The organism is Plantactinospora mayteni (genome assembly GCF_016862935.1).
Lineage (GTDB): Bacteria > Actinomycetota > Actinomycetes > Mycobacteriales > Micromonosporaceae > Plantactinospora > Plantactinospora mayteni.
The window spans coordinates 1-57,671 of sequence record NZ_BONX01000038.1 but is presented as its reverse complement, the minus strand read 5'-3'; the positions used below and the strand labels follow the sequence as shown (position 1 = coordinate 57,671).

At 70.2% G+C, this 57,671-nt stretch carries 46 protein-coding genes and 7 pseudogenes (1 of these 53 running past the window's edge); 30 read left to right on the top strand and 23 right to left on the bottom strand.

Going from position 1 to position 57,671, the window contains the following annotated elements; all coding sequences use genetic code 11:
- A protein-coding gene (locus tag Pma05_RS27370; RefSeq protein ID WP_239313204.1) for a serine/threonine-protein kinase crosses the window boundary here: on the top strand, positions 1-108 show its 3' portion. It extends 1,440 nt beyond the left edge of the window; the window shows 108 of its 1,548 coding nt (coding positions 1,441-1,548); the start codon falls outside the window, past its left edge; the stop codon is at positions 106-108.
- A gap of 136 nt (positions 109-244) precedes the next feature.
- Here Pma05_RS27370 and Pma05_RS27365 read toward each other — a convergent pair whose 3' ends face one another.
- From Pma05_RS27365 to Pma05_RS27335, 7 genes are all read right to left on the bottom strand, one after another.
- Positions 245-784, bottom strand: coding sequence for a DUF3558 domain-containing protein (locus Pma05_RS27365; protein WP_203860357.1), 540 nt, complete (start codon positions 782-784; stop codon positions 245-247).
- 12 nt (positions 785-796) lie between these two features.
- The gene (locus Pma05_RS27360) at positions 797-2,386 is read right to left on the bottom strand and encodes a hypothetical protein (RefSeq protein ID WP_203860356.1); all 1,590 of its coding nucleotides are present in this window, start codon (positions 2,384-2,386) and stop codon (positions 797-799) included.
- Positions 2,387-2,544: 158 nt separating this feature from the next.
- Positions 2,545-5,706, bottom strand: a complete 3,162-nt coding sequence (locus Pma05_RS27355) for an AfsR/SARP family transcriptional regulator (protein WP_203860355.1) — start codon at positions 5,704-5,706, stop codon at positions 2,545-2,547.
- A gap of 202 nt (positions 5,707-5,908) precedes the next feature.
- A complete protein-coding gene (locus Pma05_RS27350) occupies positions 5,909-7,213 on the bottom strand; it encodes a radical SAM protein (protein ID WP_203860354.1) in 1,305 nt (434 codons plus the stop codon).
- 323 nt (positions 7,214-7,536) lie between these two features.
- Positions 7,537-8,934 carry an acyl-CoA synthetase gene (locus tag Pma05_RS27345; RefSeq protein WP_203860353.1) on the bottom strand — a complete coding sequence of 466 codons (1,398 nt, stop codon included), beginning with the start codon at positions 8,932-8,934 and terminating at the stop codon, positions 7,537-7,539.
- Positions 8,935-9,044: 110 nt separating this feature from the next.
- Positions 9,045-9,491: a VOC family protein gene (locus Pma05_RS27340; protein WP_203860352.1), complete on the bottom strand. Its 447-nt coding sequence runs from the start codon at positions 9,489-9,491 to the stop codon at positions 9,045-9,047.
- A gap of 186 nt (positions 9,492-9,677) precedes the next feature.
- Positions 9,678-10,790: a glycerophosphodiester phosphodiesterase gene (locus tag Pma05_RS27335; protein ID WP_203860351.1), complete on the bottom strand. Its 1,113-nt coding sequence runs from the start codon at positions 10,788-10,790 to the stop codon at positions 9,678-9,680.
- 456 nt (positions 10,791-11,246) lie between these two features.
- On the opposite strand from Pma05_RS27335, the gene Pma05_RS27330 reads away from it, so the two are divergent.
- Genes Pma05_RS27330 through Pma05_RS27320 form a run of 3 tightly spaced genes read left to right on the top strand, consistent with a single transcriptional unit; the run spans position 11,247 to position 15,063 of the window.
- Positions 11,247-11,804, top strand: a complete 558-nt coding sequence (locus tag Pma05_RS27330; RefSeq protein ID WP_203860350.1) for a PadR family transcriptional regulator — start codon at positions 11,247-11,249, stop codon at positions 11,802-11,804.
- Positions 11,797-12,534, top strand: a complete 738-nt coding sequence (locus Pma05_RS27325) for an ABC transporter ATP-binding protein (protein WP_203860349.1) — start codon at positions 11,797-11,799, stop codon at positions 12,532-12,534. Before Pma05_RS27330 ends, Pma05_RS27325 begins: the two co-directional genes overlap by 8 nt.
- A 3-nt stretch (positions 12,535-12,537) precedes the next feature.
- Positions 12,538-15,063 carry an ABC transporter permease gene (locus Pma05_RS27320; RefSeq protein ID WP_203860348.1) on the top strand — a complete coding sequence of 842 codons (2,526 nt, stop codon included), beginning with the start codon at positions 12,538-12,540 and terminating at the stop codon, positions 15,061-15,063.
- 218 nt (positions 15,064-15,281) lie between these two features.
- Here Pma05_RS27320 and Pma05_RS42850 read toward each other — a convergent pair whose 3' ends face one another.
- A complete protein-coding gene (locus Pma05_RS42850) occupies positions 15,282-16,634 on the bottom strand; it encodes a cytochrome P450 family protein (RefSeq protein WP_239313201.1) in 1,353 nt (450 codons plus the stop codon).
- Positions 16,635-16,827: 193 nt separating this feature from the next.
- Positions 16,828-16,971 (bottom strand): annotated as a pseudogene (locus Pma05_RS27310) (transposase); the annotation flags it as partial.
- On the opposite strand from Pma05_RS27310, the gene Pma05_RS27305 reads away from it, so the two are divergent.
- From Pma05_RS27305 to Pma05_RS27290, 4 genes and pseudogenes are all read left to right on the top strand, one after another.
- Positions 16,912-17,265, top strand: coding sequence for a tetratricopeptide repeat protein (locus Pma05_RS27305; protein WP_203860347.1), 354 nt, complete (start codon positions 16,912-16,914; stop codon positions 17,263-17,265). The pseudogene Pma05_RS27310 and the gene Pma05_RS27305 overlap by 60 nt on opposite strands.
- Positions 17,266-18,163: 898 nt before the next feature.
- Positions 18,164-18,579: pseudogene (locus Pma05_RS27300) on the top strand (transposase); the annotation flags it as partial.
- 833 nt (positions 18,580-19,412) lie between these two features.
- Positions 19,413-20,177 (top strand): annotated as a pseudogene (locus Pma05_RS27295) (transposase family protein); the annotation flags it as partial.
- Positions 20,150-20,326 (top strand): annotated as a pseudogene (locus Pma05_RS27290) (IS5 family transposase); the annotation flags it as partial. The pseudogenes Pma05_RS27295 and Pma05_RS27290, both read left to right, overlap by 28 nt.
- A gap of 245 nt (positions 20,327-20,571) precedes the next feature.
- Here Pma05_RS27290 and Pma05_RS27285 read toward each other — a convergent pair.
- Positions 20,572-23,499, bottom strand: coding sequence for an AfsR/SARP family transcriptional regulator (locus Pma05_RS27285; RefSeq protein WP_203860346.1), 2,928 nt, complete (start codon positions 23,497-23,499; stop codon positions 20,572-20,574).
- A 39-nt stretch (positions 23,500-23,538) separates the two neighbouring features.
- Here Pma05_RS27285 and Pma05_RS42845 point away from each other — a divergent pair.
- From Pma05_RS42845 to Pma05_RS27270, 4 genes and pseudogenes are all read left to right on the top strand, one after another.
- Positions 23,539-23,877, top strand: a pseudogene (locus Pma05_RS42845) (hypothetical protein); the annotation flags it as partial.
- A gap of 139 nt (positions 23,878-24,016) precedes the next feature.
- The gene (locus Pma05_RS27280) at positions 24,017-24,835 is read left to right on the top strand and encodes an SDR family oxidoreductase (RefSeq protein WP_203860345.1); all 819 of its coding nucleotides are present in this window, start codon (positions 24,017-24,019) and stop codon (positions 24,833-24,835) included.
- A gap of 1,048 nt (positions 24,836-25,883) precedes the next feature.
- The gene (locus tag Pma05_RS27275; protein WP_203860344.1) at positions 25,884-27,251 is read left to right on the top strand and encodes a condensation domain-containing protein; all 1,368 of its coding nucleotides are present in this window, start codon (positions 25,884-25,886) and stop codon (positions 27,249-27,251) included.
- A gap of 145 nt (positions 27,252-27,396) precedes the next feature.
- On the top strand, positions 27,397-27,867 hold the full coding sequence (locus Pma05_RS27270) for a GlcG/HbpS family heme-binding protein (protein ID WP_239313199.1): 471 nt from the start codon (positions 27,397-27,399) through the stop codon (positions 27,865-27,867).
- 103 nt (positions 27,868-27,970) lie between these two features.
- On the opposite strand, the gene Pma05_RS27265 is transcribed toward Pma05_RS27270, so the two are convergent.
- Together Pma05_RS27265 and Pma05_RS27260 are read right to left on the bottom strand one after the other, a co-directional pair.
- Positions 27,971-28,618: a DJ-1/PfpI family protein gene (locus tag Pma05_RS27265; protein WP_203860342.1), complete on the bottom strand. Its 648-nt coding sequence runs from the start codon at positions 28,616-28,618 to the stop codon at positions 27,971-27,973.
- A gap of 13 nt (positions 28,619-28,631) precedes the next feature.
- Positions 28,632-29,708 carry a GlxA family transcriptional regulator gene (locus tag Pma05_RS27260; RefSeq protein ID WP_203860341.1) on the bottom strand — a complete coding sequence of 359 codons (1,077 nt, stop codon included), beginning with the start codon at positions 29,706-29,708 and terminating at the stop codon, positions 28,632-28,634.
- A gap of 599 nt (positions 29,709-30,307) precedes the next feature.
- Between Pma05_RS27260 and Pma05_RS27255 the strand changes: the two genes are divergently transcribed.
- The 10 genes from Pma05_RS27255 (at position 30,308) to Pma05_RS27210 (ending at position 41,167) form a co-directional block, all read left to right on the top strand.
- The gene (locus Pma05_RS27255) at positions 30,308-31,510 is read left to right on the top strand and encodes a dipeptidase (RefSeq protein WP_203860340.1); all 1,203 of its coding nucleotides are present in this window, start codon (positions 30,308-30,310) and stop codon (positions 31,508-31,510) included.
- The gene (locus Pma05_RS27250; RefSeq protein WP_203860339.1) at positions 31,507-33,144 is read left to right on the top strand and encodes an ABC transporter substrate-binding protein; all 1,638 of its coding nucleotides are present in this window, start codon (positions 31,507-31,509) and stop codon (positions 33,142-33,144) included. Before Pma05_RS27255 ends, Pma05_RS27250 begins: the two co-directional genes overlap by 4 nt.
- 35 nt (positions 33,145-33,179) lie before the next feature.
- The gene (locus tag Pma05_RS27245) at positions 33,180-34,133 is read left to right on the top strand and encodes an ABC transporter permease (protein WP_203860338.1); all 954 of its coding nucleotides are present in this window, start codon (positions 33,180-33,182) and stop codon (positions 34,131-34,133) included.
- A complete protein-coding gene (locus tag Pma05_RS27240; protein WP_239313196.1) occupies positions 34,130-35,020 on the top strand; it encodes an ABC transporter permease in 891 nt (296 codons plus the stop codon). The genes Pma05_RS27245 and Pma05_RS27240 overlap by 4 nt, the downstream gene beginning before the upstream one ends.
- A 3-nt stretch (positions 35,021-35,023) precedes the next feature.
- Positions 35,024-36,199, top strand: coding sequence for a M24 family metallopeptidase (locus Pma05_RS27235; RefSeq protein WP_203860337.1), 1,176 nt, complete (start codon positions 35,024-35,026; stop codon positions 36,197-36,199).
- Complete coding sequence (locus tag Pma05_RS27230; RefSeq protein ID WP_239313193.1) at positions 36,196-37,065, top strand: alpha/beta fold hydrolase; 870 nt, start codon at positions 36,196-36,198, stop codon at positions 37,063-37,065. Before Pma05_RS27235 ends, Pma05_RS27230 begins: the two co-directional genes overlap by 4 nt.
- Positions 37,065-38,063 carry an ABC transporter ATP-binding protein gene (locus Pma05_RS27225; RefSeq protein ID WP_203860336.1) on the top strand — a complete coding sequence of 333 codons (999 nt, stop codon included), beginning with the start codon at positions 37,065-37,067 and terminating at the stop codon, positions 38,061-38,063. The genes Pma05_RS27230 and Pma05_RS27225 overlap by 1 nt, the downstream gene beginning before the upstream one ends.
- Positions 38,050-39,093, top strand: coding sequence for an ABC transporter ATP-binding protein (locus Pma05_RS27220; RefSeq protein WP_203860335.1), 1,044 nt, complete (start codon positions 38,050-38,052; stop codon positions 39,091-39,093). Before Pma05_RS27225 ends, Pma05_RS27220 begins: the two co-directional genes overlap by 14 nt.
- Positions 39,094-39,129: 36 nt before the next feature.
- Entirely contained in the window at positions 39,130-40,332 is a 1,203-nt protein-coding gene (locus tag Pma05_RS27215) for a dipeptidase (protein ID WP_203860334.1), read from the top strand.
- A gap of 106 nt (positions 40,333-40,438) precedes the next feature.
- The gene (locus tag Pma05_RS27210; RefSeq protein ID WP_203860333.1) at positions 40,439-41,167 is read left to right on the top strand and encodes a GntR family transcriptional regulator; all 729 of its coding nucleotides are present in this window, start codon (positions 40,439-40,441) and stop codon (positions 41,165-41,167) included.
- Positions 41,168-41,442: 275 nt separating this feature from the next.
- On the opposite strand, the gene Pma05_RS27205 is transcribed toward Pma05_RS27210, so the two are convergent.
- The 3 genes from Pma05_RS27205 to Pma05_RS27195 all read right to left on the bottom strand — a co-directional run bounded on the left by Pma05_RS27205 (position 41,443) and on the right by Pma05_RS27195 (position 44,097).
- Positions 41,443-42,774: a hypothetical protein gene (locus Pma05_RS27205; RefSeq protein ID WP_203860332.1), complete on the bottom strand. Its 1,332-nt coding sequence runs from the start codon at positions 42,772-42,774 to the stop codon at positions 41,443-41,445.
- Positions 42,771-43,292 (bottom strand): SigE family RNA polymerase sigma factor, encoded by a 522-nt coding sequence (locus Pma05_RS27200; RefSeq protein WP_203860331.1) that lies wholly within the window; start codon positions 43,290-43,292, stop codon positions 42,771-42,773. The genes Pma05_RS27205 and Pma05_RS27200 overlap by 4 nt, the downstream gene beginning before the upstream one ends.
- A gap of 190 nt (positions 43,293-43,482) precedes the next feature.
- Positions 43,483-44,097 carry a TetR/AcrR family transcriptional regulator gene (locus tag Pma05_RS27195; protein ID WP_239313190.1) on the bottom strand — a complete coding sequence of 205 codons (615 nt, stop codon included), beginning with the start codon at positions 44,095-44,097 and terminating at the stop codon, positions 43,483-43,485.
- Positions 44,098-44,271: 174 nt separating this feature from the next.
- Between Pma05_RS27195 and Pma05_RS27190 the strand changes: the two genes are divergently transcribed.
- Positions 44,272-44,619, top strand: coding sequence for a nitroreductase family deazaflavin-dependent oxidoreductase (locus Pma05_RS27190; RefSeq protein WP_307836904.1), 348 nt, complete (start codon positions 44,272-44,274; stop codon positions 44,617-44,619).
- A 1,206-nt stretch (positions 44,620-45,825) separates the two neighbouring features.
- On the opposite strand, the gene Pma05_RS27185 is transcribed toward Pma05_RS27190, so the two are convergent.
- A complete protein-coding gene (locus Pma05_RS27185) occupies positions 45,826-46,185 on the bottom strand; it encodes a hypothetical protein (protein ID WP_203860329.1) in 360 nt (119 codons plus the stop codon).
- Positions 46,186-46,646: 461 nt separating this feature from the next.
- Here Pma05_RS27185 and Pma05_RS27180 point away from each other — a divergent pair, with 461 nt between their 5' ends.
- Positions 46,647-47,135, top strand: coding sequence for a hypothetical protein (locus tag Pma05_RS27180; RefSeq protein WP_203860328.1), 489 nt, complete (start codon positions 46,647-46,649; stop codon positions 47,133-47,135).
- 90 nt (positions 47,136-47,225) lie between these two features.
- Here the strand turns inward: Pma05_RS27180 and Pma05_RS27175 are convergent, their stop codons facing one another.
- The gene (locus Pma05_RS27175) at positions 47,226-47,450 is read right to left on the bottom strand and encodes a hypothetical protein (RefSeq protein ID WP_203860327.1); all 225 of its coding nucleotides are present in this window, start codon (positions 47,448-47,450) and stop codon (positions 47,226-47,228) included.
- Between the two features lie 221 nt (positions 47,451-47,671).
- A complete protein-coding gene (locus tag Pma05_RS27170; RefSeq protein WP_203860326.1) occupies positions 47,672-48,511 on the bottom strand; it encodes an NAD(P)H-binding protein in 840 nt (279 codons plus the stop codon).
- Between the two features lie 108 nt (positions 48,512-48,619).
- Here Pma05_RS27170 and Pma05_RS27165 point away from each other — a divergent pair, with 108 nt between their 5' ends.
- Together Pma05_RS27165 and Pma05_RS27160 are read left to right on the top strand one after the other, a co-directional pair.
- Positions 48,620-48,982, top strand: a complete 363-nt coding sequence (locus Pma05_RS27165; RefSeq protein WP_203860325.1) for a winged helix-turn-helix transcriptional regulator — start codon at positions 48,620-48,622, stop codon at positions 48,980-48,982.
- 449 nt (positions 48,983-49,431) lie between these two features.
- A complete protein-coding gene (locus Pma05_RS27160; RefSeq protein WP_203860324.1) occupies positions 49,432-50,652 on the top strand; it encodes a hypothetical protein in 1,221 nt (406 codons plus the stop codon).
- A gap of 364 nt (positions 50,653-51,016) precedes the next feature.
- Here Pma05_RS27160 and Pma05_RS27155 read toward each other — a convergent pair whose 3' ends face one another.
- Together Pma05_RS27155 and Pma05_RS27150 are read right to left on the bottom strand one after the other, a co-directional pair.
- Positions 51,017-51,532, bottom strand: a complete 516-nt coding sequence (locus Pma05_RS27155) for an SAM-dependent methyltransferase (RefSeq protein WP_239313187.1) — start codon at positions 51,530-51,532, stop codon at positions 51,017-51,019.
- 439 nt (positions 51,533-51,971) lie between these two features.
- Positions 51,972-52,682, bottom strand: a complete 711-nt coding sequence (locus Pma05_RS27150; RefSeq protein ID WP_239313185.1) for a metallophosphoesterase family protein — start codon at positions 52,680-52,682, stop codon at positions 51,972-51,974.
- Between the two features lie 318 nt (positions 52,683-53,000).
- On the opposite strand from Pma05_RS27150, the gene Pma05_RS27145 reads away from it, so the two are divergent.
- Both Pma05_RS27145 and Pma05_RS27140 read left to right on the top strand, forming a co-directional pair.
- The gene (locus tag Pma05_RS27145) at positions 53,001-53,534 is read left to right on the top strand and encodes a DUF4240 domain-containing protein (protein WP_239313183.1); all 534 of its coding nucleotides are present in this window, start codon (positions 53,001-53,003) and stop codon (positions 53,532-53,534) included.
- 149 nt (positions 53,535-53,683) lie between these two features.
- Positions 53,684-54,045, top strand: a pseudogene (locus tag Pma05_RS27140) (VOC family protein).
- A gap of 70 nt (positions 54,046-54,115) precedes the next feature.
- On the opposite strand, the gene Pma05_RS27135 reads toward Pma05_RS27140, so the two are convergent.
- Complete coding sequence (locus tag Pma05_RS27135; protein ID WP_203860322.1) at positions 54,116-54,754, bottom strand: hypothetical protein; 639 nt, start codon at positions 54,752-54,754, stop codon at positions 54,116-54,118.
- A 325-nt stretch (positions 54,755-55,079) separates the two neighbouring features.
- Between Pma05_RS27135 and Pma05_RS27130 the strand changes: the two are divergent.
- A pseudogene (locus tag Pma05_RS27130) lies at positions 55,080-55,718 on the top strand (transposase family protein); the annotation flags it as partial.
- Positions 55,719-55,762: 44 nt separating this feature from the next.
- Here the strand turns inward: Pma05_RS27130 and Pma05_RS27125 are convergent.
- Positions 55,763-56,119, bottom strand: a complete 357-nt coding sequence (locus Pma05_RS27125) for a YybH family protein (protein ID WP_203860321.1) — start codon at positions 56,117-56,119, stop codon at positions 55,763-55,765.
- 346 nt (positions 56,120-56,465) lie between these two features.
- On the opposite strand from Pma05_RS27125, the gene Pma05_RS27120 reads away from it, so the two are divergent.
- Positions 56,466-57,182 (top strand): tyrosine-type recombinase/integrase, encoded by a 717-nt coding sequence (locus Pma05_RS27120; protein ID WP_203860320.1) that lies wholly within the window; start codon positions 56,466-56,468, stop codon positions 57,180-57,182.
- A gap of 43 nt (positions 57,183-57,225) precedes the next feature.
- Here the strand turns inward: Pma05_RS27120 and Pma05_RS27115 are convergent, their stop codons facing one another.
- Positions 57,226-57,639, bottom strand: coding sequence for a winged helix-turn-helix transcriptional regulator (locus Pma05_RS27115; protein ID WP_203860319.1), 414 nt, complete (start codon positions 57,637-57,639; stop codon positions 57,226-57,228).
- Positions 57,640-57,671 lie beyond the last annotated feature (32 nt).

The following is a 57,671-nucleotide window of genomic DNA, read 5'->3' as shown; positions in this document are numbered from 1 at the left end:
GGTCCGGCGCCGACCACGCTGGTCAGATTCCGGCACGGCAACCGCACCGTGCAGATGACCATCACCTGTGCCGACGGGGTGCCCTCGACCACGAACACCTCGGAGTGACCCCGGGTCGGGAAGTCGGGACAGGCGGGGAGTCGGACAGGCGGGGAGTCGGACAGGCGGGGAGTCGGACAGGCGGGGAGTCGGACAGGCGGGGAGTCGGGACAGGCGGGAGTCGGGACAGGTCGCCGGGCCGGGTTCACATCCGGCTGGCGACGGTACCGGCCACCGCCTCCAGCGGCTTGCGGCTCTCCTTCGGGTCGTTCAGCAGTACCAGCCTGACCGCGACCCACTGGCCGCCCTTCTGGACGAAGACGGCGCCGTCCTCGGCGTACGCCTCGTCGCCGACTCCGGGCAGCGGCCAGAACTCGTGCCCGAGTTCCCGGTCGATGTCGAGCATCTTCTTCGCCCCGTCCCCGACATAGATCTCCACCTGGGCGGTCGGCCCGGTGACCGGCCCGGTGTAGCTGCACGTCTCGCGGACCGGTACGGCGTCCTCCAGCGGCGTACCGGTCAGCTTCTCGGCGTCCGCCTTGGTCACCAGTGCACAGGCGTCCAGCGACGCGGCGGCCGGTGCGGCTTCGGTCGGTTCGGTCGCCGGGTCGGCACCGGTCGCGGCCGGCGGGGCGTCCTGCGGGACAGCCGGCGGGTCGTCGCCGCCGAACCGGCCGCACCCGGCGGAGAGGGCGAGCACGAGCGCCGTCAGGGTCACCAGCACCGGGCGGCTACGGACGATCATCAGGAGTTCCTCTCAGCCCACGCAGAGCGGGACGTTCGGCAGGGTCTGGGCCGCCCGGTGGATCGGCCACAGCTTCTCGCTCTCAAGCTCGAACTTCAGCTTCGTCGGCAGCAGATCCTGCAACTCCTTGACCGCCACCGACGAGGCGGTGATCCCGAATCCGCCGCCGACCTTGGCGTTCAGGCTCGCCGACACGCATCGGGCCAGCGGGGCGCCCAGCGCCGAGCCGTTGGTGACGCCGAGGTCGACCACGAGCTTGGCGTACGGGCCGGCGAACGCGGCCGGGATGCCGATGCCGAACTGGATCTTCGTCTCCACCGCGAAGGCGAGCCCGCTGGGGCCGACGGAGATGCCGGTGATCGAGTCCATGATGCTGCGTACCACCGAGAGGGTCGGCTTCTGCAACGTACCGTCGATCATGCCGATGGTGCCGTTGACCGCCCACTCCCCGGCCGCCTTCACCGTGGTGTTCCGGCCGCTCAGCCCGGTGGTGACGATGAACTTCCAGGTGTTGCTGTAGACCAGTGGCTCACCGGGTATCGGAATGTTGATCTCGACCGGGACCTCGACCCGGACCTTCTTGTTGTCGTCCGCGCCGTTCGCGGCACCGGCCGCCACGTCGACCGAAATGCTCTGGATGCCGTCGACCGCAAAGGTGCTGCTGCCGATCTGCCCGTTCGAGATCGGCACGTCGGCCCGGATCCGCAGATCGGCAACGTTCATCGCGAAGTCGATGTAGACCTTGAGGTTCTCGTTGGCCGCGTACCCGATCTTCAGGCCGAGCTTGCCCGGCGTTCGGTACGGCTGCGCCTCCCAGTCGCCGACGGTGACCGCGAAGTTCCGTTCCCGGGCCGGTGGCAGCCGGCCGCCGCCGGCCGGGGCGAGCCGCACCGGGTTCACCGCGAGCACGGTGGTGGTCCCGTCCTCCTGCACCGGCGCCCCTGCGGCAGCCGGCACGGTCAGCCCGGCCGGCACGGTCAATGCGGCCGGCACGGTCAATGCGGCCGGCACGGTCAGCGCGGGCGGATCGGTCAGCGGCCGGGGCGCGACGCCGCCGGTGCCGCCGAGCCCGATCGGGGTGACCGCGTCCTCCGGCGACCGCGTCCCGGCCGGTACGCTCACCGCCCCGGGCAGGTTCGGGACCTCCTGGTACGCCAACTCTGCCTCGTCGAACCGGTGCTCGGAACGGAAGTGGGCGTCCCGGAACACCTCGGTCAGGGTCACCGGAGCCAGGGTGACGGCCAGATCGTCCCCGGTCCGCCGCGCCTGCACCACCCGACCGACCGCCCGGCTGGTGGCGTACATGATCCGGCCCGGTTCGAGGTCGTCGGCGCCCGGCGCGTCGGCGTCGAGTACCCAGGTCGTCCCGTCCGCGCTGGCCGACCGGATGGCGTCCGGTCCGCCCTCGACGAGTACCACGTCCGGTTGGTATTTGATCGACCGGTCGCGGCTCGGGCCGTATCCGTAGGTGCGGCCCGCCTCGCTCGCGGCGGCCCCGCCCGCCGGCCCGCCGTCGCCACCCGGCCGGAGCCCGCACGCCCCGACGCCGGCCAACAGGACGGTCAGCACGAGCAGCGATCCGCACCGCCGCCAACTGGACATCCGCCGCCTCCGCGCTCGACCCGCCGCTCCCGGGCGGGTTGCCCCCGGCGGGCCACGCCGGCCGCCTCGGCAGGCCGGACCCGGCCCGGAACGCGACCGCCCCGGCCGGCGCCCCGCCGACCCGGGCTCCATGATGGGCGGCGATGTTCGGAGGCGGTTCAGGAATCGTTCAGGGGGCTGGCGGCCCCGGTGGCGCCGGCCGGAAAGGCGGCCGGTTCCACCTCGATCTCCCGCATCCGGTCGAGGTAGTCCTGATAGCGGCGGGCCGCCTCGCCGTGCCGCCCGGCCGCCGACAGCGCGCTTACCAGGCCCAGGTGTGCCGATTCGTCGTAGCCGTCCTCGGCGGTCAGCCGGAGGTACCAGCCGACCGCCGCCTCCGGCCGGCCGGTTCGCTGGCAGCGGCGGGCCAACCGACGGATCAGATCGCGGTGCAGTTCGGCCAAGGCCGTCCGGGGCCGGGCCACCCAGTCCCCGGTCACCTCGCCGTCGTCGCAGAAGTCCCCGGTGTACATCCCGACGACCGCCTCCAGCCGACCCAGTATCTCGACGCCGCCCGCCTCGTCCCGCTCCCCGGCCGGCGCGACCCCGTTCACCCTGCTCCGCCCGTCCGCCGGGCTGGCACCGTCCGCCGCGATCGCCGACCGGGCCGCGTCGTGGAACCGCACCGCGTCCACCGACACCTGGTCCGGGTTGATCCGTACCGTGGCCGGGTCGGTGTTCAGATAACGATCGGCCGGGTGTCGGCGCTGCGGATCCAGCACGGCGCGGACGGTCGAGACGAGCACCGACAGCCGGCGCAGCCCCACCTCCGACGGCGTCTCCGGCCACAGTACGGCGGCCAGGGTGTCCCGGCCCAGCGGCCGGCCGAGCTGACCGGCCAGCACCTTCACGAGTTCCCGTGCCCTGCGGGACTGCCAGGCCGCCGCCGGTACCGGCACCCCGGCCAGCCGCACCACGAAGTGTCCCAGGGTCTGCACCTCGACCTCGGGCACCGGTACCGGCCCGATCGCCGCCAGCGGTCCGGCCAGATGCCAGGCCCCCTCGCGTACGCCGAGCCGGTGCAGCCGCCGGTAGGCGACCTCCTCGGCCGGCCGGTCGGCCCCGAGTCGCGCCCGCAGCAACGCGTTGGTGGCCAGCGCGACCTCGTTGCCGGCATCGGCCCAGATCTGCGCCGCCTCGACCAGCCCCGCCGCCGGGCGGCCCGAGGTCCGGCCGGCGCCGGAGCCGCTGACGCCGCCGGCCTGGTCCGCTGTGCCGGCCAGTCCGGTGGCGAGCGCGGCGAGTTCGATCGCCTCGGCCAGCCCGGCCGGGTCGCGTCGCGCGCCCGCCTCCGCCTGGGCCCGCTCGGCGTGCCGGCGTGCCGAGTCGGCGTCCCCGGAGCAGAGCGCGACCCAGCCGGCGGCGAGTTCGGCCACGGTCGGACCGTTGGCGCTCGGCATCGCCAGGGCGCGCCGGGCGTACTCGGCCGCCGCGGCCGGATCGTCGGCATACCGGGTACGGGCCAGCCCGGCACACGCCTCCGTCAGCACCTGGGCGTTGCCGTCGGGTTCCGCCATCGCCAGCGCCGCCTGGTAGCCGGCCACCGCCTGGCTGGTCGCGCCGCAGACCCGGTGCACCCGGGCGGTCAGCAGCAGCCCGAACGCGGCCAGCGGCGACCCGTCGCGCTGCCACAGGCTGAGCGCCGCGTCGGAGTCGGCCCGGGCCCGGCTCAGCTCGCCGAGCCCGAGCCACGCCTCGGCCCGGTTGTGCAGGGCCAGCGCCAGCAGCAGCCGCTGCCCGGTCCGTTCGCCGAGCCGGATCGCCGCGCCGAGTTCCTCGGTCGCCGCCCGGTAGCGGCCCTCCTCCACCAGCCGGGAGCCGACGTTGCAGTGGATCCGCAACTGCTGGGCCAGGTCACCGGCCCGGACGGCGGCCGCCAGCGCCCGGGCGTACGCGTGCTCGTTGCCGGCCCGGTCCCCAGCGCTGAACGCGGCCAGCGCCCGGGCCACGTACGCTGCCGCGATCGCCGCGTCGTCCCGGCTCTCCTCGGCCAACCGGACCGCCTCGTCGGCGAGTTCCCTGGTCCGGGCTCCGTCTCCCCGGGCCCACCGCACCGCCGCCCGGCCCGCCATCACCTGCGCCTGATCCGCCAGCCCGGACGGCCCGCCCCCGGACGGCCCGGTGCCGGGCGCCGCCCGTTCGAGTAGCGCCTCCGCGTCGTCGAACTCGCCGCGCCGGTGCAGCAGCGCGCCGAGTCGCCAGGCCAGCGCCGCCGGCAGCGGCAGCCCGGCCGGTACCGCCGCTAGGTGCCTTAGTGCCTCGTCGTGCTGGCCGTCGCGTACCGCCGACTCGGCGAGTACCAGGTCGGCGGCGGGGACCCCGGACGGCCCGCCGAGGACCAGTCGGGTCGCCCGGAGTGGGGCGAGGTCGCCCGAGGCGAGCCGACCCGGAGCGGCCAGCTCGCGCAGCGCCCGCTCGTACGCCCCGGCGACCCGGCCGCCTGGACCGGCCCGGCGGATCGCCGACAGTGTCCACAGTGCAGCAAGGGCGGCCTCGTCGAGCGTCGACGACAGCTCGTCCAGTCCCGGCGGCGCCAGCGTCCCGATCTCACCCGGCCAGGAGGCTCGCTGTCCCCGTCCCGCGCCGTCCTCGCTGGCGAGGCCGACGATCGCGGCGACCACCCCGGGTGAGTCGGCAGAGTCGAGCGCACTTCGCCGGACGGTCGGGTGGTGCCCGGCCGCACCCGCGGCGGCCAGCAGTCGCCGTACCTCGGCCGGGGTGAGTGCGAGGTCGGCTGCGGTGATCTCGCCGAACCGGCCGACGGATCGCAGCGGGCCGGCCGGGAACGGCACCGGGTCCCGGCCGGCGAGCACCAGCACCGTACCGGCGGGCAGTCGGGCGGCCAGCAGCGCCAGCAGGGTGGCACTCGGCCCGCCGTCCAGCAGGTGTGCGTCGTCCAACACCAGTCGGATCGGGGCGGCAACCGCACCGGCCGGGTCGGCAGTGGTCAGTGCCTCGACGAGCAGTCCGGCGAGCACGGACGGGTCGTGCCGCGTCTCCGGGGCGGGCACCTGGAGGCCGACGGCGCGCAGTGCCGTCGCGACGGCGGCGAACATCCGCTGCGGATCACGATCGGCCGGACCGAGGGTGTGCCAGGCGGTCGGCCGTCGGTTCGCCCAGTCCCGGAGCAGCGTCGTCTTGCCGGCACCCGCGTCGGCGACGACGGCGACGAGCCGGCGGGTGGATAGCTGGTCGAGCCGCCTGATCAGCCTCGGTCTGGGCAGCACGACCGGATCGGGCCGCACGTCGCCAGCCGGTGCCCATCCGCCACCGGTGGTCACGGCACCAGGTTATCGGCGTCCGGCGACATCGGCGGGCTCGGCAGGCTGCTCGGGTACGCCCGGTTCCGCGCTGGTCGCCTCGCCATCCGGCTGCGCCATGCCGGCTCCTCTCACCTCGGGACAACCTCGGTGACATGATCCAACAGCCAGGCAAGCTTCGGAGTCGTCGCAGCGGCCGAAGTGGCAACCGCCCGGCCGGGCGTCAGTTCGGCGGCAGGGTGTCCATGAAGGAGCTGACCGAGAAGACGGCGTTGCCGGCGCCGGGCGGGCCGTACCCGGGCGGGCTGGTCAGCCCGTTCGCCTCCATCGTCGCCCGGTACGCCTCCAGCAGCCGGATGTGGTATTCCAGCGGCGCGCCCTGCGGGTTGGTCCGGCCGAGCGGAGTGGTCGGCTCCGGGCACCAGGTGGTGAACCGGGGGGTGATGCCCCGGGACATGAAGAACTGCAACCCCTCGGTGGTCGACTCGATCGCCTCGTCGACGGTGCCGAAGCCGAACGGTTCGGCCATCTCGATCCCGGCCACGAAGTTCGGGATCACGTTGCGTGGGCCGAAGATCTCGGCGGAGTCGAGGATCCGGCGGTGCCACTCCTCGCGACCGACGTACCGCTCCTTGCCGGGGCAGTAGAGCTCGAAGAGCCGCTTGTCCCAGACCTCGTAGTTGGGGTGGTAGATCCGGACCCCGTAGTCGTGGAACCGCTGCACGTCGGCCTTTGGCAGGGCCTGGGCGACGACCTTGCCGATCCACCGGCCCGGGAACCGTTCCTCGATCGCCTTGGCGTACCGGCCGTAGAAGTCGGCCTCGGCCAGGCCGTCGACCTTGGAGGTGACGCTCCCCCCGGTCAGGGTGTACGCCTTCGAGGCGCCGAGGGTGTCGTGCCGGTCGATGATCTCCATCGCCTCCAGCACCTCGGCCACCGGCTTCACCCCGGTGTACGGCCGGCCGGCCGCCTTGTGCTGCCGCCAGTTGTGGTTGATGTCGCAGTACTGGCACTCCTCCTTGGCGCCGAAGTACTGGCAGACCCGGAAGACGGTCAGGTAGATCAGGTAGCCCCACTGGATGGTCGGGGCGACCTCCATCACCGACTTGCCGCCGGCGAGAGTGTGCCGGTAGTACTCCGGCATCGGCGGCAGCCCGACGTCGGCGATCGGCCGGTCGTCCAGGTAGAGCCGGAGCACCCCGTCCCCGCCGTCCTTCACCCGGTACGGCGAGTCGGGGTTGACCCGCACCGAGACCACCGTGCGGCGCAGCTCGTACGGGCCGCCGGTCAGGACGATCTCCTCCGGGGGCCGGCGCAGCGCCGCCGAGCCCAGCTCGGGCAGGGTCCGGTGGTCGAACGAGAAGATGAAGTACGACTTCGGCTTGACCTCGCCGTTCTCGTTGTCGGTCAGCGCCGAGTCGTCGAACGCCATGCCACCGCGCAGCAGGTCCTCCTTGAGGACCGCCTCGCGCGGGATGTGTGGGAAGCGCCCCATCAGGTCCTCGACGAGATCAGTGCGGGTCTGCACGCGCGCTCCTCCGGTCCGCTACGACGCCGCCGGATCTCCCGGCGAGCCTGCCGTCACCATGGCACGCCGCGCCGGCTGGCCGGCGACCGCCTCCTCGGCGATGTGCCCCCGACCACGCTACCCGCGCCCTCTCCGGGCCCACCGAGTGGATCAAGCATCGGCGCGCCGGCGGTCCGGCGTCCCCGGACCCGGCGGCGGGCCGAGCCGGTTGAGCCGCACAGCCAAGCCCGCGCAGTCGAGCCCGCACAGCCAAGCCCGCACAGTCGAGCCCGCGCAGTCAGGCCCGCGCCGGTCAGCCGGAGGTCAGGCCGGGCAGCCGCAGGTCAGGGCAGTAGTTGGCGCTTCTGCACCTTGCCCATCGCGTTGCGGGGCAGCGCGTCGACCAGGTGCACCTGGCGGGGCCGCTTGTGCCGGGACAGCCCGGACGCGACGAAGTCGATCAGCGCCTGGGCGGTCACGCCGTCACCGACGACGTATGCCACCACCTCCTGGCCGAGGTCCGGATGCGGGGCGCCGACCACCGCCGCCTCCCGGACCCCGGGGTGGGCGAGCAGCATGTTCTCCACCTCACCGGCGCCGATCCGGTATCCCCCGCTCTTGATCAGGTCGATGCTGGCCCGGCCGACGATCCGGTGCTGCCCGTCCGGCCGCACCGTGGCGACGTCGCCGGTGCGGAACCAGCCGTCCGGGGCGTACGACGCCCGGGTCGCCTCCGGCATCCCGAGGTAGCCGGTGAAGAGGGTGGCACCCCGGACCTGGAGTTCCCCGATGCTCTCCCCGTCGGCCGGCAGCACGGCACCGGCATCGTCGACCAGCCGGGTCTCGACGCCGCGCAACGGCAGGCCGACGTGGCCGGGCCGGCGGTCCCCGTCGACCCGGGTACTGAGCGTGATCAGGGTCTCGGTCATGCCGTACCGCTCGATCGGCCGGTGCCCGGTCAGCTCGACCAGTCGGCCGAAGACCGGCTCGGGCAGCGGTGCACTGCCGGAGACCAACAGCCGGGCGGCGCCCAGTACCCGGGCCGATCCGGGATCGTCCGCGATCCTCGACCACACCGTCGGTACCCCGAACAGCAGCGTCCCGCCGGCCGCCGCGTACCGGTCCGGGTGGGGTCGGCCGGTGTGCACCAGCCGGGAGCCGACCCGCAGCGCCCCGAGCACCCCGAGGACCAGCCCGTGTACGTGGTACAGCGGCAGCCCGTGCACCAGGGTGTCGTCCGGGGTCCACGCCCACGCCTCGGCCAGCGCGTCCAGGTCGTGCGCGATCGCGTCCCGGGTCAGTAGGACGCCCTTGGGCGCCCCGGTGGTGCCGCTGGTGTAGAGGATCAGCGCGGTGGCCGTACCCGGTGGCTCGGGAAGGTTGCCGGACGGCGCGCGTCCCGCCGCACGGATCGGCTCGACCGGCACCGGCACCGGGTGTGCTGGCGGGGTCTCCGCCAGCAGCAGCGCGGCTCCGGAGTCGGTGAGGAGGTGCGCCAGTTCCACCGGCCCGGCATCGGCCGGCACCGGCACCACCGGTACCCCGGCCAGCAGCCCGCCGAGCACTCCGACCACGCCGGAGAGCGAGGAGGTCGCGTACACGGCGACAGCCGGTGCCCCGACCAGCCGGCCGGCGACCCCGGCGGCGGCGGTGCGGATTTCCTCCCAGGAGGCCGTCTCGCCGTCGACCCGGACCGCGTCCGGCCGGTCCGGCAGCACCCCACCCAGTGCCGGCAGCAGCATCGGTTCCTCCCGTCCGTCGGCTGACGACGATCCTGCCAGGGGAACCTTTCGACGAGTGGGCCGGCGATCCGGTCGAGTTCGTCGAAGCCGGCGCGGCCGGGACCGGGCGATCAGCGGGCGGGCCGGTCCTGTTCGGCCAGGATGCCGGTGCCCTGACCGACCTCGATCAGGTAGCCGTCAGGGTCGCGCAGGTAGCAGCGGATCTCCACGCCGTGGTCCTTCGGCTCGGTGAGGAACTCGCCGCCTCGAGACGACCACTCGGCGTGGACCTGCCGGACGTCGGTCACCCGGATGTTCATCGCGCAGCCGAGCGTGTTCGAGTCGGCCGGAGCCTGGGCGTTGACCGTCGGCTTGTCGTCCGTCGGACCGCCCTCGGTGTTGAGCACCAGATAGCTGTTGTGGAACCGCAGGATGCAGGGCTGGCGTTCCCGTACGCAGGTTGCGCCGAGTACCCGCTGGTAGTACTCCCGGGACCGGTCCACGTCCCGGACGATCAGCAGGGTGGTGAGCACCGCCCCGCCCTCGGGCCGGAAGTAGTCGGGTGCCTCGTCGGTCATGGTCCTCTCCTGGTCCCGATCCGCCCCTTCACTCGGCAGTCATACCACGGCCGCCCGCCCCGGACCGGCATAACCGGCGGACCGGTGGGCGACAACAACCCGGTACGGTGCTGTCGCCCACCGGCGCCGGCCGGCTTCCGGCGGCGGTACGGTCTGGCCAGGTCAGGGGTCAGGCCAGGTCAGGGGTCAGGCCAGGCCGGCCCGGGCCGCCACGGCGGTGTCGGGGTGGTCGCTGAACACCCCGTCCAGGCCGAGTCCGTAGAAGAGTTCGTACTCGGCGATGATGTCGCCCCGGGCGTTCGGGTCGGTGCCGATCCGGAAGTCGGTCGGCAGGAACTGGTTCTCCGCCCGGAACGTCCAGGCGTGCACGACCAGGCCGGCCCGGTGCGCGTCCCGGACCACGGTGGTCGGGGCGAGCAGCTTCCCGCTCGCGTCCCGGGGCACCAGCAGGTTCTTGTTCGCCCCGATGCCGTCGGCGTAGCTGTCGATCCAGCGCAGGTTCTCCGGCTTGACCAGGTCGGCATAGGTACGCGGGTCACCGGCCACGGTGAAGTCGTACGGCCGGCCGGCCGCGTCCAGCAGCTGCGCCAGCCGTACGTCGGTCAGCTTGTTCAGCTTGCGCAGGTTGGCGGTCTCGAAGGACTGGATGATCACCGGGTCCTTCTTGCCGGTCATGCCGTTCTTCTTGAGTTCCCGTACCAGCGGCTCCTCCAGCGGCAGCCCGATCGACTGGAAGTAGGTCGGGTGCTTGGTCTCCGGGTAGATGCCGATGGTCCGGCCCAGCCGACGGCTCTCGCTACGGGCCAGGTCGATGACCTCCCGGAGGGTCGGCACCGGCAACTGGCCGTCGAACGCGGTGTTGGTCACCCGTACCTGTGGCAGCCGCTCCTTGGCCCGCAGCGTCTTCAGCTCGGCCAGGGTGAAGTCCTCGGTGAACCAGCCGGTCACCGAGGTCCCGTCGATGGTCTTGGTGGTCTTCCGCGCGGTGAACTCGGGGTGCGCGGCGACGTCGGTGGTGCCGGAGATCTCGTTCTCGTGCCGGGCCACCAGCACACCGTCCCGGGTGGAGACCAGATCGGGCTCGATGAAGTCGACACCCATCCGGATCGCCAGCCGGTATGCCTCCAGGGTGTGCTCCGGACGGTAGCCGCTGGCGCCGCGGTGCGCGATCACCAGCGGGCGGTCACCGGCCACCGGCCGCGACCGGTCGTCGTGCGCGGCGGCCTGGCTGGCCGGCACCGCCACGGCGGTCGCCAGCAACGCGCCGGCGAGGCCGAGCGCGGAAAGGGTACGTGCCAATGTCGTCTCCCGTCGGTCGAGGCGAGGCCGTGCCGATGGGCGCGGCCCCACCCGTGGATCGACCTGGAATCCAACCCCGCCTCGGCGACCAGCAGTCGGGCAGCGGCTGTCCGGATGGTGAACCTCCGGGGTGTCGACAGCCGGCACCGGTCCCGGTCATCCGGCCTCCTCTCCGTGCGTCCACCCGGGCGGTTCGCCCGGTCCGCTGCCGAGGCCGAGGCTCGACGGGAATACTCGCCGACCGTCCACTCCGGCACGTCGATATCGGTCGGGCGACCGGCCGGGTCGAGAAGAGGCCCGGGACGCGATGCCGCACCCGACCCGGCGAGCGCGACTACGGCGAGGGCGATGACGCGGCGAGGGCGATGACGCGGCGGCGCCGCTGGCCGGGCGGCGCGCCTTGACCTCCGATGCCTAACGGTTAGACTCTAGCCGTTAGGCATCGGAGGTCGGTGAATGAAACACCTTGTGCTCGGGCTGCTCGCGGCCGGCCCGGCCCACGGCTACGAGCTGCGTCGACGCTACGACGAGCTGTTCGCCGACGCCGGTGGCGAGGTCAACATCGGCCAGATCTACGTGACCCTCAGCCGGCTGGAGCGGGACGGGCTGGTCGTGCACACCACCGAGTCCGGTGGCGACCGACGGGACCGCAAGGTCTACCGGCTGACCGAGCCGGGCACGGCGGCGCTGCACGAGTGGCTCGCCGGCCCCTCCGATCCTCCGCTGGTCAAGCCGGACGTGCTGCTCCGGCTGGTCGCCGCCCGGCTGGCCGCGCCACTGCTGCCCGACGTGGATCCCCGGACGGTCATCACCGACCATCGCCAGCGCTGTCTGGAGGCGCTCCGGGAACTCGACCGGCAGGCGGGCCGCACCGCCGCCGGCAGCGTCAGCGGTCTGCTGGTGCAGGCGACCGCGCTGCACCTACAGGCCGAGTTGCGCTGGCTGGAGGCATGCCAGCAGCAGCTCGCGCAGATCGAACTCAAGACCTCCTGGAAGGGAGACGGCGATGAGTGACCCGCTGCTGCACGCCCACGGCCTGGTACGCACCTACCACGGCGGCGTACGGGACTTCGCCGCCCTGCGGGACGTCTCGCTCAAGGTGGCGGCCGGGGACTGGGTCGCCGTCACCGGGCCCAGCGGCTGCGGCAAGTCCACCCTGCTGCACCTGCTCGGCGGGCTCGACCGTCCGGACCGGGGTGAAGTGTGGCTGGCCGGCCAACGGATGGACACCCGCTCGGAGAGCGAGCGGGCCCTGCTCCGCCGCCGGCACGTGGGCTTCGTCTTCCAGTTCCTCAACCTGGTGCCGACGATGACGGTGGCCGGCAACGTCGAGCTGCCGCTCGTGCTCCAAGGCGTCGGCCGCCGCGACGCCCGCCGCCGGGCACTGGAGATCCTCGACGAGCTGGGCGTGGCCGAGGTCGCCGACGCCGCGCCGGCCGAACTCTCCGGCGGGCAGCAGCAGCGGGTGGCCCTGGCCCGCGCCGTGGTGCACCGCCCCGACGTGCTGCTGGCCGACGAGCCGACCGGGGCGCTGGACTCGGCCGCCGCCGAGACCGTGCTCGACCTGCTGCGCCGACGGCACGAGGACGGCCAGTCCATCGTGCTGGTCACCCACGACCACCGGGTCGCGGCAGCCGCCGACCGGGTGGTGACGATGCTCGACGGGCAGATCGTCGACGAGCGGGACCTGACCGGCTCGGCCGACCGGCCGACGTTCGACAACCTGATCAACCTGGAGGGCTGAGCCGTGTCCGCCATCCTCCGGCTCGCCCGCTCCGGCCTGCGCGGCGGCAACCGGGCCACCGCGATCGCCACCGCGCTGGTCGCCGCGCTGGCCGGCACGGGCGTGGTCGCCGGGCTGTCGGTGCAGGGCCAGGGCGGTGCCGAGGTGGACCGGATCTACCGCGACGCGGGCCGTCCGGATCTGGCCGTCTACGGCACGCCGGAGGTCCTGGAGGCGGTACGCCGGGATCCCGCGTTCGCGGCGACCGCCCCGGTGAGCCCGTACCTGGAGGCGGCGGTCGCGCTCGGTCAGGACTCGGTCGAGGCCCGGGTCGCCACCGTGGTCGGCGGTACGTCCCCGGTGGGCCGGCCACTGCTGCGTACCGGTGCGTGGCCGGCGGCCGGCGTGGCCGGGGAGGTGGTCTTCGACCAGGCCGCCGCGACCGAGGCCGGCATCCGCCCCGGTGACCCGGTCCGGTTGACCGTCGGCGGTCGGCCCGCGACCCTGACCGTGGTCGGCACCGCGGTCGACCTGACCGACTGCTTCTATCCGGACTGCGACCCGATCCGGCTCTTCGTCGATCCGGTCACCCTGGCCACGCTCGCCCCACCCCCAACTGCCGCCCCGACGCCGCCGGCCACCGCTCCGACTCCGAACCCTCCGGGCGCCGCCGATCCGGCCCCACCGGACACCGCTCCGACTCCGAACCCACCGGACGCCGCTCCGACTCCAGCCCAGCCGGGCGCCGCTCCGGATCCAGCCCAGCCGGGCGCCGGTGATCCGGCCCAGCCGGGCGCCGCTCCGGATCCGGCCCAGCCGGGCGCCGGTGATCCGGCCGGGTCGCCCGGGGCCGATCGATCGGCGGCGGATGGCCGGAAGGCGATGCTGGTCGCCCGGCTGGTCGACCCCGACCGGGCCGACGCGGTGGCCGCCGAGATCGGCACCCGCAGCGGCGTCGAGGCAGTCCAGCCGTGGCCGGACACCAGGGAGGACATCCTGATCCGGGATCGGATCTTCGGCGCCTCGCTGGCCGGCTTCGGCGTCTTCGTCCTGCTCGCCGCCGCGTTCGTGGTCGCCGGTACCGCCACCGCCCGGCTCCTGGCCCGGCGGCGGGAGATCGCGCTGCTCCAGTCGGTCGGCTACACCACCCGGCAGGTAATCGCCGGACTGGTCACCGAGGCGCTGCTGCTGGGCGCGGTGGGCGTACTCGCCGGCTGGGTGGCCGGCACTCTGCTCGCCCCGTTCCTCCAGGTCGGCCTCGGCGGCGCGCTCGGTCGACCGGGCCTGCGGATCGCACCGCTGTCGCTGCTCGGCTCCGCTCTGCTGGTCGGTACGGTGCTCGCCGCGGCCACCGTACTGCCGGCCTGGCGGGCGACCCGGCAACCGGTCTCCGACGTGCTGCGGAACGCCCCACCGCGGAGCGCGGCACCGGCCCGGGTCACCCGGATGCTCGACCGGCTCCGGCTCGGCCCCACCTACCGGTACGGTCTCGGCGCCGTACTCACCCGTCCCGGGCGCTCGGCGCTGACCGCCGCCGCCCTGGTGGTGGCCGTGGCGGCGGTCGTCGTCGGGGTCGGCTTCACCGCCACCGTGGACCGGCTGATCGCCGAGCCGGCCCGGACCGGTGACCCGTACGACGCCATCGTGGTGGCGGACGGCACCGATCCGGCCACCCTGACCGCCGCGCTGGCCGGTACGCCCGGCGCCGCCGGCTGGTACAGCCGACTCGACCGGCGGACCACCCTCGGCGACCAGACGTTCCTGTCCCGCGCGCTCGGTGGGGATCCCGCCGACGCCCGGTTCATGGTCCGGGAGGGTCGGCCGCTGCGGGCACCCGGCGAGGCGATCGTCGGATACGGCCTGCTGCGCCGGTTCGGACTCCAGGTCGGCGACACGATCGAGGTCAGAGCCGGGGAGACCCCGCTGCGGTTGACCGTCGTGGGCTGGTACGCCGAGACCGAGGACACCGGGGAAGTGCTGATGTACCGGGCCGAGATGCTGCCCGGGGTACCACCGGACGCGTACCTGGTCTCGGCCGGCCCGACCGGTACCCCGGAGGCGCTGGCCGCCGCGCTGCGGGACCGGCTCGGCCCCGGCGTCACGGTGCAGGCCCGCAAGTCCGATCCCGACGAGCTCGGTACGTTCGCCCTGGCAATGCGCCTGCTGGCCGTCCTCGTCCTGATGGTCAGCCTGGCCAACCTCGCCGCCGCGCTGCTGACCGGCGCCCGGGAACACGCGCGGACCCTCGGGGTGCTCCGCGCGGTCGGGTTCACCGTCCGGCAGACCCTCGCCCAGTCCGCGACCGGCGGTGCCGCGCTCGGCCTCGCCGCCGCGCTCGTCGGGCTCCCGATCGGTCTGCTGGTGTCCCGGCTGCTCACCAACCAGGTACTGGTCGGCATCGGCGCCGGTCCCGGTCTCGCCGAACTCCCCTCCGCCGGGCTGCTCGCGGCGACCGTGCCGGCGACCACCCTGGCCGGCGCGCTCGTCGGCGCCCTCGCCGCCGGCCGACTGGCCCGGGCCGGGGCCGCCGACCTGGTCCGCTACGAGTGACCCGCGCCGGCCTGGCCCCGCCGTCGGCCACTCCCCCACGGTGTGCTCGACCTCGTTGAGGCGCTGACCGTTGACGTCGAGCCGGCCCAGGGCGGGAACGGGCCGGTCTCGCATCGGCACCCGGTGACCGCCGCTGGCGGGCCCGGGCGGCGGACCCCGCTCAGAACCTGACCCCCGGCAGGCTGCTCAGCCCCCGGGCCCAGGACGGCGAACGCCGCTCAGAACGTGACCCGCAGGCTGCTCAGCCCGCGGGTCCGGAACGACGGCCGCCAGGCCAGCTCGGCCGGGTCGACCGCCAGGGCCAGCTTCGGGAACCGGCGCAGTACGGCCCCGATCGCGATCTGCGCCTCCAGCCGGGCCAGCGGCGCTCCGACACAGTAGTGGATGCCGTGTCCGAGTGTCAGATGTGCGTTGTCCGGCCGCTCCAGGTCGAGCGCGTCCGGCTCGGCGAACCGCCCGGGATCCCGGTTCGCTGCGGCGAGGCAGAGCAGCACCGTGGACCCGGCCGGGATGGTGACCCCGCCGATCGTGAGGTCGGTGACCGCGAAGCGGCGCAACGCGACCGTGCCCGGTGGCTCGTAGCGGAGCAGTTCCTCCACGGCGGCCGGCGACGGCTCGGCACCGGCCCGCGCCAGGGCGAGCTGCTCCGGGTTGCGCAGCAGGGCGAGCAGGCCGGTACCGATCGCGTGCACCGAGTTCTCGTAGCCGGCGAAGAGCACCAGGAAGGCGAGCGAGGTCAGCTCGTCCTCGCTCAACCGGTCGGCACCGCCGCGCCGGCCCGCGTCCGGTGCGGCGCCGCCGGCCGACGCGCCGAGACCGTCCGCGCCGGCATCTTCCGCGCCCGGAACGGCTGCGCCCGGAACGGCTGTGTCGACATCGCGAGCGGTGTCGTCCTCGCCGGTGTCCCGGGCCGCGATCATGGCGGTGAGCAGGTCGTCGCCCGGGTTCCGTCGCTTGTCGGCGATGAGCCGGACCAGGAAGTCCTGGATCGCCAGGACCGCCCGGCCGGCCGAGCGGGGATCGTCGGCCGGCGGGGCAAGCATCACGTCCGTCCAGCCGCGCAGCGCCGCCCGGTCCGCCTCCGGTACGCCGAGCAGGTCGGAGATGACGGTGACCGGCAGCGGACCGGCGTACTCGGCGACCAGGTCCGCCTGCCCGGCCGGGGCGATCCGGTCCAGCAGCCCCTCGGCCGCCGCCTCGATCTTCGGTCGGAGCCGGGCGATCCGCTGTGGCCCGAAGGCGTGCCGGACCAGCCGGCGGATCCGGGTGTGGTCCGGCGGATCCATGTTCAGCAGGTTGGCGTCCAGGGCCGGCGGCAGTGAGAAGCCCTTCCACCCGTCGGTGGAGTTCGCCTTGTCCAGCGACAGTCGGGAGTCGGCGAGCCCGGCGCGTACGTCGGCATAGCGGGTGACCAGCCAGACGTTCGCGCCGTCCGGCAGGGTGAGCCGGTGCACCGGTGCGGCCGTACGCAGGGCCGCGAACCCGGGATAGGGGTCGGCGAGGAACCGCGCGTCGAACAGCGAGGCGGCGGGGATGGGGGCTCGGTCTTCCGTCGGCGGCGCTCCGGTCACCCGGACAGGCTACCGGTGGCCGCCGGTTCGAGGTGTCCCTGGAGTCATCCATCCGTCGACGGCCTGGGCCGGCCTGCGTCCCGTCGGAAATCAGTGAACGTAAAATGGCATGAGGTTCCACGAACCAGCGAAACATCCCCTGACCACGGACATCCCGCCTGGTGCGACCCCGACCTATGCAGGCTCTTCGAAGTTAAGTGGGGTTGAGGTGTCCGCGGTGGCGTCGGGTGGTGGCGGTGCGGGTGCGTAGGCGTTGGTTTTCGGGGTTGCGGAAGCCGTGGGCGTCGCGGGCGATGGTTTTGATGACGCGGTTGGTGCCTTCGGAGCCGGCGTTGGTCGCCGTGGATCCATCGCCGAGGCGCACGACTACTTCGTACGCGCACTCGATCTCCACCGGCAGCTGGGTGACAGCAGCAGTGCGGCGAGCACCCTCCACAACCTCGGCCTGGCGCAGCGCGAGGTCGGCCGGACTGATGAGGCACGCAACAGCTGGGGCCATGCTCTCCAGATGCTGGAGCGGCTCGCCACTGCGGACACTGTCAACATCACCAGGCACGGCCTCCAGACTCTCATCGAGAGCCTGGACGACCGGCCACAGAGGGCACGTCCGTCGATCGGACATGCCCTCTGACCAGAGTCGGTACGGCCGGGCTCGAACTGATGACCGGTTGGCGCGGCCGAACATCGTTCGCGGCGATTTCGACATCGACGCTGTCTTAGCCAGCTTCAGAAGGCCCACCCAACTGGGTAGCCGACATCCCGTCAGCGTGACAACGGATTCACGCGACCACGCGTACGCTTGAACATCCGAGCGTGCCTGCACAAACGGTCAGCGTCGCCGGCGTACCCTCCGCGATGCTGTTGTCGTCCGTTCCGCATCCGGGCTGCGCGCCGTTAGAGTCTCTGGCATTCGAGGTGTACCCTGTGCTGCCGGCGAACCACTGCAGCTTGGCCGAAACCACTATACCGTCGGCCCTTAGGTCGCAAGCGTATATGGCCTCTCCGTAAGAGTGGAAGCTGGCCATTCCGCGCTTCACGCCGTCTTTCGAGTAGTACGTGACAGTGCCGTCCTGGCCAGCGACGACAACCAGCTGATTCGGTGACGTAGCACCTGCCAGCCTCTCGGTACCCGACGCGGTGGCCGGCGCCATGCCAAGCGTAGCCGACGCCATACCAAACATGACCAACACGGATGCCAGTCTAAGTCCGAGCTTCGCCAATTGAGTCCTATGCACAGACGACGCCCTCCCAAACAGTGCTCTGCCCCTTGCAGCAGCACCGAGGACCAGAGTGGCAGTCATGCCGATCGCGACAAGGAATGCTGTGGACTTCCGTAGACGAGTTAGCATCTTCACCCTTCCTGTTTGCGGCCAATACCTTCAGCTGTGAGTATTCGCGTCACCGTTGCCGGATTGCTGCCAAGTTGCTGTCACACTGCTGCCATCCGGTCCGCAGGGCTCCGGCTGTGGATCTAACGGTGTTTCGGGCCTGATCCACCTGGCGTGGTGCCGGGTAAGGAGGGTGCCGTGATGACCGCGACACTGAACGGTGTGGCCCGAGGAAGAAGAGGCCGGAGGCGTCAGCGGAGGAGTTGGCAGCGGCCGAGCTGGTGCGGATGGCCAAGAAGCACGGGCCTGTCGTTGACCGGTCCGGACGGGCTGCTCAAGCAGTTGACCACGACGGTCCTTGAGACCCCGCCCGACGAAGACCTGACCGAGCACCTCAGCTACGAGAAAACGACCCGGCCGGGGCCGGCGGCGGCAGCCCCCGCAACGGCAGCAGGTCCAAGACGGTGTTGACCGACAACACCGGACCAGTGTCCATCGATGTGCCACGGGATCGGGCGGGCACGTTCGAGCCGCAGATCGTCCGGAAGCGCCAGTGGCGGCTCTCGGGTGTCGACGAGGTCGTGCTTTCGTTGTATGCCAAGGGTTTGACGACCGGGAGAGGGCGTCGTGAGGCGCTGTTGGATCGTGTGGAGGTGAGACCTCTGCCGCTGACCTGTCGCAGCAGGGGTGTCGAGGGAGATCGTTGCGGCGTGGTGTTCACCCGCGACGCCGCCGCCCGCCAGCGCTACTGGGCGCACAGTCACGTGGGCTGGCGGGTGATCGGCCGGGCCGAGCCCACCGCCGGCCGGCGGTGGTGTCGCCTGCATGACGCTACCGCGACGTTCACGCCGCCCGCCGATTGCTCAGCAGCGTATTGGGAGATCCGGATATCAGAACCTGCGGACTGCGGGCGTCTGATTAGCCGCTGGCTCTGCCCGCATGCCGCGACTCCACCGACGCCAAGGCAGTCGGTCGCTGTAGGTAATCGAGGGTTCTCGGCGTTCGTGCCGGTTACCAGCCGGGCGTGCGCTATCGGCGGCATGAGTGAGCGGATGCGGTGCGGGTATGTCTCGACGCTGTCGTCCGCGTCGGCGTTCGCCGTCATCGCGGGCGGCCCTGGTCCTGGAGGCGTGGTCGAGCTCGACTGCGTCGAGGAGCTGCTGGTGATCTTCTCCGCGCCGGTGAGGATCGCGTCGAGGGCGGCGCCGCGAACGAGGTGGGAGAGGGCTGCCGATCATGCCGGCGGTGCGGTGGCGCAGGTAGGCAGGTAGTCAGTGAGCCATTCCGCGCAAGCGGGTGGTAGCAGTCAGTACCTGTCTGGAATGTCGGGAAGGCGTGAGACGCACCAGATCAGGTCCGGTACGAAGAGAAGACGCAGAACCTCGGTACGAAGTGGTCCTTCCACAGATCAACTTCATAGAGGTCCTGCGTCGACATCACATACACCGCTGTGCTGCCGGTACGCGAGGAGACGGTGAACCGCCTGGCCGGGCTGTTGTACGCCGAACGCACCCGGCGCGGCACCCGTGCCCGAACCCGGTCACTGACCTGCCGTGACCAGGCGATCCTTACCCTGCGCTGGTTCTGCGATGGCACCCGGATCAAGCAACTCGCCGCCGACAACAAGATCAGCGTGTCCACCGGCTACGACTACCTGCACGAGGCCATCGACGTGCTCGCCGCGCAAGCACCCAGCCTGCACGGCGCGCTGCTCGCTGCCAAGGCCGCCGGATACTCCCACGTCAACATCGACGGCACTCTGATCGAGACCGACCGGTGCCGCACCCCCGGACCGACACCGGGCGTAGATCTCTGGTGGTCGGCCAAGCACGACAACCATGGCGGCAACATCCAGGTCCTCACCGTCGGCGACGGCTGGCCCATCTGGACCTCTCCCGTACGCCCCGGCCGCGAGCACGACACCACCGCACTACGCACCCACCCCGAACTCCTGCCCTGCCTGCGAGAGGCCGGCACCGATCTGCGACCTCTCGGCGATCTGGGCTACGAAGGCGAGCCCAGCACCATCACCGTGGCATTCAAGAAACCGAAGAACAGCCGGCTCACCACTATCCAGCAGCACTTCAACAAGGCCCACAACAGCCTGCGAGCCATCGGCGAACGCGGAAACTCCCTGCTCAAGACCATATTCAAGGCGCTGCGCAACATCAGCCTCAACCCATGGCGCATCGGCAAGATCGTGGCCGCCGCACTCGGGACGCCAAGATCTACAAGCAGCGTCACGCCGTGGAGTGCGGCATCAACCGCCTCAAACGCCACCGTGCCGTGGCCACCAGGTACGACAAACTCGCCGTCCGTTACGAAGCCACCATCCAACTCGCCGCCATCAACGAGTGGCTATAACCGACTTCGACACAGGCCCTAGAACTAGGTGCGGTGCGGGACCTGCCGCCGGGCGTCACGCCGGGCAAATCGCTCGCAGATTCCACGCGCTGGCCAGTGCCTCGATCACGTGCGGGGTCATGCCGTGCTCCTTACGGTCCACTCCAACACCAGTAAAAACGTGATAGATGCCGGGTGGTATGCGTCGAGAACCGCGGCAGCCCCGCCGCCAATGCGACCCTCCGCACGACCCCCCGCGACTCTGGTCAGATGGCATGTCCGTTCGACGGGTGTGCCCCCTGCGGCAGGTCGCCCAGGCTCCCGACGAGAGTCTGGAGGTCGTGCCGGGTGATATTGATATTGTCCGCCGTGCCGAGCCGCTCGAACATCCGCAGGGCGCTGAGCCAACTTTCGCGCGCTTCGTCAACCTTACCGAGTTCGCGTTGCGCCAGGCCGAGGTCCCGCAGGGTGGCCGCCGCACTCGAGCTGTCACCGAGCTTCCGGTGGAGGTCGAACGCACGCATGAGATTGTGGTGCGCCTCGACAGTTGACCCACGGTGCAGATATGCGGTCCCGACCGTATGCACCGCCGTCGCCTGTCCGAAGGCGCTGCCTCGCTCCCGATAACCACGCACTGCCTCCTCCGCCACCGCGATCGCCTCGTCGTAGCGCTCGGCCTGCATGTATGCGTACGCAAGGTTGTTCAGGATCGCCACCACCCGGTCCGGCATCCCCGTTTGCCGGGCCTCTCCCAGCGTCTCCTCAAGGAGCGCGACCGCCTCGCCCGTATGCCCGGTTGTCATCATGACAACTCCGGTGTTCATCATCGCCACCAACTTGCCGGCCCGGTGGTTGACCTCGTGGAACAGATCCCTCGCCCGGCCGAGGTATGCCAGCGCGCGGTCGAACTGCCGACCGTCGACGTGGGCCCCGCCCAACTGGCTGGCGCAGATCGCCTGCGCGGTCGCGTCTCCCGCGAGGCGGGCGCTCGATTCGGCGAGCTGGAGCAGCTGGACCGCCTCGTCCTGGCAGCCGGTCGTTTGTAGGAACGCATCGGCCAACGGGGCGAGGGTGAACACGAAACGGTGATCGGCGGAGGCTGCGGCCTCCGCCAGCAGCATCGTCAGGTTGCGCCGATGATCGAGCCACCATTCGGACACCTGCCGCCCTTCGGTGAACTCCTCGGGCACCAGGTCGGGCTCGGGATCGCCGATCACGATCAGGGGATGGAGTCGACCGAGCGCGGAGCGTCCGTTGGCCGCCGAGTGGACATACCAGCGTTGCAACCGTTGCGTGGCGCCGCGCCGGACATCTTCGGAGTCGACCTGACGCACCAGCTCGCCGGCGTACATCCGGACCAGATCGTGTATCTGATACCAACCCGGCCGGGCGTCACCCAGCAGGTGGCAGCCGGTGAGTCGATCCAGCACCCGCTCCGCGTGCATGACGGTGGTCCCGGCCAGCGCCGCCACGGCGGACACGCTCAGGTAGGTGTCCGGATGCAAGCCGATCAGCCGGAACATCCGCGCGGCATCGTCGTCCAAGGTGCGGTACGACCACTCGAACACCGCCCGGACGTCGGTCAACGGGTCGTCGCCGGTACGCAGGCCGTCCAGCCGGTCCCGCTGTCCGCGCAGCTGTGCGTTGAGCGCGCGCAACAGGCGCCCACGGTCGCGACCGGCCCGCTCAGCGGCGATTGCCAACGCCACCGGAAGATGTCCGCACAGATCGGCCAGCTCTGCCAGCTCGTCGGGGTCCAGCGGCTGATTCCACTGAGTGAACAGCGGGCCCAGCCGACTGGTCAACAGACCGACCGAGTCCGAGACAGGCATTGGCTGCAGAGCCACCCGACGGGCGCCCTCCCGGGCGGCCAGGCTGCGCAGTTGGCTGCGGCTGGTCACCAGCACCAGGCCCTCCCCACCCGGCAGCAACGGTCGCACCTGACCGGCGTCGCGCGCATTGTCCAGCACCAGCAGGAACCGCCGGCCGGCCAGCTCGGTTCGCAGCAGCGCACTTCGCTGCTCAAGATCTTCCGGCATCCGGTTCCCCGGCACGCCGACGCCGCGCAGCAGCGCGTCGAGGGCGAGCAGTGGACTGACTGGCGTGCCCGGCCCGTACCCGTGCAGGTTGACAAACAGCTGACCGTCCGGGAAGTGCGCCTTGATGCGGTGCGCCCAGTGCACCGCGAGGGTCGTCTTCCCGACGCCCGCGGGACCATGGATCGTGACGATTCGCGACCCCTCGCTGGATCCGAGGCGGGCGAGCAGCGCGTCCAGTGTGGTTATCGCGTCGGCGCGACCGGCGAAGGCGTGCGTGTCGGCCGGTAGCTGGCGCGGTATGTCGCTCGGGGTGTCCTGCGGTGGCGTCGGCCCGACCGTACGCGATGCTGTTGAGCCGGTGGCGGGGTCGGGTTCGCTCAACAGCCGACGGTGCAGGCGTTGCAGCTCTGGCGAGGGGTCGACGCCGAGTTCCTCGGTGAGTCGGGTCCGTAGCGTTGCGAACTGGTCCAGCGCCTCGGCCGTGCGCCCGCAGCCGTGAAGTGCCAGCAGCAACCGGACCCACAGCGACTCCCGCAGCGGGTGACGCTCGACCTGACTGTGCAGTTCGATCGCGCAGGCGGCGTGGTCGCCTGCGGCCAGGTCAAGGTCGATGCGACGTTCCAGCGCCAGGAGGTGACGCTGGACCAGTTGCGGTGCCTCGTGACGCTCCATCCATTCGGAGAGGATCTCCCCGAATGGCGGATCTCGCCATGAGGACAACGCCGCAGCCAATGCTTGACGTTCCTGTTCCGGATCCGTAGCCCGCCCAGCCGCCTCGACCCGGTCGAGGAAGGCGAGCACGTCGACGGCGTGGCGGGGAATCTGCAGGGTGTAACCGGAGGCTTCGGTGGTGATCGTGTCGTGGCCAAGCGCCCGCCGCAGGCGACCAACGTAGGTCTGCAGGCTTCCCCGTACCCGAACCGGTGGGGTGTCGTCCCAGATGCCGTTGGCGAGCGTGTCGATCGATACCGTGCGCCCGGCGGACAACGCCAGCAGGACCAGCAGCGCGCGGACCCGGCGTCCAGGCAGCACGATGGCCCGCCCGTCGTGGCAAACCTCGATCGAGCCCATCAACCGGATCTCCAGACTGGACGTCGTCTCCTCCTGACCGCTCCGACGCGACGGATCCGCGCCCAGTCTGACACTCGACGTCATCCTCAACATCATGTTGAGTCGCGGCGGCCAACGGCTGGGCTCCGCCGTGCCCTTGATGCTGGGGTGCCGGCGGGTTGGGTGACGATGGACGAGGCGTACGGGGAGTCGAAGTCGTTGCGAGTGTGGCTGGAAGAGCGGGACGTTCCGCATGTGGTCGCGAATCGCCGCAACGACGACATGTTCACCACCGACATGGGACGAGCCCGCGCCGACGACCTCATCGCCGCCCTGCCCGGTCAGGCATGGTGTCGCCTGTCCGCCGGCGCAGGCGCTCACGGGCCGCGTGAGTACTGGTGGGCGCGGGTGCCGGTACGCGTGCCGGCCTGGTGGAGAGTTGGAGGGTCACCGCGAGCGGCGGGTTCCAACGGGCGGGGTCACAACGAGCGGAGGGTCACAGCGGGTGGACGGTCACAACGACGCGCGGTCGGCCGTCCTTTCCGCGATGCCACCGTGGCCCGCCCGCCGACCCGTCGGTCGGGTCGGCCCGGTCCGATCCGACGACACGCGGAGACACCCCATGGACATCCTGATCACCGGTGCGACCGGGCGGCTCGGCCGGGTACTCACCCCGGAACTGACCCGGGCCGGGCACAGCGTACGGGCCGCCAGCCGGACTCCGGCGCCGACCGGGAAACCCGGCCCGGACCGGCCGGCGGAGGGCGGCGGCGAGCTGCGCCGGGTCCGGCTCGACCTGGCCACCGGGGACGGGCTACCGGCCGCCGTCGACGGGGTCGACACCGTCGTCCACCTGGCGTCCGCGCCATATCAGGGGAGCTACACCCGGGATGTCGACCTGACCGGTACCCGCCGGCTGGTCGAGGCCGCCGACCGGGCCGGGGTACGACACCTGGTGTACCTGTCGATCGTCGGCGCGGACCGCGTGCCGTGGCCGTACTTCCGGATCAAGATCGAGGCCGAGGCGGCGGTGGCGGCCGGCCCGGTGCCGTGGACCGTACTCCGGGTCACCCAGTTCCACGGCTTCCTGGCCGAGGCGATGTCCCGGCTGGCCCGGCTGCCGGTGCTGCCCCTCGATCCGCGAATCACCGCACAGCCGGTCGACGTCGCCGACGTCGCCGCGCACCTACGATGGCGGGTGACCGCCGCACCCGGCCGGGCGACCGAAGAGTTCGGCGGGCCGGCGGAACTGGACGCCGGCACGCTCGCCCGGGACTGGCTGGCCGCGCGGCGGATCCGGCGTCGGATGCTCCGGCTACCGGTGCCGGGCCGGCTCGGCCGGGCCTTCCGGGCGGGTGCGTTGGTCCCCTCGACCGGAGACCGGGGGCGGATCACCTGGCGCGACTACCTTGCCGCCGGCCCGTCGGAGCAGGCGGGGTAGCGCACCCGTCCGGGCTCCACGGTATCCGGCGCCGAGCAGGGCGGCGGAGCCGATCGCCAGCGCGTACCACCGGAGGTCGCCGTGCCGGGTCGTCAACTCGCCGTACCGGTTGGCCAGGAACCCGGTGAAGACCAGCACCGACAGTCCGGACACCGACAGCACGGCGCACAGGTCCGGTACGAGCACCGCGTAGCCGGCCACGAGCAGGGCGAGTACCGCCAGCCGGGCCGGGACGGCGTCGGCCGGGAAGAGTGCCGCGGCCACCACCGCGGCGAGCACCAGCGCGACACTGCCGGCCGCGACACTGATTCCGGTGGGGGTGGCCGACCGGTCGACCGGACCGGTGCGGGGTTCGACAGTCATGGCATTCCTCGTTCCGCCGGTTCGGAGGGAGGTTCGGTGTCGGGTCGGCCGGCGGGTGCCGGCGGAACCCGTACCGTGGTTCGGGCGGCGGGCTGTCCCGAACCCGCCTGGTTGATCGCAACGCCGGCCCGGCCCACGGCGGCCGGTATTGACGCCTTCGCTACGGTGCCGCCGGGTTTCTTCACGCCGCGTTGGCACCGCCGGCCCGGCACCGGCGGTCTCCGACGCCGACGACGTCATCGCGTCGGCGTCGACCCTGCCGTCCGATGTCCATCGGGGCGACCTGCGCGCGGTGGCCGGCGCCGGCCGTCTCCGGCCGGGCCGAGTGGGCCGCGCGACGCTCACCGAACGGATTGGCCCGATGATCTAGAGGCACCACGATTCCGCAGAGCGAAACGACGACCGGGCACAATTCCGGCGAAAAAGCCCCGGATCCGATCGGACGCGTGGCGGGGAGACAGCGCCGCGCCACCCCTGGTAACGTCGGCGACACTCGGCGTCGAATCATGGATCTCCATGTTTGCGTATGGCGCCACCCCTTGTACCCGCAGGTGCTCGAACAGGGAGTTGTCACTGCCCACATGAGCCGCTCAGTTCTTCTCGCGTCGCGGGTGCACGCCGCATCGGGCCGGGTGCTCGTCCCCGGTTCCCCGGCCACGTCCACCCAGCCTCAGGAGGTGACGGGATGACCAGTTCGGTCGACGTACGGGACGGCTACCCACTCTCGCCGGTCCAGCGCGGCATCCTCCGCCCGACCTTGGACGAGGCGGACCCGGCGGGCGACCTCGAACAGATACGGCTCGTCATCCGTGGCCGGCTGCGGGTCGCCGAGTTCCGGCAGTCCTGGCACCGGGTGATCGCCCGCCACGAGGTGCTGCGCACCGGCTTCGTCCGGCACGAGGCCAAGGAGCCCGTCCAGGTGGTCGCGGCGGAGGCGCCGCCACCCGAATGGCACCTCGACGACCTGCGGACCATCCGGGCCTGCCAGCGTCGGCGCGGCCTCGCCGAGTTCCTCGCCGCCGACCGGGTCCGGGGTTTCGCCCTGGACGTCCCGCCGCTGTCCCGGTTCGCCCTGCTCCGCGTCTCCGAAACCGAGCACCTGCTGGTCTGGACGGTCCACCACCTGGTCGTCGACGGCTGGAGCCTGCCGATCCTGCTCCGTGAGGTGCTGACCGAATACCGGGCCGCGATCGAGGGCCGGGACGCCGCCCTGCCGGCCCCGACGCCGTTCCGGGACCACGTCGCCTGGTCGGCCGCCCGTGACCTTGCCGAGGCGGAGGAGTTCTGGCGCGCGGAGTTGTCCGACCGGCCCGCACCCGGACCGCTCCAGAGCGATCCGCCGGAGTGGCGGGGAGAGCCGGCGGACGCCTTCGACGAATACTCGCTCGAACTGACCAGCGAGGACACCTACCTGCTGCACGAGACCATCGGTCAGCAGCGGCTCAGGCTGGAGACGGTGATCCAGGGCTGCTGGGCGCGGCTGCTCTCCGCCCGGGCCGGGACCGACGACATCGTCATCGGTTCGACCGTCGCCGGCCGGGCGGCCGGGGCGGTGGCGGCGGAGACCCTGGTCGGCCCGCTGGCCAACACCGTGCCGGTCCGGGTCCGGATCCGACCCGACCAGCCGGTCGGGGTGTGGTTGCGCGGGTTGCAGGCACGTCAGGCCCTGGCCCGCCCGTTCGACCACCTGCCGCCGGCACTGGTCCGGTCCTGGGCCGGGCCGCCCGCCGGGGTACCGCTGTTCGAGACCGTGCTCGACTTCGAGACCTACCCGATGGACAACGACCTGTTCACCGGTACGGCCGACGCGTCGACCCTCTCCGTACGCTTCGACGGCCGGTGGTCGGCGTCGTACCAGCCGCTCAACCTGCTCGTCGTACCGGGCGAGCGGCTCGGGCTGCACGCCAGGTACGACCTGCGGCACCTCGCGCCGGAGACGGTCGAGAGCCTGCTCACCGACCTCGCGCTCCTGCTCAGCCTGGTCGCCACGGATCCGGACCGCCCGGTCTCGGCGCTTCGCCCGCCGGACGAGGAGCCCCTCCCCGCCGGCTGACGAGCACCGCTGGCCAGCAGGCGGCCCGGACCACCGGTCTGGGTGAGGCCGTCGTCAGATGCGACGGATCATCCGGTTCGGCCCCGTCGGCCCGGTTCCGGCGCATACCGTCGGTCGTGACAGCGTACGGAGCTGGGAGTTTCGCGTGGGAAGCCTCCCGGCCCTGCTGGTCCGGCCGGTCGCCGGGCACAGCACGTCGACGGGAGAGCACACCGTGTCCGCACTGACCCTGGCAGACGCCCGCCAGATCATCGCCGCCGCCGAGGCCCGGGCCAACGAGATCGGCCAGCCGCAGAACATCGCGGTCGTCGACGCCGGTGGCAACCTCGTCGCGCACGTCCGGATGGACGGTGCCTGGATCGGCAGCATCGACGTCAGCATCAACAAGGCGTGGACGGCCCGGGCCTTCGAGATCCCGACCGTGGACCTCGGCGCGTTCAGCCAGCCGGGCACCCAGTTCTACGGCATCCAGGTGAGCAACCACGGCCGGGTGATGATCTTCGCGGGGGGCCTGCCGCTGCGACGTGACGGCCGGGTCGTCGGTGGCATCGGGGTCAGCGGCGGTACCGGTGAGCAGGACCAGACCGTCGCCGAGGCCGGCGCGGCAGCGCTGTAACGGTCTCCCCGGCCCGATCCCGCCCCGGGTCACCGCCGCCGGGTCACCGAGCGGCGCGGCGTACTCCCCCCGCACGGCACACCCGCCGCCGGATGCCCGCCGTTCAGCCCGCTGCCGGCCGGGTGCTCGTCAGCAGGCCACTGGCGTGTCGGTCCCGGACCGCCTGGGACGCCTTCGCCGGGGACCCGGCGTCGAAGGGCGGCTGGGGGTCGTACTCGATGGCGAGCTGGATGGCCTCGGCGGTGGTCCGGTCGGCGAGCTGCGCGGCAAGGGTGAGCGCCATGTCGATCCCGGCGGAGACGCCCGCGCCGGTGAGCAGTTTGCCGTCGGCGACCACCCGCTGTGCCGAGTAGGTCGCGCCGAACGAGGCCAGCCGTTCCGCGCTCCGCCAGTGTGTGGTGGCGGTACGCCCACGCAGCAGTCCGGCGGCGCCGAGCAGCAATGCTCCCGTGCAGACCGAGGTCGTCCACCGGGTGCCGTCGTGCATCCGCCGGATCCAGTCCGGCAGTGGCCCGCCGGCGAGGTGCGCGTCGACGCCGGGGCCCCCGGGGACCACGAGTACGTCGCAGGAGTCGATGTCGTCCAGCGCGGCGTCGGCGGTCAGGGCCAGGCTACGACGGTTGTTCCGGATCGGTCCGGGGTTGGTAGCCGCGAAGACCACCTCGGCGCCGGGCAGCAACTTGAGTGCGTCGTACGGGCCGACGGCGTCGAGGGCGGTGAACTGGTCGAAGAGCGGGATCACGATACGCATGCTGCTGGTCCTTTCAGCCGAAATGTTGGCGGTACTGGCCGGGGGTGACCCCGACCGTGCGTCGGAAGCGTCGGTGCATCGTCTCGACGGTGCCGAATCCGCAGCGCCGGGCAACGGAGCCGAGCGGGGTGTCGGTGCTCTCCAGCAGGCGCCGGGCGGCCTCGACCCGGGCTGCCTCGACGTACGCGGCGGGGGTCTGCCCGGTCTGCGCGCTGAACACCCGGGCGAAGTGCCGCTCGCTCATCCCGACCCGGGCGGCGAGGACCGGCACGGTGAGGTCGTCGGCGAGGTGCTCGACCACCCAGGCCAGGAGTTGGCGCAGTCCGCCACGGGTCGGCCGCTGCGCGGCGAGCTGGGTACTGAACTGGGCCTGGCCACCGGGACGCTGGACGAACATGACCAGTTGCCGGGCGATCGCCCGGGACACGTCGGCGCCCCGGTCCTGCTCGACCAGGGCGAGCGCGAGGTCGATCCCGGCGGTGACCCCGGCGGAGGTCCACACGGCACCGTCCCGGACGAAGATCGGATCCGGCTCTACGGTCACCGCCGGATAGCGGCGGGCCAGTTCAGCACAGCTCCTCCAGTGTGTGACCGCGCGCCGGCCGTCGAGCAGCCCGGCCTCGGCAAGCAGGAACGCCCCGCCGCACACGGCGGCGACCCGTCGGGCCCGCCCGGCGGCGGCGCGGAGCCAGTCGATCAGCCGCCGGTCGGTGCACGCCTCGACCCGGCCGGCGCCGCCGACGACCACCAGGGTGTCGATCGGCCCGACGCACTCGTCGATGGCGAGGTCGGGCGTCACGGTCAGACCACCGCTGGCCGCGACCGGCCCGGGCCGCGGGGCGACGGTCTCCAGCCGGTAACCCGGCACGAGCCGTTCCACCTGCGCGAGCCGGTCGGCCTGCGCGAGCCGTTCCACCTGCGCGAGCCGGTCCACCTGCGCGAGCCGGTCGGCCTGCGCGAGCCGGTCGGCCTGCACGAGCCGATCGACCTGCCCGAGCCGGTCGGCCTGCGCGAACACCTCGTGCGGGCCGGTCAGGTCGAGTACCTGGAACCTCGGGAAGATCACGAAAACGATGCGGCGGACGTCCACCCGCCCATCGTTTCGGGATCGCGGGTCCGGCAGCAATGACAGGACACTGACGATTTCGGCCATCCCCGTCGCATCCCTCCACATCGCCCCGTCGGCGAGTCGACGGCTGCGCGGGTGAACGTCCAAGATTCTTGGCGAACTCGGGCTCGTCGCGAACCACAATTCGCCAAGAATCTTGATGCGCGCTGGCCGGGCCGGCGCGGGGCCGGTACACGCCGTCGCCGCGGGGTGGGAGTTCGTCGGCGGCCACGCTGCCGCGCCCGGCCGGGCGTCCCAGAGTCTGGCCCCGATGCCGGCATCGGGGGTCGGCCGAACGGCCGTACCAGCCGACCGATCAGCAGTGGTCAGACCTCTGGCAGGTTGGTCTTCGACTCACGGGCGACCGATCGCTCTCGCGGCGATCCGCGCAGCCCTCGTCCGATTCCGGCTCTGCTAAGGCTATTACCAGCAGGTTTCCGGCACCGTCCGGCGACGCTCGGTAGATAACGGTCGGATCACGAGATCTTCCCAATGCGCAGTGAACTCACGTACGGTCCCGGAAAGGCAGGAGGTCAGACCTCCATCCTCATGCCTCTGAGTGTTCCGAGGTGAGCTGACCAGTGCAGGAACGTGCTTCCCGCTATACGGGATACCGGTCGTTCGACTATCTGACCCCGCAGGTCGACTTCAAGGTGTTCGACCTCGCCCCACAACTCGGCCGGGTGCCCGGACACGATCTCGGCCTGACCGACGACCAATCCGACCGGGTCTCCCGGCTGCTGCGCGAGCACACCGCGATCTCGCTGTACGAACACCCCAAGATCCTGCCGGCCGACGTGACCCAGTTGCGGGACTACAACCGCACCGGGCGCAACTCCTTCGGCTTCGAGGGCCTGGCCCGGTCCGGCATGACCGCGGTGTTCGACAACTTCATGAACGGCACCGGCTGCGTGACCAGCGAGCACGCCTGGAAGTGGGACGACGTCGTCTACGACATCGGGCTGCGCCTCGCCGACATCGCCAAGCAGGACTACGTGGTCGTGGCCAGCACCCTCGCCGAGATCTTCACCGCCAAGCGGAACGGCCAGCTCGCCCTGGTGGCCGGGCTGGAGGCGGCCACGATGATCGAGAACGAGCTGGACCGGATCGACATCCTGTACGGGTTCGGCGTACGCCAGATGGGGATCGCGTACAGCCAGGCGAACATGCTCGGCTCGGGGCTCTCCGAGGACCGGGACGGCGGGCTCACCCACTTCGGCCGGCGCGCGGTCGACCGGATGAACAAGCTCGGCATCGCCATCGACGTCTCGCACTCCGGCGACCAGACCTCGCTGGACGTCATCGAGGCGAGCCGGGTACCGGTCTTCATCACCCACGCCGGCGCCCGCGCGGTCTGGAACACCCCTCGGATGAAGCCGGACGACGTCATCCGGGCCTGCGCCGAGCGGGGCGGGGTGATCGGCATCGAGGCCGCCCCGCACACGACGCTCTCGCCGGCACACCCGCACCACTCGATCGAGTCGGTGATGGACCACTTCGTCTACTGCGTCGAGCTGGTCGGCATCGACCACGTGGCGTTCGGCCCGGACACCAACTTCGGCGACCACGTCGGGCTGCACGACAGCTTCACCGGCCACCTGGCGATCGGCAAGGCGCACGGCGCGGTCGACCACCCCCGGGTGCCGTACGTCTCGGGGCTGGAGAACCCGGCCGAGTGCTTCAGCAACATCGTCGGCTGGCTGGTCACGCACGGCTACTCCGACGACGAGATCGCCAAGGTCATCGGCGGCAACATCATTCGCGTTCTTCGGGAGGTTTGGTGAGCAGAACATTTTCCGGCCCGGCCCGCCGGTGGCGGGTCGCCGTCGCGCTCGGCGCGACGGCCGCGCTCGGCCTGTCCGGGTGCGGGCTCAACGAGGGCAACTCGTCGTCCGGGGACAGCTCCGGCGGCGGCGACGTACTGCGGATCGGCACCACCACCGACGTGTCGAACTTCAACCCGCTCCAGTCGCTGAGCAAGACCGACTCCTGGATCCTCAACGCGATGTACCCGCACCTGCTGCGGATCGACGAGAACGCGAAGAAGGCGCCGGAGCTGGCCAAGGAGTACACCTACGAGGACGGCGGCAAGACGGCGGTCTTCAAGCTGCGCGACGACTTCACCTGGACCGACGGCAAGCCGGTGGTGGCCGAGGACGTCAAGTTCAGCGCCGAGTCGATCATGAAGTACAAGCTCGGCAACGTGGCCGCCAAGCTCACCTGGGTCACCTCGATCGAGGCGCCCGACCCGACCACGGTGAAGTTCCACCTCTCCCAGCCGTACGCGCCGTTCGCCGAGGGCGTCGGGTTCTGGATGTCGATCGTGCCGAAGCACGTCTTCGAGTCCGCCGGTGACCTGTCGAAGTTCGCCAACGACTCCGACTGGGTCGGTGCCGGGCCGTTCGTACTGGAGAGCGCCACCAAGGGCCAGCGGTACGTGATGAAGCGCAACGAGAAGTACCCGCTGGCGCCCGGCGGCAGGCCGGCGGTCGGCAAGGTCGAGTTCCGGCTCTACCCGGACGTCAACACGATGATGCTGGCGCTGCGCAACGGCGACATCGACCTGATGGGTACCCCGGTGCCGGCGTCGGCGGCGAAGACCTTCGCGAACGACTCGAAGATCAAGCTGACCAAGGTCGGTGCGCTCGGCTTCGCCCACCTGACCTACAACATGACCAACAAGGACCTGGCCAAGCAGGAGGTCCGGCAGGCGCTGTCGATGGCGATCGACACGAAGTCGATCATCTCGTCGGTGCTCCAGGGCGACGCCCAGCAGATGGCCGGGCCGATCTCGCCGATCTTCGCCGACTACGACAACACCGAGATCCAGCCGTACCCCTTCGACCCGGCCGGCGCGAAGGCGAAGCTCGCCGCGGCCGGCTATTCCGACGGCAACGGCGACGGCCTCTTCGACGGTCTGGACCTCGGGGTGGCCTGCGACCAGTCGAACGCCAACCTCACCCGGGTGGTGCAGCTCTTCCGGGAGAGCGCCGCGCAGGCCGGCATCAAGCTGACCAACGAGTGCGTGGAGCGGAACACCTTCCTGTCCCGCACCAAGGAGGGCGAGTACGACATCGACGCGTCGCAGTGGGGTGTCTTCGACAACCCGATGGACCAGCTCCGCAGCACCTACCTCTCCAGCAACCCGGGCGGGATCAACTACAACCTGCTCACGTCGCCGGAGATCGACCAGTTGATCAACGACGCGGCGGCCACCACCGATCCGGCGGCGTTCGCCACCAAGATCAAGAACATCGACAAGGTGGTGCACGAGCAGGCGTACCTGACGCCGCTCTACGTGGAGAACTTCCAGTTCGCCTACAACGCCAGCAAGTTCACCGGCTTCGTGGCCTCGCCGTCCGACCTGCTCGGCATGGTCACCGCGTACTCGCTGGCCCAGGTCAAGCCGGTCGGCTGACCGACGGGACGAGGTAGGAGGGAGGGGTCCCCAAGGTGGCACGCTTCGTGCTCAACCGGGTGCTGAAGGCCGTACTGACCGTCTGGATAGCGATCACCGCGACGTTCTTCCTGCTCCGGTTGCTGCCGGGGGACCCCACGACCCTGATGGTCGAGGGGGACATGACGCCGGAGATGCGGGCGGCGCTGCTCGAGACGTACGGGCTGGACCGGCCGCTGCTGGAACAGTACGTCTCGTACCTGCGCGAACTGCTGCACGGCAACTTCGGCATCTCGTTCCGGCAGATCCAGCCGGTCGCCGACATCCTGCTCGACCGGTTGCCCTGGACCCTGCTGCTGGCCGGGGTGGCGTTCCTGCTCACCATCGCCGTCGGCATCCCGATCGGGGTGTCGGCGGCGGCACACCGGGGCCGCTGGCCGGACCGGCTGCTCCAGGGCTTCGGCATCGCCGGGCACGCCCTCTTCGTACCCAGCGTGGCGATGCTGCTGCTGGTCTGGCTCGGCGCCCGGCTCGGCTGGTTTCCGATCGGCGGCGCGATCGACCCGGACACCCGGGGCCTGGCGGCGTACCTGAGTCTGGCGCACCACCTGGTGCTGCCGGTCGCCTCGCTGGTGCTGGTGCAACTCGGCCCGTACGCGCTGACCCTGCGGACCAACCTGATCGAGGTACTCGGCGAGGACTACATCCGGGCGGCCCGGGCCCGGGGCCTCTCCGCCCGGCGTCGGCTGTGGAAGCACGGCCTGCGCAACGCGATCCTGCCGGCGCTGACCCTGATGGGGCTGCAACTCGGCACCCTGGTCGGCGGTGCCGTGCTCACCGAGACCGTCTTCGCCTATCCCGGGGTCGGCCGGCTGATCTACGAGGCGGTCGGGCAACGCGACTATCCCGTCCTGCAAGGAGCGTTCATCATGCTCGCCATCACCGTGGTGGTCGCCAACGCGCTCACCGACCTGCTCTACGCGGTCCTCAACCCCAGGATCCGGCTGTGAGCGCGCCATTGATGACCGAGCCGGCGGCGACCGTGCCGGCGGCGGAGCCGGCCGTCGGGGCCCGGTCGGCGTGGCGGACGTTCTTCCGGCAGCCGTCCGGGCTGCTCGCCGCGGCGGTGCTGGTGGTGATGGTGCTGCTCGCGGTCCTCGCGCCGCTGATCGCCGACGAGCCGGGCGGTACCAGCCCGGACGTGCTGCGATCCCCCTCCGGTGGGCACCTGTTCGGCACCGACGACCTCGGGCAGGACATCTTCGCCCAGGTGGTCTGGGGCACCAGGACCAGTCTGCTGATCGGGGTGGCGGCCTCGCTGATCGCCATCGTGCTGGGTACGGCGATCGGGCTCGCCTCGGCGTACTTCCGCCGGGTCGACGCGGTCGGCACTGTGGTCACCGACGTGATGCTGGCGCTGCCCACCCTGCCCCTGATGATCATGCTGGCCGCGATCGTCAACCCGAGCGTCTGGACGCTGACCGTGATCATCGGCGTCTTCGCCTGGCCCGAGGTGGCCCGGCTGATCCGCTCGCAGGGGCTGGTGGTCAGCGCGATGCCGTACATCGACGGGGCCCGGGTGCTCGGCGCCACCGGATGGCGGATCGTCACCCGGGAGATCCTGCCGGCGGTGGTACCGCTGATCGTGGTCAGCGTGCTGCTCACCGCGTCCCGGGCGGTCATCTCCGAGGCCGGGCTGAGCTTCCTCGGCCTCGGCGACCCGGACGCCTGGTCGTGGGGGCGGATCCTGCTCAACGCCCAGCGCAGCGGGGTGGTGGCCATCGCCTGGTGGCAGACCCTCTTCCCGTCGCTGGCCATCCTGCTGCTGGTGCTCGCCGCGACGGTCGCCGGCATGCGGTTCAACGACATCCGAGACCCTCGCCGGAACGGAGCCTGACCCGTGCGTCTGCCCGACAGTTTCTACTCGTCCGTCCGGGCCCGGCTGGCCGACGCGCTCGACGTACGCGGCCTCGACGGGTTCCTGGCCACCTCCCCCGCCGACGTGGCGTTCCTCTCCGGGTTCTTCTACATCGCCACCGAACGGCCGGTCTACCTCTGGATGCCCCGCGAGGGCGATCCGCTGCTGGTGATCCCCCGCCTCGACGAGGAGTACGCCGCCCAGCAGAGTGTCAAGATCGAGACGGTCAGCTACTTCGAGTACCCCGGGGTGGTGAGCGCGGAGCAGACCCTCGGCACGGCGCTGGCCGGCCGGGCGGCGAAGCAGATCGGGGTGAGCGCGGGACTGTCGATCGGGGCGTACCGGGCGCTGTCCCGGGCGCTGGGCGGCAGCACACTGGTCACCACCGACGCGGTGGCGAAGCTGCGGCTGCGCAAGTTTCCCGAGGAGATCCCCTACCACGAGGCGGCGGCGCGGATCTGCGACGAGATGCTCGCGGCCGGCCGGGAACTGATCGCCGACGCGCTGCGCCGGGGCACCGAACTCCCCCGCGAGGACGAGATCGCCCGGCACGTCATCGGCTACGGCACCGACCGGATGTACGCCGACTACGACCTCGTCGTCTACACCACCAAACTGGCCGGCGGGCTGGTCTATGCCGGCCCGAACTCGGCACTGCCGCACGGCCTGCCGACCCGGCGGCGGATCCAGCCCGGCGACACCCTGATCCTCTCCCTCGGCGCGGCGGTGGCCAGCCGGTTCGTGGAGAGCGAGCGCACCTTCGTCGTCGGCGAGCCGACCCCGGAACAGCAGCGCTACTACGAGGCGGACCGGGAGGCCCAGGAGGTGGGCACCCAGGCGATGCGGGCCGGCCGGACCTGCGCCGAGGTTAACCGGACCTGCCTGGACGTCCTGCGCGGGCACGGCCTCGGCGACTACCTCCGGCACAGGCAGGGGCACGGCATCGGGTTGCAGAACCACGAGGCGCCCTGGGTCGAGGACGGTGACCACACCGTGCTGGAGCCCGGGATGCTGCTCTCCAGCGAGCCCGGCGTCTACGTACCCGAGCACGCCGGCTACCGGATCTCCGACACCGTACTGGTCGAGGAGGCCGGGCCGCGCCGGCTGACCGGTTATCCGCGCGATCTCGCGTCCAACATCATCGAGGAGGTCCGGTGACCGTCGACAACCCGTCCAGTTTCGCGGGTCGGCTGAAGATCAATGGCGCCGAGTTGGTGGTCGAGGCGTTCGGCCCGGTCGACGCCCCGGCGATGATCGTGCACCACGGCGCCCCCGGGCTCGGCTCCCGGTCCGAACCGAAGCGCTCGTTCGGGCCGTTCGCCGACCGGTACCGGGTGATCGTCTTCGACGCACGCGGCTCCGGCGAGTCCAGCGACGACGAGCCGTTCACCCACCAGCAGTGGGTCGCCGACGTGGACGCCATCCGGGAGCACTTCGGCTACGAAAAGATCGTGATGGCCGGCGGCTCGTACGGCGGCTTCGTCTCGCTCGAATACGCCGTGGCGCATCCGGACCGGGTCGCCGCGCTGGTGCTGCGGGACACCGCCGCCGACAACGGGCACAACGAGCTGGCGGTCGAGAAGGCGAAGAACACCGACCGGACGGTGATCCCGCAGTGGGCGATCGACCGGATCGGCACCGGACACTTCGAGAGCAACGAGCAGCTCCGGGAGTACTGGAAGGCAATCCTGCCGCTCTACGACCACCAGCACGACCCGGCGAAGGACGCCGCCAAACTGGCCGCGACCCGGTTCCACTACCGGACCCACAACGCCGCGTTCGGGCAGAACATGCCGCGCTACGACCTCAAGCCGCAGCTCCCCTCGATCACCTGCCCGACCCTGGTCACCGTCGGCCGGCACGACTGGCGTACCCCGGTGGCCGCCTCGCAGGTGATCGCCGACCTGATCCCGAACGCCGAGCTGGTGGTCTTCGAGCACTCCGGGCACTCGCCGCAACTGGAGGAGCCGGAGCTGTTCCAGCGGACCGTGCGGGACTTCCTCGACTCGGCCGGGATCCGGTAATGGCCCTGCTGGAGGTCGAGGAGCTGCGGGTCAGCTTCCCCGGGCCGGGCGGCGCCGCCGGGTCGGCCGGCGCGGTGCAGGCGGTCAACGGGGTGTCGCTGGCGCTGGAGTCCGGCCGGACGCTGGCGATCCTCGGCGAGTCCGGCTCCGGCAAGAGCGTCACCGCGCAGGCGGTGATGGGGATCCTCGACGTGCCACCGGCCCGGGTCGGCGGTTCGGTCCGGCTGCGCGGCCGGGAGCTGCTGACCCTGACCCCGAAGCAGCGGGACAGGGTCAGCGGCGAGGAGATCGGCATGGTCTTCCAGGACGCGATGGCCACGCTCAACCCGGTCTACACCGTCGGGGAGCAGCTCGCCGAGCTGCTCCGGGTCCGCCGGGGGCTGTCCCGGTCCGCCGCCCGCCGCCGCGCGATCGAGTTGGTCGACCGGGTGCACATCCCGGCCGCGAAGGATCGGGTACGCGACTATCCGCACCAGTTCTCCGGCGGGATGCGGCAACGCATCATGATCGCGCTGGCCATCGCGCTGGAGCCGGACGTGCTGATCGCCGACGAGCCGACCACGGCACTGGACGTGACCGTGCAGGCGCAGGTGATGGAGCTGATCGCCGAGATCCAGCGGGACAGCGGGATGGCGCTGCTGCTGATCACCCACGACCTGGGTGTGGTGGCCGAGGTCGCCGACGACGTGGCGGTGATGTACGCCGGCCGGATCGTCGAACGGGCCAGCGTACGGCAGGTCTTCGCCGGCCCGGCGCACCCGTACACCGAGGGGCTGCTCGCCTCGATGCCCCGGATCGACCGGCGCGACGAGGAGCTGTACGCCATCCCCGGCGCCCCGCCGAACCCGGCCCGGCTGCCCAGCGGGTGCCCGTTCCACCTGCGCTGCCCGCGCGCCGACGACGTCTGCCGGGCCACGCTGCCGGCGCTGGAGCCGCTGCCCGAGGGCCGCGCCAGCGCCTGCCACCACCGGGAGGAGTTGCTGCATGTCAGCCGATGACTCCGGCCAGCAGGTGGCCGACAAGCTCGGGCGGCACCGAGCCGAGCCGGGCGATCTGGTGCTGCGGGTCGACAGGCTGGTCCGGCACTTCCCGGTGAAGGGGCGGCTGCCATTCACCTCCGGCGGGGTGGTCAAGGCCGTCGACGGGGTCTCCTTCGACCTGCGCCGGGGCGAGACCCTCGGCATCGTCGGCGAGTCCGGCTGCGGCAAGAGCACCCTGGCGAGGATGCTGGTCGGGCTGGAGCGGCCGACCGCGGGCGAGGTGCGCTTCGGCGACGCGGTGGTGCACGCCGCCCGGGGACGGGAGCTGCGGGCACTGCGCCGGCGGATCCAGATCGTGCTCCAGGACCCGTACACCTCGCTGAACCCACGCCGGACGATCCGGGAGATCCTGCTCCAGCCGTTCGAGATCCACCCCGACGTGCTGGACCGGAGGCGGCGGCTGGACCGGGTGAGGGAGCTGCTCGACCTGGTCGGGCTCGACGCGAGCGTGCACCTGGACCGCTATCCGCACCAGTTCTCCGGCGGGCAGCGGCAGCGGATCGGCATCGCCCGGGCGCTGGCCCTGCAACCCGACGTGATCGTCTGCGACGAGCCGGTCTCCGCGCTCGACGTCTCCGTCCAGGCCCAGGTGGTCAACCTGCTGGAACGACTCCAGCGGGAACTGGGCGTGGCGTACGTCTTCATCGCGCACGACCTGTCGGTGGTCCGGCACATCTCCGACCGGGTGGCGGTGATGTACCTCGGGAAGCTGGTGGAGAGCGGCCCCGAGCCGATGCTGTACGACGCGCCGGCCCACCCGTACACCAGGGCACTGCTCTCGGCGGTGCCGGTCCCCGAACCGGTCGGCCGGGCGGAGCGGAAGCGGATTCTCCTCAGCGGCGATCCGCCGAGCCCGGTCGACCCCCCATCCGGCTGCCGGTTCCGTACCCGCTGCTGGCAGGCGACCGAGACCTGTGCCAGCACCGAACCACCGCTGACCGGCGACGCCCGCGCGGTCGCCTGCCACTACCCGCTGGCCGCCGCCTAGCCACGACGCACCGTTCCGTCCCGTAAGGAGAAAGTGTTGCTGCAAGAACCCGCCTCCCGGTACCAGGGCCACAAGTCCTACTCGTATCTGGAGCCACACGCCGACTACCGGGTCTTCGAGCTGGCCCCGGAGATCGGTCGGGTACCCGAGCACGACCTCGGGCTCTCCGACGCGCAGCGGCAGCGGGTCACGCGCCTGCTCGCCGAGCACATCGCGATCTCCCTGCACGAGCACCCGGTGATCCTGCCGGCGGACGTCACCGAGCTGCGCGCCTACAACCGGACCGCCCGGCAGCGGACCGGCTACGAGGGGCTGGCCCGGTCCGGCCTGACCGCCGTCTTCGACAACTTCATGGCCGGCGCCTCCTGCGTGACCAGCGAGAACGGCTGGAAGTGGAACGACCTGATCTACGCCCTCGGGATGCGGATGAGCGACCTCCACCAGCAGGACTACGTCACGCTGGCCACCTCGCTCTCCGACATCCGCGCGGCGAAGCGGGACGGCCGGCTGGCCCTGGTCGCCGGCCTGGAGTGCTGCACCCCGATCGAGAACGAACTGGACCGGATCGACATCCTGTACGGCTTCGGGGTGCGGCAGCTCGGCATCGCGTACAGCCAGGCGAACATGCTCGGCGGTGGGCTGTCGGAGGCCCGGGACGGCGGGCTGACCCACTTCGGCCGGCGCGCGGTCGACCGGATGAACAAGCTCGGCATCGCCATCGACGTGTCGCACTCCGGCGACCAGACCTGCCTGGACACCATCGAGGCCAGCCGGGTACCGGTCTTCATCACGCACGCCGGGGCGCGGTCGGTCTGGAACACCTCGCGGATGAAGCCGGACGAGGTGATCCGGGCCTGCGCCGAGCGGGGTGGGGTGATCGGCATCGAGGCCGCCCCGCACACCACCCTGTCGGAGGCGCACCTGGAGCACTCGCTGGAGTCGGTGATGGACCACTTCAGCTACTGCGTCGACCTGGTCGGCATCGACCACGTGACGTTCGGCCCGGACACGATGTTCGGCGACCACGTCGGGGTGCACCAGACGTACGCCGGCAACTACGGTCATGACTCCGGCCACAAGCCGGCGCACCCCCGCGTCGAGTACGTCTCCGGGGTGGAGAACCCGGGCGAGGCGTTCGGCAACATCGTCGGCTGGCTGGTGAAGCACGACTACTCGGACGACGAGATCGCCAAGGTCATCGGTGGCAACACCATCCGGGTACTGGAACAGGTCTGGTAACGAATTCGGTGGTGGGTGCACCCGCTCGGGCGTCGATCGGGTGGACACCCAACTACTACACTCCGTACGCCGTAGCTGGCGCGGCGGAGCGAAGAGGTGAGGGTTGATGGCTCGGCGCGAGACCGCGCTACAGACCGCGCAGGGCCAACTGCGCGATCTGATCGGCAGCGAGTTCCGGACCGGTGACAAGCTGCCCAACGAGCGGGAGTTGGCCGACCGGCTGGCGGTCAGCCGGGCCACCGTACGGGAGGTGCTGGGGCAGCTCGCCGCCGAGGGCGTACTGACCCGGACCTGGGGGGTCGGCACCTTCGTCAGCGAGCCGGCCGAACGGGTGCCGGTGTCGATCGGTGACGTCACCGCGCTGCGGGACCGGATCACCGCCTCCGGGCACCGCCCGGCGCTCCAGGACGCGACGGTCAGCCGGGCCGAGTGCCCGGACGACTGCGCCAAGATCCTCGGGCTGGACGTCGGCTCGCCGGTCTGGCGGGTAGACCGGCTCTTCGCCGTCGACGGCGTCGCGGCGGCCTGGATCCGCGACCACCTGCCGCTGCGGGTCGGCGAGCGCGAACTCGACCCGTCCGGCCTGGTCAGCATCGACCTGGACATGTTCGAGTTCCTGGCCGGCGCCACCGGCATGCCAGTACGCCGGGCCGAGATCGAGTTCGCCGCCGTACTCGCCGACGAGGCGGCGGTCGGGCGGCTCGGGGTACCGATCGGCCATCCGCTGGTCAGCGCGACCCAGATCGGCTACAACGCGGAGGGGCTGGCCCTGTTCCACGGGCACATCACGGTCCGGACCGACGTGCTGACCCTGCGGATCACCCGGGGCGCCTAGCTCTCTCCGCTATCCCGCGCCAGACGTACCCCGTACCCGAGGTCAAGGCCGCCCGGACGATCCGGACGGCCTCGGCCGGATACTCGGCGGCGGCGGTGCCGCCGGACGCCTGCCGACTCAGTGAACCTTTTTCAACCTGAACCGCGCGGCGCTCACGCACCGCGTCCGACCCTGCGGTCCGTCGGACCGCAAGGAGGGTTGAAAAAGGTTCAGCGAGGTGGTGAGCCGGCAGGCGTGGCTCGGTCGATGCGATCTGGTGAGGACGCCGGGTCGGGTTAGGTAGTGACTGGGATACTGGTGACGGTTCCGCTGGCGTCGGTGACACGCACGTCGGTGGCATCGGCGGGTAGGAGTGCTGCGTTGCGGCCAGCGTTCTGCCATTTGCCATCGCGGATTCGGTAGCTCAGCGCTGCCCCTTCGGCGGCGACTACGATGCCCTGATTGTCAGGCAGTCGCAGCCGCACCGGCAGGGGCGCCGTCCAGTCCGCAAACGTGCTGGCAACTGCTTGGAAAGGCTCGTCGTTTCGGGCGAGCAGTGCGATGACGCGCGCAGGCTCGTCGTCGAACTGGATGGTTTCGACGAGCAGTCGCCGACTGTCGGGAGTCACCCCGTAGATGGACAACAGGGGGGAACCGTCGCTGCGGTGCGCGCCCACGGGGTCGATGTATTCGGCGAGTGCTTCGGTCCCCTGGACGCCGACTTCCTGAGCGCCCGGCTTGTTCTGGTATTCAGGCGTGGTGGGGTCGCCGCCCCACGCCTGTTCCGCCCCGGGCAACGCGTAACGGAGCGACCTTGGTGCTGGGCTATCGCCGTTCGGGAACATAATGGCCATGGCGTTGGTGATATGAACGACGTTTTCCTGCCTGACCGGCGTCCTGGCGAGCCCGACCGTGATCTTCGTGCGTTGTGGCTGCACCGCGAGTACGGCCGCACCGTCTCGGAACGCCACCGGCTGGAAGGTTCGCTTGACTTTACCGTCAGGCATGTACTTGAGCTCCGGTGAGAACTCCACCGGCTGCCCGAAGTCGAGCACGAGGAGCACGTCGCGCTGCGGTCCGAGCAGTGCTGCCTGTGAGTTGCCGTCGGTTCCCGCGTCGGTGACCGTTTCTATCGTCATGACGCGCGGCCCTTCGGTGGTAGGTTCGACGAACGCTGCCATCGCGATCATTCGATCATTTGCCGGCTCGCTCACAACCGGATTCTTCGCAGTGCGGTGGGCGACGTAGGCGGCCGGGCCAGCAGGCGTACTTCCTGCCCACACGATGTGCGGCTCGCCGCGCATCTGATCTCCATTCTGCTCCAGTCGGCGCTGCCACGCCTCGCGAACCTGCCGCAGGTAACCCTCGTCGGCGGCCAGATCACCGCGGGTAGGCTCGTCAAGTAGTGGTGAAGCGACCCGCACCTCTCCTCCGTCGCCTGCCAACTGAAGTCCGCCAACCACTGGCACGGCCACCACGGCCGCGCAGACGGCCGCCAACACGGCCCGGCGACGCACCACCCGGCGGCGTCCACCCCGGCGCACCGCGAGGAGCAGACCCGGCGTGCCGACCAGGTCGTCCGTCGCGCGATGCAAGATGTCGCGCACGTCACTGTCGTTCATTGTCATCGCGAACTCCCGGTATCAGTGATGGGCATGACGAGACTCGATTCGGCCAGCACCTCGCGCAGCCGAGCCAACCCACGCGAGGCGTGACTCTTCACCGCGCCCTCGGAGCAGCCCATTGCCGCAGCGGCATCAGCGACTGGCAAATCCTCCAGATAACGCAGCACGACCGCGGCCCGCTGCCGAGCCGGCAACGCCCGCAGCGCCCCGACGACCACCTCGCGAAGGGCCACAGCGTCGGCATGGTCCCGGCCGACCCCGTCGTGATCACCCAGCGCCTGCTCCGGGCGTCGTGCACGCCGGCGCCACCGATTCGCCGACCGATTGACCAACGCACGCCGCGCGTACGCCTCCGGACTGCCGTGCACCCGACGCCAACGCACATACACCTGCTCCAACACCTCCTGAAGCAGGTCCTCCGCCGCGTGCCGATCCCCGGTCAGCAGAAAGGCAACCCGTAACAGCACCATCGATCGTGTGCGAACGAAGTCATCGAACTCCGCTCCACGCGAATCCCTCATCTGACCTCCCGGCCTCGTCAACCAGCAAGACACCGGATCGGCTCGGGAGGTTTACCGGTCCTGCAACTCAGCTCGACGAAAGCATCCAGCCGCCGCAGCCACGCTCCATAACATCGCCACGGACCAGTCCCACCCCGATGCCGCTGTCGTCGACGGCGCCGAGGCGAGTTCGAATGGCGATATCGGGGCGCTACCTCCGGCGCGCTTCGAGCGCATCCAGAATCAGGTCCAGGCCGTAGCCGAACTCGCGTGTGTGGTCGTAGCCCGCCTGGAGGGCGTGGTCGACGATCATCTCCGTGAGGTACGGCAACTCGTCCGCCGGCAGGCGCTCGAGGATGCTGCCGGCCACTTCCTCGACATCGTTCGGCGTCGTCACCGGCAGGTTCGCCTCCTGGAGGACGAACCCGCCGACGTAGCTGTCGATGAGCGAGACCGCGTGCGCGGCCATCGGCAGCGTGAACCCCGCCTTCCGGAGGACGCCGAGGACGGCGTCGTGATGGCGTAGCGTCGCCGGTCCCGGGTTGCGACGGGAGTCCATGAGGCCGAGAGCCCAGCTGTGCTGGGACAGGACCGCACGCGCGGAGGAGGCGCGTACGCGGATCGCGTCGCGCCAGTCGTCGCTCTCGGCGCTGGGTAGCGTGATCGCCGCGAACACCGCGTCGACCACGCCGTCGAGGATCGCCTCCTTGTTCGGTACGTGGTGGTAGAGCGACATCGCCTCCACGCCCAGTTCCTGCGCCACCCGTCGCATCGTGATCGCCGCCACGCCACCGCGATCCGCGACCCGGATCGCGGCTTCCAGCACGCGTCCTCTGCTGAGCGGTTGCCGTGGTGATGGCGATGGTGGTGGCACGACGGGCTCCAGGAGTACGGGGGTTGACAAGCTTACAGGCGTAAGTCAGCCTTACGAGTGTAAGTCCGCGACGCTCCCTCGGGCGAGAGGAGATGGCGATGCCGATGCCGGAGGTGGTGGGGGCACGTGAACAAGCGGGTGTTCAACCCTCGTGCGATCGCGGGTGGGAGGTGGCCGGTGCTGACTCACGTCGGTCGCGTCTCTGGCCGGACGTACCGCACCCCGCTCGACGCGCACTCGGTCGACGGCGGCTACCTGTTCGTCCTCGTGTACGGGTCAGGCTCGGACTGGGTGCAGAATGTGCTGGCAGCCGGCGGTGCGCGGCTCCGGATCGAGGGACGGGAGGTGGACCTCGCCGCCCCACGTCTCGTCGGGGAAGCCGAGGCGTTCCGGTCTCTCTCCGATGACGTGGCACGCCCGCCGAGGCTGCTCCGCATCACCGAGTTCCTCCGGATGGACCTGGTCGCAGACTGAGGGTCGGCGTCCAGTGCCTACCCGGACGACAGGGTGCGGCCTGCGGTAGTGGAGGATAGGAACGGCCTCCCCGCCCCCGCTCCCGGACAGCCGGATGAAACACCTGGGGGTCCGCCTCCGACGGCAGAGCGCTGCCGCCGGTCACCGGACTACCGCATACCGGCCCTCGAAGTCACAGTCGCCCTCAACGCCCTGGCCGTGCCGGTCGGCTCTAGCGCCAATTTCCGTTCCTTTCTTCCAACTACCGCCTATCGCATCTGATGCGGACTCGCGACGGTTTGCATGTCGGTCGCGCGTCCTGATCGCAAGGCTTTGACCAGGGCATACGTGCTGTCCGGACGGTCGGAACCGACTGTCTCGGGCGCGATGCCGACCGATACTTGCTGTCCCACTTCCATGACTTGACAAGCCCAGATGCGGGCCGGGTCGCATCCAATGCGAGATCCACGCGTTGGATGCGAGTGACAGAAGGTGGTCGCGAGTGAGCTTGGACGGAACGGCACCGGGAGCAGACGACGGCTCCTACGACCGAGGACGACGGCGCGGAATGAGATCTCGGGACACCTGCATAAGGACCGCCCGGGTGATCCTCGGATCAGGGTCGATAAACATCGGGCGGAGTAGGCCAGCTCGGAGTAGCAGGCCCCAGCCGGCCCACAGCGCTGGTGATGCGACTCCCCAGATCAACGCCTTCGTCCAGGGTGGTGGCGCGGGCGCGCCTCCGGCCTCGAAGCCGAAGAGCCAGATGGTGATCGGAACGCCGACAAGATTCGCGACGCGGAAGAGCCAGATCGCGATCCGGTAGGCCCGAGTGGCGAGGATGGCCTGCGCTGTCTGCCGCCAGGAGTCGACCGTCACAACTGGAGGGTGGCCCCTTGGGTCAAGCCGCCGTCCGAGCACGCCATCCAACTCGGTGCCGTCACGTTCCGTGACCGCCCTTCCGCGCCGCTCGACGTCCGGATCTGCCGAGATCAGTGCACCCGATCTTGGACTCCTACGCCAGCCCGGCTTTTGTGTCCACACCCCATTTCCCAGGGCTATGGCAGCGATGTCCAGCCGTCGAGTAACTCCGCTACGATCAGGTCGTCAAGCTGGTGCCGAACGTGCAGCAGCAACTCGGTGTCGGCCGTGCCCGAATCGATCCGCAGCAACACTCTGCGGATGTGCCGCGCGGTGCCGAACTGGCCGACGGCTTTGAACCGCCCGTCACTCCTGTTGCCAGCCCGCTTTTCCCAGGAGCTCCAGGACGGTCTGCGTCAGCGCAAAGAACGCCCAAAGAAATGCCCAGTACTGCATGGGGATTGAATACAAGCGGTGTCCGTTGTGGTTCGTCGCCGGGTCGTCGGCGCGGTTCAGCCTGCGTCCGACGAACCACGTCGCGATGCCGGCAACGAGGAAGCCGATGGGTACGCCGGGATAGCCGCCGAGCTGGTAACCCACGGCGACCGTGACGGCGGGAAAGACGACCGCCAGGATCCCGGCGCCCGACCACCACATGTCGTCTCCCAAGGTCGGCGGCAGGACGGATCTCAGCCTATCCCGCCCCACCGGAAGGAACGTCGACATGGGTAGCAATCCGAACGCTCCACAGAGCCCCGAAGCTGGCCGGCACGGTCGGACCGCGCGTCAAACCAACCAAACCGGCTCGGCCGCGACAGACGACCGCGCTCCACCAACCCTCGACGCACCGACGGCCAGCAACATGCACACCAGCGCGCTGATCTGCCGCGATTTGCGCACCGCCCGACGGAACGACTGTCAGCACCCGTCCGACGAGTCCGGCAGGAGGAGTTCGAAGGCCGACCCCGGGCGGGACGGCTGCCAACCGGCAGCCAGGGCTTGGCGGACGCCCACAGCCAGCCACCGTGCTGGGCAACACCGGCTGACAATGCCGCTATCCCACTCGCACCAGGTCGGCGATCCTCGGCATAGGCGATCGTCGACACTTCAGCTTGACGCCCCTACCAGCGCCGGTGGGTGCGTGGCTTGCCAGGCCGACAAGACGCCGAATCAGGCACAATGATCAAGTGGTTGCCGACGACACCCTGCTGTGGCGGCTGTTGCGCTCCCTTGACGACCCCGATTGCCTCGAGGTGCCGGCGAACTACCAGCACCGCCGGGCCAGGGCACGGTTCAACCAGCTGGCGCAGCGACTCGACCACGACTTCGGCTGCCAATGCGAGGTCGACCGGAAAGTAGAGGACGCCAGCTTCCACGGCCGCATCGAGATCTCCGCCACAGCCACCGGCACCCTCCGGCGTCTCGTCATCGTCATCAGCAACTTCGGCGGCCTGGCCGTCCTCGCCGTCGACAACCCCGGAGTGTGGACCGACCAGGAAGCAGCCCAACTGCTCCACCCTGACGACGACACCCGGATCCGCCGCGCCCTGGAGGACCTGACCTACACCCTCATCCCCGAAGAACCCCTCTGGCAGCGTTACGACGGCGCCTGGAACAAGGACAACGTCTCCGCCCGCGTCAACACCTGGTGGGACCGCTACTTCGACTACCTCTGATCAGCTATAACCCAGGCCATGACCGGTACTCACCGGACGGATCGTCACGGAACTGGACAATCGCGCTGGGCGGTCTCACCACACTCTTGATTACCGAGACAAGAACAGGCCATGAGCGAGAGCATTGGTGACCTGTCTTGGTGTCATCTCCGGGAAGCGTTCGGCGATGGCGACGAGCGCCTGCTCTTTCGTCACCTTCCCGTCCCGAAGCAGGTCGGCCTGCTCGTAGGCGAAATCCTCGACAACTTTTCGTTCGATACGGGGCGCCTGGGAGCGCTCGAAAATCCTGCGCCAAAGTCCCGTGAGCAGGCTCATCACCCGATGATCGCATTGAAGACCGGCGTCCAACCAACTGCGGACCAACGGCTCGCTCTTCTGCCGCCGACCGTGCGCGACACCGGCAGCCGGTGGTTGCCACGCTTCGTGACCGGCCGCCCGTACCGGTCGACGTCCGAAACTGCCGATGATCGGACAACCGATCATGGCTGTCCGATCATCGGCTACCGGAGAAGGGCGGTTCGCCCAGCCCAACAACGTCAACGAAATGCGTCTATGTTGCGTGCGGCCCATGCGGCGAAGGGGCGTGGCGATCGGCCCAGGACCTCCGACACGTCCGGGCTGATCCGCTGCTCCCGTGCGGTCGGCGCGCCGAGGATCGCCAGTGTGCCCTCGACCACCGGCGGTGGCATGTACCGCAGCATCTGTTCGCGGGCTTGATCGGGCGTCTGCTCGACGAAGCGGATCGGCTCGCCGAGCGCGGCGGCGAGATCAGCAACCCGTTCACGTGGCGTGCTCAGCGCCGGACCGGTCAGCTCGTACGTGCGACCGTCGTGAACGCCGTCGCGGAGCACGGCGGCGGCCACCTCGGCGATGTCGTCCGGGTCGACCACGGGCAGGCCGACCTCGCCGAAAGGCGTGGTCACCGTCCGGCTCGCCCGGATCGGGTCGGTCCACCCGAAGGAGTTGGAGGCGAAGCCGCCGGGGCGCAAGATCGTCCAGCCGAGACCGGACCGGCGCACGAGGTCCTCGATGGCGTGCAGGGGCGCGTGTGACGCCGCCCTCGGCCTTGTACCAACCGCTTGCGAGGATTGCAACACGATGCGTTTCACGTCGGCGGCCGCGGCGACCCGCAGGATTTCGGGCATGTCGAGATGTGCGCCGGCACCCTCCACGAGCAGGAACATCGCTTCCGCGCCAGCGAGCGCTGGGCGCAGGCTTTCCGGCTGTTCGAGGTTTGCGAGATGGTGGCGGACCCCGCCGGGTGCGACCAGCGGGCGTCGTCCACGGGACACCGCCGTCACCGCGGCACCCGACGCCGCAAGGATCGACAACAGCGTCCGGCCGACATTCCCGGTGGCACCTGTCACGACAAACATGTCTGTCTCTCCAGTTCAACCGCGTCGCTCGCGCGGCTGAGGGTGACGTTAGTGGCGCAGGTATAGTAGGTACCTAGAGGATAGTATTGCCGTTGTGACGGAGGACATATGGAGCGATCAGCGGACCCCGAGCTGGCCTGTCCGGTCGCGCCGGTCGTCGATATCGTGTTCAGTCGATGGACCACGCCCATCCTCTGGGCTCTTCACGAGTACGGTCGGCAGCGATTCGTGGAGCTCGAGCGCCGGCTGACCAGCATCACGCCGAAGGTACTCACCCAGCGGCTACGCCAACTCGAACGCGACGGGCTGGTGGCACGCACCTACCACGCCGAGGTGCCACCCCGAGTCGAGTACGAGATCACCGAGCTGGGTGCCAGCCTCGGTCCGCTCTTCGCGCACCTGGCCACCTGGACCGATGCCCACCTCGAAAAGGTGGAGCGGGCACGTCGCGCCTACGACACCGCGCGATGAGCCTGGGCCAGCCTGATCATGCTGGTTTGCGGGAGGACTTCCACCGCGGCCTTGGCTCGGGAACACGGTGTGCGGCCACCCACGGATGGCTCCCCGGCGGCTGCCGGCGTCCACATCTGCCGCCGATCGTGCGCGCCCGGATGCCACACCCGTCACCCACCGTCGTGGACTCCACGCCGGTATGGACCGGTCCCAGTGCACAACGTTCCGGGTTGAGGCGTCGAGTACGTGAGGTCCATCGGAAATCCATTGCCGCCGGTCGCGGTTCGGTTATTTCTGAGCCCGGCGTGCCCTGTGAACGGCGAAGTTGGAAGAGGTAACGCGGCGATGGACGTCCTCGGCCAGGTGATGGCCCAGGCCACCATCCGATCCTGCGGTCCGCGGCGTGATCCTCACCGGGTTCGCGTGCCCGCAGCGTAGCCACCGCATGGTCTGACTACGACGTGACCATGGTGGTAGCCGAGCAGGCCGGGCTCTGGCAGGGTTCGGGCCGTGCGACCGATGGCGTCATCGCGGTGGGCGGCCCGCGCGGTGATCGTTGGGTCGAATGTCAGACTTTCCTTGTGGCGACAGGACTTCGGCGGACGTACCAGGGGTTGGCGGAGCGGTTGGCGCAGCTCGGCATCGAGTCGGACACCAGGGCTGTGGCCGGGTTGGTCGAGATCCGTCAGTGGGCGGACCTCGACGAGGAGCGGGATGCCGGCGAGCTGATGCGGGCGTTCGGCCCCTTGGGCATCGGCGTGCGGGTCCCCGGCAAGGTGGACAACCCGGCGGAGGGGTACCGAATGCTTCTGGAGCGGGCGGTGGCGTGCTCCGGCGGCTCAGTCGTGATCGATGACATCGAGCTGGTGGAGGACGAGGACGGGGAACAGAGCCTGCACTTTCGGCGCGACGGCCAGTCATACTGGTGGGCGCTGGAGCATCGGTCGCCGCGTTGCCTGGACCTCGAGGCGATCCGGGAGGGTCTTGACGACCTGACGCCTGGGGGGACCGATCCACGGGGTTTCTACCAGGTCGATGGAGAGGACGACGGCGGGACGGATTGCTACGTCCTTCTCACGCCGGAGCAGGCCGAGGCGTTGCGCGAGGAGTTCGGCCTTCCGGTGGCCCGCCGGGGCAGCAGCGGGCCACCCGCGGGTGCGCCGGCGGCCGAGCCCGATACCCTCGGGTGGTACATGGAGGACGACCGGAGATACCTGGACCCGCCCGCCCGCCGTTCTCTGGACGAATGGCTCGGCGTGATGGACGTGGTGCTGGAACGGTGGCGGAACCGCCATCTGCCCGACGACTTCCCTTTCGACTTTTCACTCGACTCCCTCGCGGCGCTGGAACGTCTGATGCTGGATCGCTTCGACAGCCCCGAGGCGGTGCGGGCGGCGGCCGGTGACGAGTTTGTCGACGGCGCGGTCCGGTATCTCGGTGAGACCGCGGTACGCGCCTGGCCGTGTCGCTGGGGACACCAGTACTCCGACAGCGGCTCGGGATCCGTCGTGAGCATCCCGGTGATCCGTTCCAACACGCCCGACGGGTTCCTGGAAGCGGTCGCCCCGCTCGACGTACTCCGATTCCTTGCGAGGGACCGCGCGCACGGCACCTTGGCGTACGAGATGGGGATCGTCGAGGACGCGCTCGACCGCTACCGGAAAGCGCTCCGCGCCCGCGCCCGCTAGCTGACCGGCGATGACGATGGCCAGTCTGACGCGACTTCTCGCTCCGCGAGTCGGGCACGGGTCAGGAGGGGTTCCGGCTTGCTGGACCCGGCTACCGGGACAGGAACAGGCCATGAGCAAGGACATTGGCAATCTGCCTTGGCGTCATCTTCGGGGCTTGGCCATGGCCGGGTAGCTGACGTATTTGCACTGGTGGCATGATGTGTCGCCCAGCCGAGAGTCACCAGCGGCGACCTGGTCGATCGGATAACGGGCCGGTGTCAAACAGCTGAAATTCGGTGCGCGGAGCTGCCGCGGACATTGCGCTACATCGAGCGTGTGACGTGAGGTCGGACCGGAGAATTGGGCAGGCGGCGAATTGCCCTTACCGCACGAAGGTGAAGATCCGGCCGCTCGGAGGTGGGCTCTCGGGTTGCCCGTGGAACAGATGCACGCCGACCGAGAACAGCGCGTCCGGTGGCGCGTCGAAGGCCCGCTCGGTGAAGCCCACCCAAGCCCACCCCGGCGAACCAGCGCCTGACTGCCGGGGGCAGTCAGGATCCCGACGTCTCCGGGTCCAGACGACCGTGGCTCCCGGCGCGCACGGCCTCGACAGCGGGGCGATCGTTGCTCGGATCCTGGTCGCCGATGTTGCCCAGTACGGCAGCGAGAAGGACCAGGTTGGCGGGACAGCGGTGCGGTACGCGGCGAAGTCACCGGCATCGGCACACATGATGGTGATCCCGTCGAGACCGGCTGTGGCGGCGCCCTCCCGTGCGGCTGAGACGTTGCGCGGGTCCTTCTCGATCAGCGCCGCATGCACCCGGTAGGCATCCGAGCGCCGTGTCAGGACACCGACGAGGTCATTGCCCTGGCCCGCGCACACGCTGACGACCCGCAACCAGGACTCCGGCCGTTCGTCCAGTCAGTCTCCGATGTGGCGCTGCAGGAGCCACAGTCTCCCTGACAACGCTGACGTGTCGTCGGCGTACGGCGAATGCCAGTCGCGCCAGTCCGTCGTCTCGGTCACCCAACGATGCTGCCATGCCGGATCCGAACCAGGCCGGTCCCGTCCGCTTCACCGCACGGAAGCACGCCACAAAGAAGCGCAACGCTCGGTGATGACACCGTGGATGCAACGCTACACGGACGAGCCGGGATGAGTGCAGTCGATTGTGGGCCGATGAGACAACGAATGGGGCCGGCCCGTTGGGCACCGTGTCTGGTGCCGGCGGTCGGCCTCGGTGCGGTTCCCTTGCCGACATCTGAGGGCGGACGCGGACGAGCGAACTGGTGGTGATGATGGCGTTGTCCCGTGGCAGTGCCAGATCGTTTGGTCGTCAATCGGGTTGCGGCGTCAGGAGGATGGCCCGGCCATCGACGTTGAGCACGTGCCCAGCACCGAGTCGGGCCAGGGGTGCTTCCCAGTGGACATGCCCGCACACGGTCAAGGTCGGTGGATGCTCGCGCAGGTGAGCGCCGATGACGGGGTTACCGGGCTGGTCGATGTGCTCGCCCGGCGGTCCTTCATGCAGAACGAGTACGGAGGGGCGGCCGGTGAGTGCGGCGCCGAGGCGGGCCAGTTGGCTCTGTTCGCTTCGGCGGCCAGGCCGGCGCGGATCGCCGACGATGTTGCCGACTCCGGCGAAGCGTACCCCGCCGTGGTCGATCCAGTCTCCGTCCAGTAGCGCCGCCGCAGGGCCGAGTTCGGCGAGTTGATCGCTCGCGACAACGTCGTGGTTGCCGGCCACGCCGACGATCAACCGGCAGCCGACGGAGGCCAGGGCCCACCACACGTCGGCGACTTCGCCGGAGGCACCCCGGCGGTCGGCGGTGGGGGCGCAGTAGAGGTCACCGGCGAGGACCACGGCGAGGCGCGCCGGCGGTGGGATGAGTTCCTGCTCAGCCCAGACCGACAGATAGTCGCCCAGCGCAACGCCCAGCAGCACGGGCGGGCCGCCCCACGGCGAGGGCGTCACACCCTGCAGATCTCCGGTTACGAGTACCGCGTCACAACCGGTGGGCAGCTGACCGACGGCCAGGCGTCCCACGGTCAGTCGGGCCGTCTCGGTGCCGCCGCCGGACCGGGCCCGCCGGTAGGCAATTTCCGTGACCGGTTCGACATCACGACCGATGATGCGCACGCCGACACGGTAGCCGCTCTTTGTCGATACGGTGCATGGCTACCAGGACGGGCAGCGCGGTGCAAACTTCCGCCGACCCGACGCGACCCGCCAATGTGCATCTCGGCGCCCTCGCGAGCCGCGGACAAAGTGTGAGCGGATGGTACGAACGGAGGCTTCCCGTCGCGCCTCACCTGGCCGTTCGGTCGTGGATCCGATGTCGGTGGGGCCCGGTACCCTCCTTCCGTGGCGGCGGATGGCCGGGGCCGGGTGCCGACCCCAACCGAGGAGGCTTGCTTCTGGGGGTTGGTCGAGTCGGCGTGGGGAATGTGCGGGCCGGAGCCGGCTCGCGTCCGCGCGGCGCTGGTCGAGCGTGATCCGGCGGCGGACGACGACAACGGCAGCCTCTATGCCCTCGAAGCCTGGATGGATCAGTTCCTGACGCATCTCCGGCGGCTGTGTGCCGACCTGTCGAGCGCGGAGCTGACGAACCTGGACCGGGTGGTCGAGCGAAAGCTGTACGACCTCGATCGACAAGAGGTCCACGAACATACCGATGGATCGGATGATGGCTTCCTGTACTGCCGCGGGTTCATCGTCGCAGCGGGTCAGGAGTTCTACCTCGGGGTCCACGCTGACCCCGCCATGGCTGTGATGGACGCGGAGTGCGAGGCGATGTGCTACTTCTTCGCGCACTTACATGACGAGCGGTTCGGCGGCTACCCGGACACCGGCTCGGGCATCTCACGAGAGTCGGGCCGCAATCCCGACGGCTGGTAACGCCCGCTTGGCGGGGCGGTCGGTGAGCCAGCTCTGGAGAACTGTCGATCGAGCGTGACACCGGTCAGGACCACTTGATCAGGTGCACGCTCATGCCGCAGGCAGCGCGGCGACGACGGGGCCGATACGGCTGTACGTACGCTACGGCGATGCAGATTGACCTGGTTACCCTGATTGTTGACGAATACGACCCTGCGATCGTTTTCTTCACCGACGTACTCGGGTTCGACCTCGTGGAGGACTTACCGTCATTCACCAACGACGGGCGGCCGAAGCGGTGGGTGGTCGTTCGGCCTCCCGGCGCACAGACCGGGCTACTTCTCGCCCGCGCAGACGGTGAACGCCAAGATGCCGCTGTCGGTGACCAGGCCGCCGGCCGAGTCGGTTTTTTCTCCGGGTCGAAGTCTTCGACGCCGCGTACGTTCGGGAGCCGCGCTCGGAACCCTATGGCCGGGTCGCGGTCTTTCTTGACATCGCCGGTAACCGGTGGGATCTCCCCGGCGATGGTTGAGTTATCTCGGAGACCGAAGGCAGGGACCTGGGGGCGGTTGGCGTCGCGGTAGTGGGAGTGTTTCGGCTGGTCAAAGCTCGAAGCGGTCGATCACCGATCGTGGTAGCGCGGTGATGTCGGTGACCTCGGAGGCGGCCGGCCGCTTGGCGTCCACCCCGTCTGACCTGCTGTAGGTGTATCGGAGCGCGCCGTAGGTCGGGTCCACGCTCGGTACGTCGATGTTGAATTCGAAGAAGTTTCCGTCGGGGCTCGTGACAGCGCTGAAGGGAACGGCCGTTGCCTTCGGGCCGAGTCCGTCGAGCACCTTCCGGCTGATGGAGTGCGAGCGGGTCAGGTCCAGCGTGCCGACGAAGTCGGCCCCACCCTTCCGTTTCGCGGTGACGACGCAGCTTACGAGGTCGGCCGCCCCGGTGTGGTCGCTCTCGGCCAGCAGGTTGAACGAACTGCCGGCCGGAAGGGTCGCGACACCGATGTGCATCCACATCTTGGGCACGCCGGGCAGGTCACGCGTTCGTACGTACAGGTCGGTGCCGATCTGGATCAGTTCGGCCCGGAGGGTGTCGCCCGCCGGATCCGGAATGGCGATGCTCATAGTGGCCTTCTTGTTGGCCGGGTCCATTCTGTGGTCGGCCGTCAGGCCAGAGTGCTGTAGGACGACGGTCATGACCCCCTGGTTCGTCTTCGCCGCCGCGTCCGCCAGCTTCTCCACCGGGCTGAGCTGTGTCGGCGCGGATGTTTCCCCGCGCGGCGCCGAACTGTCGGTGGATCCCGCACCGACGCCGCAACCCGTGACCGAAAGACTCATCGCGGCAACGAGGACGACAACCGGAGCCGCTGTCCGCAGAGTACGCACTGACCTGTTTCCTTCCCGTCGGTTTTCTTCCGTCGACGAACCACGCGGATGCTACCCGCCCCGGTCGGCCCGGCATCATGCACACTGCCACCAGACAGCCCTTGATCCTTGATCTTCTTCCCTAAAGGATGTCTCGTAACCCGGTGACTGTCCGGTGGGGACGGTCGTCGATGATGTCGGGGTGCAGGTGATCTCGGCAGGCCGCCCGGAGTGGATCTTCCCGTTCACTGGGCTGCAGCCCGTTCAGTTCCGCCGTCTGGTCCGGCTGATCGCCCGGCGTGGCGGTGACGCGATCGCTGATGGTCGGCCGGGCAGGCAGTGGTCTCTTGACCTGCCGGATCGGGTGTTGCTGGTCGCCACGTACTGGCGCACGAATCTGACGATGCGGTAGATCGGTCCGCTGTTCGGGGTGTCGCACTCCGCCGCGCACCGGGTCATCGACACTGTCGGCCCTCTGCTCGCCCTGGCCCCGGTACGCCGCCGCCGGGTCGACCAGATCACCATCGTCGACGGCACCCTCATCCCGACCCGCGACCACCGCCTGGCCGCCCAGAGCAAGAACTACCGCTACTCGACGAACCTGCAGGTCGCCATCGACGCACACACCCGCCTCGTCGTCGCCCTCGGCGATCCGCAGCCCGGCAACCGCAACGACACGATCGTCTACCGGACCAGTGGTATCGACCAGAAGCTGGCCGGACGGCCGGTCATGGCCGACGGCGCCTACCGCGGCAACCCCGAGGTGATCATCCCGTACCGCAAGCCCGCCGACGGCAGCGCGCTACCCGACTGGAAGCTCGCTCTGAACAAGCAGCCGAGATGAGGGCGTGGGCCGGGTACGACGACCGCCTGCGGGGCTTTGAGCTACGAGATGACATTGGGCTGGTCTATCACCCACAACCAGGTGCCATCTGCCTGGCGACGCGCCACCTCGACGGTCACCACCCCATTGGCCAAACGTGATGACGTGAGGGCCAAGCCTCCGCTGAGCAGGGTCGGTTGCTGGATGCCCGGCTCGAACTGGGGCCTGTCGGCCACCATGCGCTGGTAAGCCCTGCGGATCTCGTCGGAACCGGTCGCGATTTCACCATCGGGCAGCGCCAGCACCCCATGGGGTTCGTAGAGTGCGGTCAAGCCGTCGACATCACCGGCGTTGAGCCTCTCGACGATGAGACGGCTCAGATCCTCGGGGTGCGTCGCGTGCTCAGCGTCGGCATGCATAGACGCGAGCTTGCCACTCAGGTGCGACAGTTCCCGACCATGCCCCTGTCTGTCAGCCGTCGGACGGGCACGGCCATGATCAGGTGTACGCACATACCGCTTGGCGGGTCTGCTGGCACTGCCTGTGACCGTGACGCACCGTGAGGTATGACTACCTCTCCCGCTTCCGGTTCCAGTACTGACTCACTTGATCGCCGCGTTCTCCGTGCGGCGGTAGCCGCCTACCTCGGTCGCTACCGAGGTGACACCCGGTCGCACACCGACTCCGACCTACGTGTCTTCCTGACCTGGTGCACCAGACAAGAATTGGATCCACTGTCAGCCGCGCGTCGACATCGAGCGGTACGTGCGCTGGCTGCAGGACGTCCGGCGCTTCCAGCCCTCGACCGTCTCCCGCCGCCTATCGGTAGTGATCGGCTTCTACCGCGTCTGCGTCATCGACGACATCCTCCCGCACTCACCCGCCGACTACGTCCGCAGACCGGTGGTCCCACCCGAATCACCCACCCTCGGGCTCGGTCACCTTCAGTTCGAGGCACTGATCACCACCGCACGACAGTCCGACAACCCGAACGACTTCGCGTTGGTCACCATGCTCGGCCTGCTCGGGCTGCGAATCTTCGAAGCCTGCGGCTCGAATATCAGCGACATCGGAGAGGAGCACGGCCACCGCGTCCTGCGGGTGCGAGGCAAGGGCGGCAAAGTCGTCCTCGTTCCTCTACCGCCAGCGGTGGCCAGGGCCGTCGATCGAGCGGTCGACGGCCGCTTCGACGGCCCGATCCTGCGCAACCTCCTCGGAGCCAGGATGGACCGCCACGCCGCGACCCGCCGGCTCAAGCACCTGGCCGCCAACGCCGGGATCCGGATGCCGAGGATGCACCCACACATGCTGCGTCACACCTTCGTCACCACCATGCTCGACGCCGGCGTCAGCCTCCGCGACGTGCAGATCGCCGCCCGCCACGCCGACCCCCGCACCACCATGCGTTACGACCGTGCCCGCAAGAACCTCGACCGCCACCCCAACTACATCCTCGCCGCCTACATGGCCTCCGGAACGTAACGGCCTAACATGCGGATTTGCCGATGAGCGGGCGTTGTATCGATCATTGGAGCTCCGACTGGGCCCGTTCGCGGTCGAAGCGCCGCCTGGATTCGACTACTGCGTCGCGGTGCGCGGCGGCCCAGTCGGCCAACCCCCGCACCTGGGTATGGAGGCTGTGGCCCATCTTGGTCAGCTCGTACTCGACCTGTGGCGGGACGGTCGGGTAGACGCTGCGGGTGAGCAGTCCGTCGCGTTCCAACCGGCGCACCGTCAGCGTCAGCATCCGCTGCGAGATCCCCGGCACCGCCCGCTGCAACTGCCGGAAGCGGCGCACTCCGGCGGCCAACTCCACCACCACCAGCACCGACCACTTGTCTCCGATGCGGTCGAGTACCTCGCGTATGCCGCAATCCTGCTCGTGCTCGTGCCCCTGTGGGCCTTCGAGAGTGGTAACGCCGGTGTGGCCTACTGACATCGAAGTGCCTCCTTACAGCCAGCGAGCTGGTT

Excerpts from the sequence above, each read along its gene's own strand:
- Pma05_RS27175 (WP_203860327.1), bottom strand. The coding sequence starts at position 47,450 with ATGAGCCTGCTCACGGGACTTTGGCGCAGGATTTTCGAGCGCTCCCAG.
- Pma05_RS27115 (WP_203860319.1), bottom strand. The coding sequence starts at position 57,639 with ATGTCAGTAGGCCACACCGGCGTTACCACTCTCGAAGGCCCACAGGGG.
- Pma05_RS27170 (WP_203860326.1), bottom strand. The coding sequence starts at position 48,511 with ATGTTTGTCGTGACAGGTGCCACCGGGAATGTCGGCCGGACGCTGTTG.
- Pma05_RS27360 (WP_203860356.1), bottom strand. The coding sequence starts at position 2,386 with ATGTCCAGTTGGCGGCGGTGCGGATCGCTGCTCGTGCTGACCGTCCTG.
- Pma05_RS27165 (WP_203860325.1), top strand. The coding sequence starts at position 48,620 with ATGGAGCGATCAGCGGACCCCGAGCTGGCCTGTCCGGTCGCGCCGGTC.
- Pma05_RS27220 (WP_203860335.1), top strand. The coding sequence starts at position 38,050 with ATGTCAGCCGATGACTCCGGCCAGCAGGTGGCCGACAAGCTCGGGCGG.
- Pma05_RS27160 (WP_203860324.1), top strand. The coding sequence starts at position 49,432 with ATGGTGGTAGCCGAGCAGGCCGGGCTCTGGCAGGGTTCGGGCCGTGCG.
- Pma05_RS27275 (WP_203860344.1), top strand. The coding sequence starts at position 25,884 with ATGACCAGTTCGGTCGACGTACGGGACGGCTACCCACTCTCGCCGGTC.
- Pma05_RS27185 (WP_203860329.1), bottom strand. The coding sequence starts at position 46,185 with ATGTCGACGTTCCTTCCGGTGGGGCGGGATAGGCTGAGATCCGTCCTG.
- Pma05_RS27285 (WP_203860346.1), bottom strand. The coding sequence starts at position 23,499 with ATGACGTCGAGTGTCAGACTGGGCGCGGATCCGTCGCGTCGGAGCGGT.
- Pma05_RS27205 (WP_203860332.1), bottom strand. The coding sequence starts at position 42,774 with ATGACAATGAACGACAGTGACGTGCGCGACATCTTGCATCGCGCGACG.
- Pma05_RS27365 (WP_203860357.1), bottom strand. The coding sequence starts at position 784 with ATGATCGTCCGTAGCCGCCCGGTGCTGGTGACCCTGACGGCGCTCGTG.
- Pma05_RS27340 (WP_203860352.1), bottom strand. The coding sequence starts at position 9,491 with ATGACCGACGAGGCACCCGACTACTTCCGGCCCGAGGGCGGGGCGGTG.
- Pma05_RS27265 (WP_203860342.1), bottom strand. The coding sequence starts at position 28,618 with ATGCGTATCGTGATCCCGCTCTTCGACCAGTTCACCGCCCTCGACGCC.
- Pma05_RS27325 (WP_203860349.1), top strand. The coding sequence starts at position 11,797 with ATGAGTGACCCGCTGCTGCACGCCCACGGCCTGGTACGCACCTACCAC.
- Pma05_RS27330 (WP_203860350.1), top strand. The coding sequence starts at position 11,247 with ATGAAACACCTTGTGCTCGGGCTGCTCGCGGCCGGCCCGGCCCACGGC.
- Pma05_RS27225 (WP_203860336.1), top strand. The coding sequence starts at position 37,065 with ATGGCCCTGCTGGAGGTCGAGGAGCTGCGGGTCAGCTTCCCCGGGCCG.
- Pma05_RS27345 (WP_203860353.1), bottom strand. The coding sequence starts at position 8,934 with ATGCTGCTGCCGGCACTGGGTGGGGTGCTGCCGGACCGGCCGGACGCG.
- Pma05_RS27200 (WP_203860331.1), bottom strand. The coding sequence starts at position 43,292 with ATGAGGGATTCGCGTGGAGCGGAGTTCGATGACTTCGTTCGCACACGA.
- Pma05_RS27125 (WP_203860321.1), bottom strand. The coding sequence starts at position 56,119 with ATGCATGCCGACGCTGAGCACGCGACGCACCCCGAGGATCTGAGCCGT.
- Pma05_RS27210 (WP_203860333.1), top strand. The coding sequence starts at position 40,439 with ATGGCTCGGCGCGAGACCGCGCTACAGACCGCGCAGGGCCAACTGCGC.
- Pma05_RS27280 (WP_203860345.1), top strand. The coding sequence starts at position 24,017 with ATGGACATCCTGATCACCGGTGCGACCGGGCGGCTCGGCCGGGTACTC.